The organism is uncultured Granulicatella sp. (assembly GCF_963521425.1).
Taxonomy (GTDB): domain Bacteria; phylum Bacillota; class Bacilli; order Lactobacillales; family Aerococcaceae; genus Granulicatella.
Genome location: NZ_CAUQUN010000011.1, coordinates 1 through 54,980 on the forward strand (window position 1 = coordinate 1; position 54,980 = coordinate 54,980).

Here is a 54,980-nt window from a genome sequence, read left to right on the forward strand (position 1 = left end):
TTGTCATTATTCATTTTAAATTCCTCCTTATACTTAATGATGATGTAAATGACATTTGCATTGTCCTTCTGGACAATTGCAATCTACTTCTTCTACTGCGAAAGATTTTTTCATCTCTAATATTTTTTCTAGTCGATCTATATCATCGAAGCTTAAAACATGATCTTCAATGATGCTTCCTATTACATTTCCGACTTTCTTATTGCAAATACGGTTAAAAATATCTTCTGCATAATTCCTTACGGCTTCTTTCTCTTCAATATTCGCAGTGTAAATAAACTTTCTGCCTTCATGCTCTGTATTTAGTACGCCTTTTTCAACTAATCGACCTAAGATCGTTTTGATAGTGGATTGTGTCCAGTCCATTTTTTCTTGCAATACGGAAATGACTTTTTTACTAGTTACTCGATCATTTGCCCAAACTACACGCATGACTTCCCATTCTGCATCTGTGATATAAGTATTAAATTCTATTGTGTTCATTCTCCTTCCCCCCTAGTTGTCTACAGATGTAAACAAATATGATCAAACTAAGTTTACAACTGTAAACGAATTATGTCAAGTCTTTTTAATAATAGAAATTTTTCAGCAGACAAACCTATGAAAAAATTGACTACAGATATCACATATTTGCCTTTCGGTCCTAAACGATTATATTTATCTTCCATTATGGATTTACATAATGGAGAAATCATTGCGTATACAATTGGTTCAAAACAAGATACTAAGTTTGTATTGGATACTTTAAATCAAATTGATTTACCTAAGGATGTTCTACTACATAGTGATCAAGGCAGCGTTTATACTTCCGCTGAATACTACAATCTATATAAAGAAAAAGGCATTATCCGCAGTATGTCCCGTAAGGGGACTCCCGCAGATAATGCACCCATCGAAAGCTTCCATTCTTCGCTAAAGTGCGAAGCTTTCTACATAAAAGATTAAGTAATAACTTCATCTTTTATTGTAATTCAAATTGTAGAAAGTTACATCAAATATTATAATGAAAAAAGGATCCAACAAAAATTGGACTACCTGTCTCCGATTGAATACCGGAGACGGTAGCCCTAGGGTGTTTTTATTAAATTCTCACTTTTTGGGGTCAGTCCCTTCCAACCTTCAATCCTTTATAACACTAATAATCCAGCTCCAATAATCCCATTGTCTCCTTTAATAGTTGAAATAACTATTCTCTGTAACACATGTTTTTGTTCAGCGTGTAGACGAGTATCCAAAATTTCTTTTACTAACTCAATATAGTCCGGATTATAATTGGATACACTTCCTCCAAATACAATAACATGCGGATCTAATAAGCAAACCATGGCATGCAAACTACTTGCAATTCCAGATGCAGCCTGACGAATAATATCTGTTGCAATGGCATCTCCTTGACGCCATCTTTCGAATACATCTTTAGTTGTCACTGAATCATCATTGTATAATTCTTGAGCTTTCTTTTGAATCCCTACCCCTGAACAAGCTTCTTCTAAACTCATCCATTGACCAAAGAAATGAACTGGAATAAATCCAATTTCACCTGAGAAACCTGCTCCTCGAAGAATTTCATTATGAACAATATTCGTTGCTGCAATCCCTGTTGATAAAGTGACATACGCAAACATTTCTTTTTCTGTTAAATTTTGAAGACGATATTCTGCATAGGCAGCTACTTTTACATCATTATCAATTTTTACTGGAATATTACCATAAACTTCTTGTAATCTTTGAACAATTGGAAAATTGGGCCATGGAATATTGTTTTGGAAAACTGCTACTCCATTCTCTACATCTACTTTCCCTGGCAAACCAATTCCTATACCTTCCATCTTTTGAATTGAAAATGGATGTTCATTTAACTCTTCATTTATTAATCGAACAACTTGTTCAAATAATGTTTCAGTACTTTCGACTTCACTAGGTGCTTGCCTGCGACTTACAATTTCTCCCTTTTCATTAATAATAGCAACAGCTACTTTTGTTCCCCCAATATCAACACCAATCGATTGTTTCATTAAAAACCTCTCCTTTATTTAATCGTTTTCATCGTTATTTTAGCCTGGTTTGAAGTTTTTTGCAATGTAAATTTTTAAATAAAAGAAAAGACCTTCTATAATGGGAATATTATAAAACAGTCCTTATATAGAAAGTCAAAATTTAATCATTTTTTCTGAGATTTAATTTCTATGATTAAGTCATTTAAATCATCTTCACTAAATTGATATTTTTCACCGCAGAAATGACAGACAATTTCTGCTCCATGATCTTCATCAATTAAATGTTGTAAATCCTCTACTCCAATCGATAATAATCCGGCACTAAATTTTTCTCTTGTACAAGGGCAATAAAATTCGACTGGTAATTCTTCCAATACTTTAATATTTTCTTCACCTAATAAACGGTTTAATAAATCGATTGGTTCTTCTTGTTGATCAATCAATTTTGAAACAAGAGGCATTTCACTAATACGTCGTTCAATTTCTACAATCGTTTCTTCACTAGCTCCAGGAAGTAATTGAATCATAAAACCACCTGCAGCACGAACGGATTCATCTGGATTTACTAAAACAGAAACGCCAACTGCTCCATTAATTTGTTCCGAAACAGCTAAATAATAAGTGAAGTCCATTCCTAACTCACCGTCTACAATTGGAATTTGTCCAGAAAAAGGTTCCTTCATTTGTAAATCCTTAATAACGGTAATCGTCCCGTTTGTCCCAACAACGCCACGTACATCTAATTTTCCTTTTTCATTTAAAGGTAAGCTTACATGTGGATTGGAGATATAACCTCTCATTTGACCTAAGCCATTAGCTTCTGCCATGATTTTTCCACCAGGGCCATCTCCATTTACTTGAACCGTAATTTTTTCTTTTCCTTTTAAACTAGTCGCCAATAATTGAGTCCCAATCAACGTACGACCTAATGCTGCTGTAGCTGCACTCCAAGTATCATGACGTTTTTGTGCTTGCGATACTGCTTCTGTAGCTACAATCGCAACTGCTTTAACTTCATCATTAAAAGCTAATACTTTTAATAAATGATCTTTCATTCTTCATTCCTTCTTTCCTTCATAAAAGAAAAGTGGGAAAGAAAAGTTTTGACTTTCCCTTCTCACTTTCTTGTCATTATTCTAAATCATCTTTTGAATCAGATTCTTCTTCATTTTCATCTAGCTTTGCTGCTTCACGTTTTGCTAAAGCTTTTTTAGATTCTTCAAAACTTGCTGCTTCTACTTCACTTGGATACTCTTCCTCAATTTCTTCTGTTGGCATTTCTCCAGTTTCGAATAAAGCCTTGATTGTACGTTCATCAAGAGTTTCTAATTCTAGTAATTTTTCAGCAATTAGCGTTAATTGATCTTTATGTTCTTCTAAAATTTGTAATGCTTGTGCATAAGCTTCTTTCATAATAGAGCGAACGGCATTATCAATTTCAAAAGCAACTTGATCAGAATAAGCTTTCGTTTGTCCATAGTCACGTCCAATAAAGACTTGATGATTTCCTTCATATTGAACAGTTCCTAATTCATCATACATTCCGTATTCTGTAATCATACTACGAACAATTCCAGTTGCTTGTTCAAAGTCGTTACTTGCTCCAGTTGTTTTTTCATTAAAGATAAATTCTTCAGCAGCACGTCCACCAAGTAATCCAACTACTTGTTCGAACAATTCTTTTTTAGTCATTAAGAAGCGATCTTCTTTTGGAAGCATAATCGCATATCCGCCTGCACGTCCACGAGGAACAATTGTTACTTTATGAACGACACGTGCATCACTTAATACCATCCCAACGATTGTATGACCAGCTTCGTGGAAAGCAACCATTTTACGTTCTTTTTCACTAATTGCACGATCTTTTTTCGCTGGTCCTGCAATGACACGGTCATGTGCTTCATCGACATCTAACTTATCAATTGCTTTTTTATCTCTTCTTGCAGCTACTAAAGCAGCTTCATTTAATAAGTTTTCTAATTCAGCACCAGAGAATCCTGGAGTTTGTTGAGCAATAACTTTTAAATCCACTTCTTTTGCTAGTTTTTTATTTCTAGCATGAACTTTCAGAATTGCTTCACGCCCTTTAACATCTGGACGACCTACTAAAATTTGACGGTCAAAACGTCCTGGACGTAATAATGCTGGGTCTAATACATCAGAACGGTTTGTTGCAGCAATCACGATAACGCCTTCTGTTCCTTCAAAACCATCCATTTCAACTAATAATTGGTTCAGAGTTTGTTCACGTTCATCGTGACCTCCACCCATACCTGTACCACGTTGACGACCAACAGCATCAATTTCATCAATAAAGATAATAGCTGGAGCATTTTTCTTCGCATTTTCAAATAAATCACGAACACGGCTTGCCCCTACCCCAACGAACATCTCAACAAATTCAGAACCTGAAATTGAGAAGAATGGAACATTTGCTTCACCCGCAACAGCTTTCGCTAATAAAGTTTTACCTGTCCCTGGAGGGCCTTCTAATAAGACACCTGCTGGAATACGAGCTCCAAGAGCTGTAAATTTACGAGGATCTTTTAAGAACTCTACTACTTCTACTAATTCTTGTTTTTCTTCTTCCGCACCTGCTACATCAGAGAAACGAACTTTTACTTTTTGTTTGTTTTGATCTGTAGCTTTTGAACGACCAAAATTCATCACGCCACGTGGACCACCTTGTCCCATTTGACTTGATAATAAGTTAAACATTAAGAATCCAAAAATCCCTAATGGTACAACTAATTGTAAGAAAAGTGATAACCAAATTCCTGATTGACTTTCAGGAAGAGTAGTAATTTGAGTGCCCGCTTGTTGTGCAGCATTATTAATTTCTGTTACAGTTCCATCATTTGGTAAAACTGTTGTTTTGAAATTTGATGTTTTAGATGATCTCTTATCAAAGATCGCTAATCCTTTAGAGGATGTATTTGTATTTTCTTTTGCTTCTTTGTATTCTCCAGTAATGGTATACACGGAGTTTGCATATTGCATTTTAATTTCTTTAATGTCACCTTTTTTCAATTCTTGAACGAATTGTGTATAACTAACTTCTGTCGTTTGCCCATTAGACCCTTGATTAAACCAAGAAACTAATCCAATAATTGCCACAAAAATCAAAATATACATTAGTCCATTACGAAATATTTGACGATTATTATTTGTATTCATTTTGCCTCCTGCAATTCATAAATGGTTGTATAGAACAGTGTATCACACTTAAAGGTCTTTGACCATTTTTGATAATTAACTTAACTAAATCTTATGATTCATACACTTCTGGTTTTAATACTCCAATATATGGTAAATTTCTTAAACCTTGTTTGTAATCTAAACCATAGCCTACTACAAATTTATTTGGAACTTCAACACCAACATAGTCTGCATCAATTGCGATGACACGACGTTCTTGTTTATCTAATAATGTTACAATTTTAACACTTGCTGCTTGACGATGTTTTAATAATTCAACAATATGAGCTAAAGTACGTCCTGTATCAATAATATCTTCCACAATTAATACGTGGCGGTCTTTTACACTTTGATCTAAGTCTTTCAAAATACGAACTTCACCACTGGATTCAAATGCATCACCATAACTAGATACATCCATAAAATCCACTTCTAAATCGCAATCCATTGCACGAACAAGGTCTGCCATAAAGAAAATAGCTCCCTTTAAAATACAAATCACTAATGGATTTTTATCTTGATACTCTGCAGTTAATGTTTTCCCTAATTTTTCAATTGTTTCTTCTAATTCTTTCTTACTGACAACTACTTCAGCAATATAATTATCTAACATGATAGCACCTCTTCTTTTTTTCTATAGACTATTCTTATTCTATCAGTTTCTTTCCTTTTGGACAATGATTGTGTTTGACGAAATCCTAATATTGCTATTATTTCTTTTGAAAAATTTTCTACAATCCACAAATTTCCCCTTTCTTCTTTAGGGATTTTCTGATTAATACACCATCTTCTAATACTTTGATGTTGATTTTCTTTTAAAAGAAATCGATCATTTGGTTTTCTTCTACGAATGATTAATGGAAAATCTTCTAAGGAAATAAACATTTCCCATCCTTGTTGATCTGTAAATGATAGGCTTTCGTTTTCTGATAATATAATATCTGCTGTTTGAACTTCCTCTACTCTTATTTCTTGATAAGAAATCTCTTCTTTCAATTCTTTTGTAATCAGTAATTGATTATATCTTTTTTGAAAAATCCATCCATTAGGTAAATTCAAACTCATTTGAGAAGTATCAGATATAATTGCCTCTTGAATATCAAACACATTTTTAGTACTCAGTATACCTCCAAGTTTTTTAGATAATTCAACTAAAATAACCTTTTGCAATGCTATTGGTTGCTTCATATAACTTTCCTTATTCCAAGACCACCCATTTGATAATTCTACTAGCTCTTGTTCCATCCATTGATCAGCAAGAGTCAAAATTAATTCTTGTTGTTCTTGTAACGTTTGTGTAAATACTTGAATTTTTTGATTAAATTTAGTATTTTCCTGTTTTAAAAGTGGGATGATTTCCTGTCTAAATCGGTTTCTCGTATATTCTAAACTTTGGTTCGTTACATCTTCTTTAAAAGGTATTTGATGAATCGAAGCATAGTCATATAAATCTTCTTTATCAACCGTTAAAAAAGGCCGAATGAGATAGCCTTCACTGAAAGGGCGAATGGGTTTCATTCCAGCAATCCCTTCAATTGTACTTCCTCTTGTTAATTTCATTAACACCGTTTCTGCTTGATCATCTGCATGATGAGCCACTACAACATAGCAGGCATTATTTTTTTTCATAGAATCTTTCAGTTTTTGATATCGAAACTTTCTTGCTTTTTCTTCAACCCCTGCTTTCTGTCTGATTCCTTTTTCCCAATGATAAACTTCTAAAGAAATACTTCTTTCGCCACAAAAATTTCTGACCATCTCTTCTTCTTCATCCGATTCTTTTCGAAGATGATGATGAATATGAACAACTGAAAAGTTGAGTGTTTTAATTTTTTTTTGAAGTTTAAAAAAACTCTCTAATAACACCATTGAATCTACTCCACCTGAAACAGCTAATACAAAAGATTCCTGTTGCCAATTAGAAACATATTGATTTAAAAATGTTTCCACTTCCTTCATTCAAACACCTCCATTCTTATTACGACTGACAATGACAAAAATGAGACTGGATATTTCCAGCCTCATTTGAATACTTTATTATGAACGACGTCCGCCACGTCCGCCACGTTTACCTTCTGTATTACGTTTTAATGAAGTTAAACGATCTTCAGAATCTTTTAAGAAGGAACTCATCATTGCATCAAAATCATTCACTTTTGCTTGTGATGGAGATTTTTTCTCAAATGACGGTGCTGATTTAGCTGAATAAGGCTTCTTAAATCCTTGACCTTCTTGATTACGTGGAGCTGATTTTTGGAATTTTGGTTTATCTTCAATAGTTTCTTCAGAAGAATCGCTACTTGCACGACGAATTGATAAACTTACTTTTCCATCTCCAGCAATTTCCATTACTTTTACTTGTACTTCATCTCCAACTGTTAAGACATCTTTAATATCTTTAATATAAGAATTAGATACTTCACTAATGTGAACTAAGCCTGTTTTACGGTTACCTAAATCCACAAAAGCCCCAAAATTTGTAATACCAGTTATTTTACCAGGTAAAATATTTCCTACCTCAATTGACATATAAAAAGCGTTCCTCCTTCAAATTTCCCCTTTTATACACACGCTTGACGAGTATAAAAGATTATTTCCAATACTTCATAACTCTATACAAAAATTAATGACGAGATTGATTTTCTTTTGCTTGTTGAATTTTATTTTGTGCAGCATCATCAGGTGTATTAAAAATAATCTCTCCTGATTTACTTAAGTAGTATTCACTACGTGCAAGTTTTGCTACATAATCATCTTGTTGTAGCAATTCAACTTGTTGAACTAAAGATTTTTGTTCTTGTTTTACTTTGGCTTCTTCTTTCTTTGCTTCAACAATTTGTGCTTCAATCTTACCTGCTTGATTAATTTGTCCAACAATTTGTAGTATTAACGAACCAGCAATTGCTATTACTACAGCCATCAGTAATGAATGCCACACAGCTACTCTTTTCCAAACAGCTACTTTTGGTAAATGAACATTGGTATGTAATTTTTTCTTTTTTGATTCAAACGCAATAATTTTGCTGTTTTCTTCTTGCTGTTTATTCACTACACTGACTCCTTTAAAGATTATATGACGAGTATAACAAGAATATGATATCTCGTCTATGCTTTTAGGAAAATTTTATAAAAAAAACTCTTTCTTAGCTAGCATTTTCTAGCTAAGAAAGAGTTTGCTATTTCAGAAAAGTCTTATTCGTTAATATTCTTCTGTCTTAAACTTTATTTTCTTCACTTCTAAATCAGAATGTTGTTCTTCCATATACTCTTGAATTTTCTCAATCACGATTTCTTCATCATGTTCCACACGTAAAATTAATTCATATTGACCATCTTCCAATTCCTTTGCTTCAACTTGAATTGATTGATAATCCTCTAAATGACAAAAATCATAAATTTTCTGCATAATCGTTACATCTGGAACTAAGCAATGAATACTCACTTGACGATTTTGTGCCTTCAATGGAGATTCATGTGTCAATAATTGAATAATAACGACAACTGCTGCACAAACAACTCCGAAAATCCACATTCCTCCACCAATTGCTAAACCAATTCCTGCTGTAGCCCAAATTCCTGAAGCCGTTGTAATTCCGCTGATTTTCTTATCTCTCATAAAGATAATCCCACCACCGATAAAACTGATACCACTAACTACTTGAGCAGCCACACGAGCTGTATCATAATCAGGTGTATCTAAGAAAGCTTCTTTAGAAATTAACATCATTAACGCAGAAGTTAACGCAACAATGACGTGAGTTTTAATTCCTGCTTGTTTATTTCTTGACTTTCGCTCATATCCAATGGCCAATCCACATAAGCAAGCTAAAATTATGGCTATTAAATGTCTAACTTCTAATATTGCATCAAAATTTCTGCTTAAAATTGTTTCTACCATACTTGCTCCTTTCATGAACATTGAATTTTTTGTACTATCATCAAAATGATAACGTGCCCATTATTCTATGCTTTTCTTCCATAATTGTCAAGAAATCTTATCTTTCAATTTTGGAATCATGAATTAGAGTAAATAGTATGATCATTCCTTAGAGAAACTCATGATTGACTCTTTCATGTTCTTCACCATAAAAATATCATAAAACATCTTCAGTATGCTTCCTAGTACAATCAAAATTCCAAAAGCCATCCATAACATTTGAAGATTCATCGTTCCAAGAAACATACTTCTAACTACCTGTCCAATTTGAAGGGCACTCGCATGATCCATCACCTCTATTCCAAATGAGAAATGATCATGAAAAGTATAAATCATCATAATGATTTGAAAATTAATAAAGATGGAATCTATCTTCAATTCTTTATTCTGATGAATTTTTCTAGTACTTACCCATAATAAAATCATTAATAGAACTGTAAACACAATCGTCAAGTCAGAAATTACACCAAAAGGTAATGAATGAAAATTTAGAATTGTGCCCTTCAAAATCATTGGACCAAACAGAGCTGTCAATAATAATAATTCTAGTACTATAATTCCTTTTTTTATGTTAAAAGGTAGTTTCATCATACTTATCAAAGTCAACAGAAAAGTTAAACAACTGACTCCCATTACTCTCCACGATTCATACGTCACTTCACTGATTCCTTTTGTACTAAAGTACAAGCCAAATAAACAAGTGGCAACAGAAGTAACCATTGCAACAATCATATAGATTTTACTCACTTTATTCATCTTTCTCATCCTTTCTTAGATAAAATATAAAATCGTTATTTTCTTCACATATAGTATAATGAAAACATTTTTCTTTCTCAATATTTCTTCATCCTAAGTTTATTTAAATTTTTCTAAAAAATAAGAGAGGGTTGACGAACCAACTCTCTCTTATCTGTTTTAAAACTCTTCTGTTTTCACTACTTGTTTTTCTTCTAAAATTGTAAACATTTCTTTTGCATCTTCTTTTCTTGTTGAATCTAAAATTGTATCCACTCGAACGGTTACAGTTTTATTTCCAAATTGAATAGTAATAATATCTCCTACTTTTACTTCTGTTGAAGATTTTGCCACTTTATCTTGTACTGTAATTCTTCCTTTATCAGCTACCTCTTTTGCGACACTTCTTCTTTTAATTAATCGAGACACTTTTAAATATTTATCTAATCTCATCCTTTTCTCCTCTTTTCTTCCATTTTCTTGTAAATCTTAATAATGATTTTCCTTTTGGAATCATCAACCATTCACGAATGGTAAACAACTTTATCTGAATTGCTCCAATTATAAATATAATCATCCCAACACTTACTAATAATAGAGAAATCAATGTATCCTTTGTTCGAGAATCTCCGGCTGGAAAATAGCGTTCAAATAGGCTATTCAGAATTCCTACAGCAATTGCCATTCCTATTGTTACGATCCCTAATTTTATTATCGTTGACTGTTGATGATTCGAAGAAGACTTACCCTCTCCACTCAAAATCCACATCATTCCTAGCATTACGAATAAGCCTAAAATCGTCGCAAAACTAGCACCTAATGTTTGAAATATTGGAATGAACCATAAATTGGCGACTCCTTTAGCAATCAGTCCAACAAATAAGGCTATAAGCGTAATCGAATATTTTCCAGTACTTTGTAATAATCCATGATAAGACATCATCATAGACGCTAACACAATACTGATAATATAAACACTAAGCACATCGTTACCTTGAATATCCCCAAAAAGCATATGATTGACTCTTGGTAAAACAACAAGTAATCCTACTGTTGCCACAACTGAAAATACCATTGTCATTTTTAATAGAGACTGTTTCAATTGTTCAAATTCTTCTAAATGTTGCTTAGTATAACTACGACTAAGTAATGGTAAGTAACTTGAAGAAAATCCCACTCCTACAACCATTCCTAATTGCACCAGTGGTTGTCCTCTATCAAAAATTCCTTTTAAATCTTTAGCGACTTCTTGATGGATTCCCTGTTCTACTAGACCTTTAAATAGGGTAAATGAATCTATTAACTGGAACAATACTAATATCGAACTTAATAAACATAAAGTTCCACCTTCAATCACTAATCTCTTTAGCAATACTCCCCATTGAATCTTATGAGGTTCAATCACTCGACTACCATTCCAAATTTCAAAAGAGTCAGATTTTTTAAAATAGAATAAAACCAAAGTTGCCATTACTGCCGCAATCACTGCACTTGACATTGCCCAAGTTCCAACTGCATATAAATCATTCGTGAGACTTCCATAAAAACTTGCAGCTAATAAAATAACACTCACTCGAACAACTTGTTCCATTACTTGAGAAACAGCTGTCGGAACCATTCGATTTGTTCCTTGAAAATATCCTCTTGCAATCACAAGAAAAGGCATCATTAAAAACATCCAAGAAACGCTTTGAATAACAGGAGATAATAAAGAATCTCCCATCCATAAAGCAATGATTTCTGACTGTGTATATAGAAGTAAAAAGACTCCAATCCCTAATCCACTTAAAATCCAAAATAATCGTTTTAAGAGGGGAGATAATTCATAATCCGAACGATACTGAGCAACTAACGCTGAAACAAATACCGGAAAACCAGAAAGAGCAAAAGTCATTCCAATTCCATAAATGGGATATACTTGCTGATAAACGTAAAAACCAGTATTCCCAACCATATTTTGGAAAGGAACTCGATAAACGGCACTTAATATTTTCGCGATGAAGGCTGCTAATGACAATATCAATGCTCCTTGCATCATCTGTCTATTCGATTTGTCCATTGGATCCCCCTCTCTGTTTTTATTCATTTTCCTCTTTTTGATTTGCTACAACTTCACAACACTTTTCTAAGAAAAGTTTTATTTGCTCTAACCATAAATCAGTTGGTTGATTTGTTACATTGAGCAATACTTGTAAAGTCGTCCCTTTTTTAGTGACTTGAGCAGGTAATTTCACTGCCCCAAGGGCTTCAAAAATAGCAACTCCTTCTAATCGTTGAGCTATCGGTTGAGCAATGGATACAATGATTGAATTTTGTTTTTTCTTAATCGAAGTAATCGATAATTGCTCTGCAAAATATTTTAACATTCCGACTTCTAATAAATAGCTAACTTCATCTGGAAACTCTCCAAAGCGATCAATAAAATCATCTAATAATTCATGATATGTTTCCATACTATCAATTGATCGAATACGTTTATACATTTCAATTTTTTGACGTTCATCTTGAATATAAGTAGCTGGAATATAAGCATCTACTTGTAAATCAATTTCAACAGAATCTTCCATTGTTGGAACAGCTTTTCCTTGTTTTTTCAATACTGCCTCACTTAACATTTGAGAATATAAATCAAATCCAACAGAATCAATAAAGCCATGCTGTTGTTTTCCTAATAAATTTCCTGCACCACGAATCGATAAATCTCTCATCGCAATTTTAAACCCAGAACCTAATTCTGTAAAATCACGCATCGCTTGCAGACGTTTTTCTCCAACTTCCGTTAAAGTTTTATCTGGTTGATACATTAAATACGCATACGCTATACGGTTTGAACGTCCTACCCTTCCTCGTAATTGATATAACTGAGACAATCCCATATGATCTGCATTTTCAATGAATAAGGTATTTACATTCGGAATATCTACCCCTGTTTCAATAATCGTCGTTGTCACTAAAACATCATATTCGCCTTCAATAAATTGATATAAAATATTTTCTAACGTTGTTTCACTCATTTGTCCATGAATAACTCCAACTCTTGCTTCAGGAACTAATTGACGTAATTCATCTGCTTTCTTCTCAATGGTTTCAACACGATTGTATAAATAAAAGACTTGTCCACCACGAGCTAATTCCCGTTCAATGCCATCTTTAATCGTAATCCCTTGTTGCTCCATCACAAAAGTTTGGACAGGATAACGGTTTGAAGGTGGTGTTTCAATCACGGATAAATCACGTACTCCTAGCATCGACATATGCAAGGTTCTAGGAATTGGAGTTGCGGTTAACGTTAAAACATCGACTTGAGATTTTAATTGTTTCAATCGTTCTTTATGTTTGACCCCAAATCGTTGTTCTTCATCGACTACTAATAAACCTAAATCTAAGAAATTCACATCTTTTGATAAAACACGATGCGTTCCAATCACGACATCTACTTGCCCTTTTTGCAATCCTTCAATCGTTTCTTGTTGTTCTTTCTTCGTTCTAAATCGACTTAACAACCCTATTTTGAACGGATAATCTGCAAATCTTTGAACAAAATTTTCATAATGTTGTTCTGCTAAAATCGTTGTTGGCACTAATACTGCGGCTTGTTTTCCATCCATTAAAGCTTTGAAAACTGCACGCATCGCTACTTCTGTTTTCCCATAACCAACGTCTCCGACAAGTAAGCGATCCATTGGTTTATCTTTTTGCATATCTGCTTTGATTTCCTCAATACTTCTTAATTGATCTTGAGTTTCTGAATAAGGGAAAGCATCTTCAAATTCTTTTTGCTCTACGGTATCCTTGCTGAAGGCATACCCTTTTTCTGCATCACGTTTTGCATATAATTCAATTAATTCATCGGCAATATCTTCAATTTTAGTTTCAACTTTACGTTTTGTTTTTGCCCATTCGCTACTTCCTAATTTATTTAATTTAGGGACTTTTGCATCCGAAGAAACATATTTTTGAACTAATTTAATTTGATGAACAGGAACAAATAAATGACCGCCATCTTGATAATGAATTGACATGTAATCTTGGTGGACACCATTAATTTCTAGTGTTTCCATCCCTTGATACACACCGACCCCATGATTGACATGAACAACATAATCTCCAACTGCTAATTCTGTATAACTCTTCAATCTTTCCGCATTGGAAATTTTTTGAGTTCTTGGAGCACGTTTGGTTAATTTATTAAACAGCTCCTTTTCTGTAACAATCACAAATTTATCTTGTGGTAATTCAAATCCATGACTGAAGGAACCTACCATAATTTGAAGAATTCCTTCTTGTACTTCTTTTGTAATAATCGCTGGAATATCAAAATCATGGAAAGTTTGTTCTACTTTTGAAGCTCTCGTTAAATGATCCACCACTACAATAACCGTAGCCTTTTGTTTTGCCCAACGATCTGCTTCTACTTTTACCATTGGCATTTGCGAGAAGAATTGTGTCATCGAACGTTCTTGAATATTATGAATGGCTTCAAATGTTAATCGACCCAAACCTTTTTGGAATAATGAAAAATAGGTTCTTGGTAGCATCGAATCTTTTAATACTTTCTTCCCTTCAAAAATCATATCAATCGAACTAGCAATCATTCCTAATTCTAATTGATGAATTTTCCATAATCCTGCTTCTTCATGAAGTGAACGTTGTTTTTCTTGAATACGAGCATAATCATCAATTAATAAATACCCTTTTTTAGACACATAAGCTAAAATAGTCGTTTTCTCTTTATAAAATAGTTCAAGCCAATAAGAAATTTTAGGAGGAATCTCTCCTTCTTCTAATTGTTTCAACAAGTGATTCATTTGATTCGTTAATAATTGAGTACGTTCATCTGATTCACTACTCTTTATATCTTTTTCATACGCTTTTTGAATTTTCGATTTTGCCTCAAATACTACCTCATATTCAAATGGAATATCTGTTGCTGGTAAAAGAATTATATTTTCGACCATTTCAAGTGAACGTTGCGTTTCTGCATCGAAATAACGTAACGAATCTAATTCATCATCAAAAAAATCTAAACGGATTGGATGTTCTTGATCTAATGGATAAATGTCGACAATTCCGCCACGAACCGAAAAATCTCCCGGAGTAGCTACCATCGCTTCTCTACGATAACCCATTCGTCCTAATTTATCGATTAATTCTTCCACTTCTAAGTTTGTTTCTCCAACGACTAATTCAATAGTACTTTTCTTCCAAACTTCTAGAGGGACTAATGGCTTTTGAATCCCTGATAATGGAACGACTACAATTCCTTTTTCTCCAGTTGTTAAAAACTGTAATGTTCGAATTCGATTACTCACCACTTCCGGAGAGTGAATCGAATATTCTGCAGCTAAAGATTCCTCTACTGTAAATAAATAGACTTCATCTTCATACCACTGTACTAATTCTTCATATAATTGAGTCGCTTGTAACATTGTTGGCGTTACAACAACTATTGGTCCCTTCCAGTTTTCATAAGCATTTGCTACAGCTAAATGCTTTGCCGCTCCAGTTAATCCTAAAACTAACTGACTTTGCATCATAGGAAGGTTTTCTATCCATTCTTTAAAGCTATGGATATGTTTTTTACTAATTCCTAACGGTAACATATCTTTTCCTTTCTCTTTATACAGGCACTAAAAAGGTTGAAACTTTCGCTCCAGCCTTTTTTAAATTTTATTTAATTATAACGATTCATTGTTTGAATAAAGTTATCACCTTTTATCCAATCTCTTAGCGCTTCTACACTTTTATCCACAGAAGCTAAAATTTCTTCTTGTTCTTCCTTTTCAAAATTAGCTAATACATGATTAACCACACTTCTACCTGGAGCAGGTCGCCCTACGCCAATTTTAATACGATTAAATTGGTCACTTCCTAAACAACTAATGATACTCTTAATCCCGTTATGTCCACCGGCACTGCCTTTTTGACGTAACCTAATTTTTCCAACTGGAAGATCCATATCATCATATAGAACAACAATGTCTTCAATACCAATTTTAAAATAATTCATTAATGGACGAACCGCTTGACCAGATAAATTCATATATGTCAACGGCTTCATTAAAATGACTTTTTCTCCATTAACATGTGTTTGAGTAAAGGTTGCATCAAATAAAGTTTGATTAAATTCTAAATTTTCTTGATAAGCAAATTCGTCAACGGTAATAAATCCAATATTATGACGAGTGCCTTTATATTTCGCTCCTGGATTTCCTAATCCAATAATTAATTTCATAATGTCACACCATTTCTATCTTGAGTCCTACCTAGTATATCATAAACCACTCCAAAATCGAAAAATTAATGAATTAATACCACTGTGAGAAGTTGTTCACATATGTTTTTTTATATTTTTTACTTTTTGAAAATATATAAATCGCTATTTGTTCGCAAATGAAAACGTAAGAAACCGTAAACATACTCTTTTGAAAAAATTCATTTTTTCAAAACTTTAGATTAAGTATCACAAATAAAATCGTGCTATACTATGAATAGTTATTCCACGAAAGGAATAGGAGGTAATACAATGGAAAAAACAATTAAATCTAGTAATAAGGTGATTTTAGTAGGGGACGGTGCTGTTGGTTCTAGTTATGCATACGCACTTGTACTTCAAGGAATCGCTGAAGAACTTGGTATTATTGATATCGCAAGAGAAAAAACTGAAGGAGATGCTTTAGACTTATCACACGCTCTAGCATTTAACTCTCCTAAAAAAATCTACGCAGCAAGTTATGAAGACTGCCATGATGCAGATGTTATTTGTATCACAGCTGGTGCTGCTCAAAAACCAGGTGAGACTCGTATTGACTTAGTACACAAAAACTTAAAAATCTTAAAAGGAATTATTGATCCTATTATGGCTAGTGGTTTTGATGGAATTTTCCTAGTTGCATCAAACCCTGTAGACATTTTAACTTACGCTACTTGGAAATTCTCTGGATTACCTAAACATCGGGTAATTGGTTCAGGAACAGCCTTAGATAGCGCTCGTTTCCGTCAAGCAATTGCTGAACTAATCGACGTTGATGCTCGTAATGTCCACGGATATATTTTAGGAGAACACGGAGATACTGAATTCCCTGTTTGGTCTCATGCAAATGTCGGTGGATTACAAATTTATGAATGGGTTCGCCAAAATCCAGATACAGATGAAGAAAAATTAGTTGAAGTATTCTTCCAAGTAAGAGATGCTGCTTACGAAATTATTGCGAAAAAAGGTGCTACTTACTATGGTATCGGAGCTACTTTAGCAAGAATTACAAAAGCTATTCTAAATAACGAAAGAGCCATCTTCCCATTATCTGTTTATCTTGAAGGACAATATGGACAAGACGATGTTTATATCGGAGCCCCAGCCATTATTGGCCGTGATGGTATTCGTCAAATTATCGAAATCCCATTAGCAGACTCTGAACAAGAAAAAATGAACTTGTCAGCTACTGCCTTAAAACAAGTCATTCACGATGCCTTCGAACGTTTAGAAAACGAATAATATAAAGTTTGCCGACTTCCAAAAACGAACCTTTGGAGGTCGGTATTTTTATGTTAAAATGGGATTACTGTTTATAAAGGAGTTAATAAAATGATTAAACTAATTGCCATCGATATGGATGGAACGCTGTTAAATTCTAAAAAACAATTACTAGAAGAAACGAAACAATACTTCAAAGAATTTCATCAAAAAGATACAGAAACATTATTAGTCTTATGTACAGGCAGACCTGAAACAGGAATTCGCCCTTACTTAAAAGACTTAGGCTATCTTGAAGAAAATCATTATATTATTAGTCAAAACGGCGCTAACATTTATGAAAGCCAAACAGGAAATCGTATCATGGATACATTTGTAGATTCAGCTGCTATTCAAAAATGGATTCAACTTGGAAAAAACCACGACATTAGTGTAATGGGAGGCGGAGTTGATTATTACTACTCCTTTGACCAAGAACCAACAAAATGGATGGAATATGACGTAAAAATCATCAATGGAGAAATCAAACGTATTACAATGGAAGCATCTCTAACAACAGATTTTTATAAAATTTTACTACTTGCAGACGAAGAACAATTAAACGAATTCGAAACAGTCATTCCAGATACTTGGAGAGAAGAATTCTATGTTGTTCGTAGCCAAAAATATTTAGTTGAAGTACTAACAAAAGGTGTTAATAAAGCATACGGACTTGAAAAATTAGTTCAAAAACTCAACATTAACCGAAACGAAATTGCCGCGATTGGAGATGCAGCTAACGATATTGAAATGCTTCAATACGCTGGATTAGCAATTGCAATGGGAAATGCCACAGAAGAAGTGAAAAATCTATGCGACATTGTAACAGACACGAATGAAAATAATGGTGTTATTAAGGCAATTGAAAGAGTAATTAGTGAGTCAAAATAAAGAAAAACGCCTTTACTTTCTAGTGCAAAAATCATCCTAATAATACAATTCTTAGAAGCCTCGTTTCTTACGCTCCCATATCACCCCTAAGAACAGAAAAAAGACTTCTCAATTGTAGTATGAGCACTAGAAGCCAACCGGCTTCTAGCGCAGGAAAATTTGAGACCCAGGCTCAAATTTTAGCCATGAGACCGCAGGTCTGCTGGCGTCCTAATACTACAATTCTCAGAAGTCTTATTTTTTACGCATTCATGTCATTCCAAGGAACAGAAAAAAGACTTCCCATTGTAGTATGGGCACTAGAAGCCACCTGGCTTCTAGCGCAGGAAAATTTGAGACCTAGGCTCAAATTTTAGCAATGAGACTCGCATTTGCGAGGCTGCTTGCGTCCTAATACTACAATCATAAGAAGTCTTTTTTCCTATTCTCCCTCAACCGTGAAAATCGAAGCAAACTCATCATTTTCTTCTGGTTCACTTTCTTGCGACTTAGGCTCTAGAAAATAACATTCCTCAATAATTACCTCTGTCACATAAACATCCTGCTGATCACGATTCTTATAATGTCTCGAATGAATACGACCCTCAATTCCTAAACGATCGCCCTTCTTTACAAAACGTTGAATGCGATCTGCCATTTTACCAAAAGCAATCACCTGAATAAAATCTGTTTGCTTATCCCCATCATTCTGTCTATAAATATTTTGCACTGCTAAAGTATTACGACACACAGAATTCCCCTTCTCAGATTGATGAACAGCCACCTCTTTAATCAGACGACCAATTAATGAAACATGATTCATTTTTCCGTACCTCCATTGAATTATTAAAGAACAAATTGTCCTTCATTCTATAAGTACGAAAAAAATCATGAAAAATATTTTTTTATGAAATATTTTTTCTTAAATTTTCTGCAAATTCAGATATTTTTCTCAAACGATGATTAACTCCAGATTTTGAAATTGGACCTGATGGAATAATTTCCCCTAAGTCTTTCAAACTAATATCCGGATTTTCTTTTCTAACTTGTGCTAATTCAAATAATTTTACTGGCATAGCCTCAAGTCCTACTGTCTCCTCGATTAATAAAATATCTTCCATTTGGCGAGAAGCTGCTGTAACTACTTTATTAATATTAGCATTTTCACAATTCACTAAACGATTCACCGAGTTTCTCATATCTCGTACAATTCGAATATCCTCAAATTTCATCATCGCATTCGCTGCACCAATGAGCGCTAGAAAATCTGCAATTTTTTCTGCTTCTTTTAAATAGGTAATAAATCCATTTCGTCTCTCAATCATCCTTGCATTTAGACCAAAAGCATTCATCATATCGCAAATATCTTCATTATGTTCTTCATAGTTTGAATAAATTTCTAAATGATAGCGACTTGTTTCTGGATTATTAACAGAACCTCCTGCTAGAAACCCTCCTCTTAAATAAGAACGCATTTTTTCTTCATTATCACGAATCTCTAGTGGAATATGTGTAATTAATTCAAGTCCTTCCATAATACCTAAATCACTTAAAATTTCTTTAGTTCCTTGTTTTAAACGTACAATATACACATTATTTTTCTTCAATTTCATTTTACGGCGAACAAGTAATTCACTTTCAATTTGATAATGTTGTTTTAATAATACGAAAATACGTCTCGCAATCGCAGCGTTTTCCGTTTGGATATTTAATACAAACTGACGATTAAATAAACTTAAAGAACCATTCATACGAATGAGCGCTGCTAATTCAGCTTTTGCATGTTCGATATGGACTTCTAATTGTGTTAATTCTTTTTTTGTTTCAGATGCAAACGACATAATACCCTCCTTTCTCTATACAATAGGAGTGGGAAAGAACATTTGCTCTTCCCCACTTCTTTTTCATTAATCATGTTTTACACTTCGTAATAAAGTAAATAATTCATCAATGACTTTTTGTCCGTCATGATACACACCATTTTCTCTTAATTTAAGAAAATCAGTAGAAATCACTCGACATCCTTGGTCACGTAATCCTTGGAAATCATATTTTACTTGATACAAATATTCTTCATGCTTTTGTTGATTCAAATATTCATCTGGAACAGACTCAGTATTTACTAATACCGTATCAATAAAACATTCTCCTAAATGCTCATGCAAGACACGAACATGATCACTATCTGCAAAGTGCTCCGTTTCTCCTAATTGCGTCATAATATTACAAATATAAACAACTTCTGCTTTTGTTTCACAGACAGCTCGTCCAATATCTTCAATCATTAAGTTTGGCAAAATACTCGTATATAAGCTTCCCGGTCCAATAACAACCATATCCGCCTCCATAATAGCATCTACAACTTCTCTAGAAGCAATCGGTTTACGATTTTCATCATAAGTATGAACACTAACATGTTTAATCTTTTTACGATACTTCACTAATTGAGACTCTCCATCTACAATCGTTCCATCTTCAAACTCTGCTCTTAACAATAATGGTTCTTCTGCAGCAGGATAGACATGCCCTTCAATACTCATCATTCTAGACAGAAGACGAATGGCATCAAAAATATTATTTCCATGCATTTCTGTTAAGGCCGCAATAATTAAATTTCCAATCGCATGACCTGCAAAAAATTGATCATCCGATTTAAAACGATATTGGAAAATATCTTTTTGCAAGGAATTCATTGGAGATAACGCACATAAGCAGTTTCGAATATCTCCAGGAGGCACAACATTAATATAATCACGAATAACACCTGAACTTCCTCCATCATCAGCAACCGTTACAATTGCTGTTACTTCAGCATCTTGCTTTCGTAAATTTCTTAATAAAACAGGTAAGCCTGTTCCTCCACCAATAACAGTAATTTTAGGACCTTTCTTTCGCTTCTTTTCTTGAGGCTCTACTTCAAAAATCACGAACGACCATTCCCTTCTTTACGTTTATCTTTATCGCGGTGAGAAATCGTTACATGATAAGAATCAGACATTAATTCTCTTCCTGTACGTTCTGTTAATGCAACGGAACGGTGTTGTCCACCCGTACATCCAATCGCAATCGTTACACTTGATTTTCCTTCTTTTTTATAACCAGGAATTACAAAATCTAGTAATTCCATAAATTTATGATAGAAAGTTTTCGTTTCAGGTTGACTCATCACATAATCATAAACGGCATGGTCTTGCCCTGTTAATGGTCGTAATTCTTCAATATAGTGAGGATTCGGTAAAAATCGAACATCCATTACGATATCCGCATCAATTGGAATCCCATATTTAAATCCAAAAGATACGACTTGAATCGTAAAGATATCAGTATCTCCATTTGAGAAAGTATGCATAATTTCCTCACGTAATTTTCTTGGAGAAAGAGTTGTAGTATCAATGACTTTTTGAGCACGAACTTTTATATCTTGTAATAATCGACGTTCTGCAATAATCCCATCATATACGCGTCCGTCACCAGCTAATGGGTGAGTACGACGAGTTTCTTTATAACGAGAAACTAATGCATCATCACTCGCTTCTAAAAATAAAATTTTCGTAGTAATAAACGAAGTATTATCTAATCCACTAATCGATGTCATAATTTCATCAAAAAACGCTCTTGAACGTAAATCGATTACTAATGCAATTTTTGTAATTTTTCCAGATTCTTTTACTAATTCCCAAAATTTTGGTAATAAACTTGGTGGCATATTGTCAACGCAAAAATAGCCCATATCTTCAAAGCTTTGCATTGCAACTGTTTTTCCAGCACCACTCATTCCTGTAATGACCACTAATTCTAATTGATCTGCCATGTGTCATTCACCTCTCCTATTTCATTCTCTTTATCATAACATATCCGGGTGTTCCATGGGAAATTTTAAGCGATTTTAAGTCACTTTCTTTCCTTTTAAACCCTAGTATCCAGTTTATCTTGTTGTAATAAAATTTTTAAAGTTGTTCCTTCTCCAACAGTTGATTCTACTGATAATTCTAATCCTAAATTTTTCGCAATTTCATTAGATAAATATAAGCCTAATCCTGAAGAATGATAATTCATTCTCCCATTAAATCCACTAAATCCTCTTTCGAAAATACGTTGCTGGTCAGATTTAGCAATTCCAATTCCTGTATCTTGAATACATAAATAATCCCCATCTAAATAAATAGAAATCTGTCCATCTTTATCTGTATATTTTATGGAATTTAGTAAAATTTGTTCCAAAATAACACTAAACCATTTTGCATCCGTCACAATGACTTGATCAATAGATTCATAAGATAATCGAAGATTTTTATAAATAAAGAACGTTGCAAATTTCTTCAAAATTTGACGAATAATGCTATCTAAAGAATGTTCTCTCAATACTAAATCTTGATGAAATGTCTCCATTCTAACATAATGCAAAACAAAGTCTGTATAAGTTGTAATTTTTATTAACTCTTGTTCTAATGGACTCTTTTCAGGAAGAGTTGGTAAAGCCTGAATTAATAATTGACTTGAAGCAATACTCGTCTTAATTTGATGAATCCACATTGTATAGTAATCTAACTGCTCTTTATAAGATTCTCTTTGTTGAAATTCAGTTTGCGCTAATTGAGAGGCATAATCCTCTAAATTCTCTAATAAAAACTGTTCAGACGTTGTCCACGCTTTTTCACTTTGAAGTAATTCTTTCCAATTTGGATTTTCCTTTATTTTTTTATACTGTAGAAAATCCTTTACACACCATGAAGCTAAAAATAAGCCTGAAAAAATTAGCACTAGTAATATTAAATACAACATCCATTCAAGTGCATTAAAAGCAAACCCAAAGATTAGCCATAAGCATAGAATAAAAGCGATATAAACTAAAAAATTTTTATGACTGAATAGCCACTGTTTAATGAACTTTCTCTTCTCTTTACTCATTGGTATCCACCAATCCATAACCGATTCCTTTTTTAGTCGTAATAAAATTCACTAATCCGCATTCTTCTAATTTTTTACGTAGACGGGCAACATTAACGGTTAACGTATTATCATCAATGAAGAAATCACTATTCCATAATTCCTTCATCAATTCATCTCGACTCACAAAACTTCCGACTCTTTCAAATAAAACACGTAAAATTTGAAATTCATTTTTCGTCAAATCAATGACTTGTTGTTTATAAGTAAATTGAGTCGTCTTCAAATGTAAAGTCGCACCCTTATATTCAATCCAATCTTGAGTTCCAACAAATTCATACGCACGACGAAAAAGTCCTTGGATTTTAGCTACTAGTATCGGCATTTCAAAAGGTTTAGTAATATAGTCATCTGCCCCCATATTGATTGACATGACAATATCCATCGGTTGTTGGTGAGAAGATAAAAACAAAATTGGTACATTCGAAATTTTACGAATTTCCTGACACCAATAATAACCATTAAAAAAAGGAAGAGTAATATCTAATATCACTAACTGAGGATTCACTCTTACAAAATCATCCATTACTTTATTAAAATCTGTTACACATTCAACTTGATAATTCCATTTGCTCAATTCCTGAGCTACAGCGTCACGAATAATTGGTTCATCTTCCACAATCATCACCGTATGCATCCATTTCACCTCAATTTCTAATTATTCCTATCCTCTTGATTGTATCACGGAATAAATAAGAAAAAAACACCTTCCTTTAGTAGCTAGTACGCAAAGAAAAATGTTTTCTCCTGATTGTTAAAAAATTTATTTAATAATTGTCTTGAAGTTTTGGTTTGTTGTGGCTTCTAATACAGGATGTTTTTTCATATAATCCGCAATTAATTCTGTCATATCAATTTGTACTTCTCTTACAATTTTTTCTGGTTTAAACATGGCATAGTTCCCGCCACCTACTGCACGATATTGGTTTGTTACAACTTCTAATTCATCTGTATCTTGAACAGGAGCTCCATGATAGTCTAGTCTTGTCACTCGTTCTCCAAATGGTTTTGTAAAATCAAGTGTATACTCAATACCTTCATACATATCATAATTATAATATTGTGGTTTTGGTTCAATATATTTTGGATTAAATTGAACTTCTCCATCTTTTACAATAAAGTAAGTTGCTACTCTTTCTAACGCTAAACGTAAATCTTCTCCGGAAATTTTTAGCACTGCTAAAGTATTTGGATAAATGTAGTTTGTAATCACATCACGCATTGCAATTTTAGAACCAAAGCCTCGTCCTTCATTATTGAATAAAGCTGTTCCTGAAATATCTGCACCCGTTGCTTCCATTTGAACTTTATTAATAAATTCAATATAAGGATGCTCCACTAATCTTGCTTGTTGAGGATCTGTAATCGTCATATCTCCAACAACAGTTCCTACTGGTGTATCTAACCAATTTTCTACATCAGCTTGTAATTCTTCAAACATTTCTAACACTTTAGGATCTGCTTTAACTTCTGCTGTTTCATGTAATTTCGCTTGACTATTAACGACAACATAACGGTCGCCTTCTTTTTCAACTTTTAAACTAATCTCACCTACATAAGCTCCACGATATCCTGGTTGAATTACTGGAACTCCATTGATTTTTGTTGCAATAACACGGTGTTGGTGCCCTGTTACAAGAGCATCAATTCCAGGTACTTTAGTCGCAATCGCATACCCTTCATTTTCTCCTGTTAATAACTCCGTTGGTTCACCAGTTTCTAAATCTGACTCAAATCCTCCATGGTAAGTCACCACTACGATATCCGCTTTTTCACGCATTTCTGGTACATATTTTTGTGCAGTTTCTAAAGCACTAATAAAGATTAAATCTTTAACCGTTGCAGGTTGTTCCCATTTTGGAATATATGGTGTTGTTAATCCTAAGACAGCAATTTTAACACCTTCTTTTTCGATAATACGATAAGGATCACCAAAAACTTGTTCTCCTGTTTTAGAAAGAATGTTCGCACAAATAATTGGATGGTTGTATGATTCAATTGCTTCACGTAAATACTCTAATCCATAGTTAAATTCATGGTTCCCTAAAATCCCTAAATCATATTCTAAATAGTTTAAAACTTTTGTTAAGTCATTCGCTATATGATGACCTTGTTTACGAACATAATAACTTAATGGAGAACCTTGAATGAAGTCCCCATTTTCAATTTGAATAACAGGCCCTTTTGCTTCAGCTTTAATTTTTTTTATAATCGTTGCAGCTTTAGCCGTACTAAATCCCAAATCTAAATTTCTTTCAGCATAGTTTGTAGGTAATACATATCCATGCATATCACTTGTTTCAATAATTTTGATTTCCATTATATCCCTCATTTCCTTCTTTAGTCACAGTCCATTGTATCATATAAGCCATAAAATATATAGATTTCTAACATAAAACAAAAAAAGAGTCCATATAGTATGATTACTACCATACGAACTCCCCTTTCAAACGTAACCTAATTTATATCCGTTAAATAAGAAAAGACTTCCCATATTAGTAGCAATACTAGAAGCCACTCTTCTGGCTTCTAGTACTGGAAAATTTGAGACCCTAGGCTCAAATTTTAGCCATGAAACTGTCAGGTTTGCTGGCGTCCTTTGCTACTATATCGGGAAGTCTCCTTCAAGACGCACTCTAATATACATCCGTAAAATAAGAATAGACTTCCTATAGCAGTATGAGCAGTATCAGCCAATGTGGCTGATACTGCAGGAAAATTTGAGACCTTAGGCTCAAATTTTAGCCATGAGACCGCTAGGTCTGCTGGCGTCCTAATGCTATTATTAAGGAAGTCTAATTCGATCTTATTGATTCCAAACTGATTGGAATTCAGCTTTAGAAGCTTCTAACACTTTATCAACGCTTGAACCATTTACATCACTGTAAACTTTTTCTTGAATCTTAGTGATTTCTGAATATGCAGAGTCAGCATTTTCAATTACAGGAATTGAGAATAATTCTTTTTTACCTTCAGCGATTGCTGCTGGAACTTTAGAATTTGAGTTTTTGTATTCTGCACTTTCTAACACTTTAGAAACTACTGGAATATATCCTGTAGCTTGTGCCCAAGTTAATTGAGACTCAGGAGAAGCTAAGAATTTTAAGAATAAATAAGCTGCAGTACGTTGTTCTTCAGAAGCACTTTGGAACATATAAATATCAGTACCTTGTTGGATGTTCACTTTCTCAGGACGAGGAGCTACACCATACTCATATCCAGCCTCTTTAGCACCTTTAGCTACGAATGATTCACCCGCAGTTGAACCTACATACATTGCAATTTGTTTATTCGCAAATGGTCCTGATAAGTATTTATCTGAACCAGCAATACGGAAGTAACCTTCTTTAATACCATCTGCATAGTAAGAAACTACTTCTTTTGATTCTTTACTAGTAATGTCTAATTCTTTGTTGAATTGAACACCTTTGTTAATCATACCAGTTGCATAGTAGTTGTTTAATGAGTCAAAACCAGCACCTACAACTTGGTGATTTGATTTTTCATAAATTGTTTTAGCTGCTTCTTTAAATTCATCTAAAGTAGTTGGTACTTTAACACCATACTCTTTTAATAAGTCAGCATTGTAGAATAATACTTCTGTTGATTTGTTAAATGGAATACCATATTGTACACCATTGATTTGAGCACCTTTTAATAATTCTGAACGAATAGCAGCATCATCTTTAATACCAATAGTTGAATTTTCTAAGTAAGGTTTTAAATCAACTAATTGATCTTGATCTGCAGCATTCCATAACCATCCTGGATACGCTTGAGTAATTGTTGGTAAATCTTTTGGTGAAGTTAATGTAGAGTTAATTTTAGCTTGTAAATCTTTATATGAAGATTGGTTTTGTAACTCAATTTTCACATTAGGGTTTTTAGCCATGAACTCCTCAGTTAATTTCGTTAGAGTTTCCTCTAATTTACCATTTAAGGCATGCCAGAAAGTAATTTTTGTTTCCTCTTTTACTTCTGTTTGAATATCTGCTTTAGTTTCTTTTTGTGAGTTTGATGCACTATTACCGCAAGCTCCTAAAACTAAAACTGATGTTGTCGCAAGTGTCGCTTTTACTAAAGATTTGAATTTCATAATTGTTCTCCTTTTTCTTTTATAGTTTTACAACACAATTTTTTCGCCACGATGTGGCAATATTCTTTCACCATACGGATTTTCCAGTAATTCTGGTTTTAAAGTATGGATAGGAACCAAAAGTTGGGGTTCGATCATTGCAATAATACGGTCTAAATCCGCAGGTTTTGCATGACCTGAACAAGCGATTTTCACAAATTCGATGTGATGTTTCGCTAGTAAATCGAGAAACACTTGATAATTCGGATCAAAGTCACCTAATGGTTGAGCATCACAGTGAAGGTATAGTGTTCCTCCTTGTAGTTTATCAAAATTATCTACAACTTGCCAGAAATACTCCCCTTGATCTTCTATTAGTGCTTGATAGGAAACTTCTAAATTATGATTTAATTCTGGAATACGTTTTGCTTCATTTGAATAATAAAAATGAGCGTGAATTCCAAATACTTCTTGTAGCAATGCTGCCATATGAGCCTCTAATACTACTGTTCGTGGAGATTCTTCAACAATTTTTGCGAAACGTTCCACATTCGCTGGATAACCATTAAAAGCTATCGGACGGTTTGGATTTTCTTGTTGGAATTGAACCACTTTTTCAATTACTTCTAATTCATTGGATGGTTTAATTTCAGTTGGATCAACTGGTCTTTCAGGGAAACTAATCGTTACCCCTTCCATCATTAGCATCTGCGTATGTTTCGCTTTTTTACAAAACTCAACAGTTGCTTCTGGAATATAACCATGTAATCGCAAATCTCCAGTATACGTAATGAAATGATCTGGAGTTCGAATTAATAAGGCACTTGCACCATATGCATCATGATCTACTGGAACAACTTCAATTGTAATATCTCCAACAGTTACGATTGCATTTGGTTCTAAGCCAATCATTTCTCTCGTAAAAGGAGATTTTTCAAACGGTGTTGGTAATAAAAAATCTCCATTACGATTCAAACTATTTAAAATCATTTTTGTTTCTTTTAAAGTATACAACGGAATAGCTGGATCTAAATAATTAATCATTCTTGAATGATCTAAGTGAGCATGTGATAAAAATACTGCTGTATTTTCATACTCTTCCGTTTCTTCTCCATCGTACTCATATCCCAAACGTGGATCATAGACATGATTTAGTTTTGGGATGATTCCATATTGAATCAGTGTTTGTAACTGTTCATCTGGTAAATCTAATTCTGGACGAAACTCTGTTCCGAAGTCAAAGAAAATATGTGAATTCCCATAACTGACTTCGATAACCGTTCCTCCGATTGTTAGAATTCCGCTGTGGAATGTAACAACGGTTTTATCCTTTGATACCATTCTTAGCAACCCCTCTAATAATTTCTTTTCTAAATACGAAATAGATAATCAAAATAGGAACTACTGTCAATGTTGCGGCAGCCATTTGTAATTGAACATCACTACCACTTTCAGTCGTGAAGGCTGATAACCCGTTGTTTAATAAACGATAGTATTTAGTGTTTGTTGCAAGTAATGGCCATAGGAATGAATTCCAGCTCATAATGAATGTTAAAATCCCAACTGTTACAAGCGCTGGCTTACACATTGGCACTAAAATTCGACGAATATATTCTAAATCTGATGCACCATCAATTTTAGCTGCTTTGTAGAATGTACTTGGAATTCCACGAAGATAACCATTTAGATAGTAGATATAGAAAATACTAGTTAAAAATGGAAGGATTAAAGCTAGATAAGTATCTAATAATCCTAATTGTGCAATAGTCTGATAATTTGTAAAGATAATTGATTCATACGGAACCATTAATAATGAAACCATCACTAATGTCACAACTTTTTTATATTTAAATTCTAAACTTGTTAAAGCAAATGCTGCTAATAATGAAGTAATAACTGTCGCAGCAGTTGTAAATAATGATACAAATAATGTATTGGCAAAGTAGCGTAAGAATGGCGCTCTTTGGAATACTTCAAAATAGTTTTGCCATTGTAATGATTTAGGAATTAATGTTGGTGGAATGCTTGTTGCTTCCGCATAAGTCATTAATCCTGTCAAAATCATATAAATAAATGGGAACACGGTAATGATTGATAAAATCACAATCAGTGCTAATAATAAATAATCGATCACTTTTTTCATGATTAACCCTCCGCTCTTCTCAAGAATTTATTTTGGAAGAAAGTAGCAATCAGAATAATCACAAATAAGATTACAGTTGCTGCCATCGCAATCCCTGGACGACCAGCTACATGGAACTTGTCGTAAATATAGTAAACTGCAGTTGTTGCACTATTGGCTACCCCTGCTGTTCCTCCAAATAATGCATATACTTGAGTATATACTTTGAAGGCACCAATTAAGTTCACTGTAGATAAGAATGCAATTGTAGGAACTAATTGAGGGAATGTAATTCTCCAGAAAATTTCTTTTTCTGTAGCTCCAAACATTTTTGCAATTTTAAAGTGTTCTGGATCAATATTTCTTAAACCTGCTAATAAAATGATGATATTAAATGCAAGCCCTGTCCAAATACCAAAAATAATTAAAGTTGGCATGCTCATATTAACATTATCTAACCAGTTCACTGCAGGAATTCCTACTAAACCAAGTAAAAAGTTAATTAATCCATAACTTCCATTAAAGAAATAACGGAATACAATCCCAATCGCGATTGTACTTGTAACATATGGCATGAAGAAAATTGTTTCAAACACGCTCTTATGTTTTACCTTTTCAAAGATAATCCAAGCAATGACAACTGAAATACATAAAGCAATTGGTACTACTACAAATGCATATAAAGCCGTATTTAGTAATGCTTTATGAAACACTGGATCTGCTAAAACTTTTTGATAGTTCGATAAACCAGTAAATTGAAGTTTTAACAATGAACCCTTTTGGAAACTCATCCAAAATGAACGAATTAACGGGTAAATATTAAATAGTAAAATCACACCTAATGACGGAAGAAGGAATAACCACGCCTTTGGTTGATTCTCAGGATTATATTTTTTCATTAGTATACACGTTCTCCATTTTGATCGAATAAGAATAATTTATGTCTTAGAAGGTCAAATGAAAGTGTGTCTCCTTCTTCAATCTTATGTTCCACACTTACGATTGATTTAATATCTTGTTCTCCTAATGTAAAGTGTAAAATACGTTCACGACCGATTAATTCTACAGCCGTAACAGTTACTGTAAATAGTCCATTTTCACTTGGAACTAAATCTTCTGGACGTAATCCTAAATAGTAATGTCCATTTTCTAAACCTTTACGGAAACGACTCTCCACTAATTCACTTGCTTGTAAAATAAATGCTGGATGAGTAATTAAACCATCTTTTACTTCAACTTCTGAAATGTTGATAATTGGATTTCCGATAAATTTAGCCACAAATAAATTATTTGGTTCTAAATATAAGTTTTGAGGGTCATCATGTTGTTGAATAACACCTTCATTTAATAAGATAATTTTATCACTGATTGATAAAGCTTCTTCTTGGTCGTGAGTTACGAAGATTGTTGTAATTCCCACTTCTTTTACTAAACGACGAATTTCTTCACGAATTTTTAAACGTAAACGAGCATCTAAGTTACTTAATGGTTCGTCTAATAATAATACTTCTGGTTTTTGAACTAACGCACGAGTAATCGCAACACGTTGTTGTTGTCCTCCTGATAAAGTACCAGGTTTTTTCTCAGCTAATTCCTCAATATTTGTTAATTGCATGTATTCTTCTGCAACTTTTTTAGCTTCTTCTTTTGAGATTTTCTTTTCTCCTACTGTTAATGGGAACATAATGTTCTCTAACACTGTCATATGAGGATATAATGCATAGTTTTGGAATACGAATCCAATATTTCTATCTTTTGGTTCTGTATTAATCACAGAAGATTTTTTAAATTGGATATCTCCACCAGTTGGTTGTAATAACCCTGCAATCATATTTAAAATAGTTGATTTTCCGCAACCACTAGGCCCTAATAAGCAAACTAAATCCCCTTGTTCAATTGAAAAGTTAACGGATTTTAACGCTTCAAAGCCATTATCGAATACTTTATTTAAGTCGATAACATCAATCATGAGTAAACCTCCAAATTTCTTTACTTGAATACATTCTAGTATACCATGTTTTACGCTTTCATGCGATACAAATATTAAGTATTTTTTAAAAAAATATTTTTTATACGAAATTTTTCGCATAATTCCTGAAGAAAATGCGTATTAAAAAACGCCTCTAGCTATCGCTAAAGACGTTAAATTTTACTATCGATTGATAATTTTGAAGTATTCTCTTGAAGTTATTTTGTAAACTAAGAAGTAAGCAATCATAAATACTCCAGCTACTGCTAACATCGTCAACCCAATAATGCTTCCTTTAATACCAAAGATTAAGACTATTTTACTAACCATATTATAGGATAATGCAGTGTGTAAGAATGCTGTTAATAGCGGTAAGAAGAATACAATTAACACTTGACGATTAATCGATTGATGAATCATTGGTTGATCAATTCCGATTTTCTTCAAGATAACATAACGTTCACGATCTTCATATCCTTCAGAAACTTGTTTGTAGTAAATAACTAAAACGGCTCCTACTGAAAAGGCAATTGCTAATAAAATTCCTAAGAATAATAAAGAACCATAAAATTGGAATAATAATTGAGCAATTTCTATTTTCCCATCAATTCCTCCAGCAATGTCTGATTGTTGATACAATTCTAATTCTTTTTTCTTCTCATCATCGGTTTGACTAGATGTATTCCATAATGCCACATAATTTCTTGTATAAGAACGATGCCCTTCATCATTGTCTTTACTATAATATGGAACAGCTTTTACCATATCTTCTTCATTTAAAATTCCAATATAGGAGTGATCCGTAATATTTGGATTTGCCACCGCAATTTTTGAAAAGTTTTTAACATCAATAACTTGCGCAACTGAAATTGTATTGTCTCCTATAGATACTTGATTAAATGTAGGATTCTTTTTAAAACTTTCTTCTCCAAGTAGCATCTCACCTGATTTAACAGTAAGATTTTCGCCTGTATTACGATTATAATCTTCCACTGATACAAGAACAATCATAGCCTCTGGAAGACCACCTAGATTTTTAAAATTTGTATTTAGCACATTTCCTTCATGATTTCCTGCTGTTAAAATATACGAATACTCATAAAAATCAGTTACTTTTGAAGCAGTTCCTGCAGCTAATTGTTTTGCTTCTTTTGAATATTCTGCTGCTTCTTCAGGATTACGATACATATTTCTAAAAGTAAAATCAGTTGGGCTTGTTCGATTAATTACTTCCTGTGCCCCAAACTGCAGTGAACCTGTCGTTCCAAGAGTCACAAGCACCATTGTTGATAAAATACAAATACTTGCTAAACCCATCGCATTTTTTCTCATTCTAAAGATCAAATTAGAAACAGAGATAAAGTTAATTGGGCGATAATAAAATGTTTTACGATTTTTCAAGAAGCGTAACAATGCAATACTTCCAGCATCAAATAAAATATAAGTTGCGATAACTACTAATAATACTGCAACAAAGAACCAACCTAACGCTTTAATCGGACTTTCGATTGATTGAGAAATATAATATGCATACCCTAAAATTGCTACCCCAATTAGCGCACGAATACTTAAGAAACGACCTGTTTTTTCTCCTGATTTCTTCTCACGTAATAATTCTAATGGACGACTAACTCTAATTTTAATCGCATTTAAAATCATCAAGAATACAAAAATTCCACTAAATAAAATTCCAATCATAATGACTGAAGCAATTTGAAATTCATATGAAATCGGAACGGTAAAGCGCATTGCTTTCAATAATAAGGCAAACGCTAATCGATTTAATAGAACTCCTAATATCAATCCTACAATAAGATTCATGACAGCAAACAACGTCATTTCAATAACTTGTAACAATTGAATTTGTGAGCGCCCTAATCCTAAAATACTATATAATCCAAATTCTTTTGAACGATTTTTCATTACAAAACCATTGGCATAAATCATCGTTAAGGTTGAGACAAGTAACATGATAACAACACCAAACCCTAGTGCCATAACTACCGTGCTTCCACCACTACTTTGTAAAATCGTTTTATTTGTAGATAGTGCTAATAGAATATAGGTAATCACCATCATTGTAATGGAAGCAATCGAGAATGGAATGTAAAGTGTTCGATTTTTCTTTAAATTAGATACTGCTAATGAACTAATTAATTTAAACATGACTCTCACCTCGATTAGCCATTACTGTTAACGTATCAGAAATTGCTTCAAACATTTCTTCATCTGTACGTTCGCCTTTAAATAATTGATGATACAAGATTCCATCTTTAATAAATAACACTCGTTTAGCTCGACTAGCGGCTAATGTACTATGCGTTACCATTAAAATAGTTTGTCCATTTTCATTTAAAGTATCGAAAACATCTAAAATATTGCTAGAAGATTTTGAATCTAGTGCTCCTGTCGGTTCATCTGCTAGTAAGATACTAGGATTCGCCATCATTGCACGTCCAATGGCTACTCTTTGTTGTTGACCTCCGGATAATTCATAAGGATATTTTTCTAGTAATTTTTCAATTCCTAACATAGTAGCAACAGGTTTTACTTTTTTCTCCATTTCTTGAACAGTTTTCTTCGCTAGTACTAATGGAAGTAACATATTATCCTTAACAGATAATGTTTCTAATAAGTTAAAATCTTGGAAGACAAATCCTAAATGATCGCGACGAAATGCTGCTAATGTTTTATCTGGAATATTTTGAATATCTAATTGATTCAATAATACTTGTCCTTTTGTTGGACGATCTAATGTTGCTAAAATATTTAGCAGTGTTGTTTTACCAGAACCAGATTCACCCATAATGGCAACATATTCTCCTTTTTCAACGCTAAAAGTAATATCTTTTAACGCTTCTACTTGCATCGCTCCAAATCTTGTATGATAAATTTTTTGTACTTGTTTTACATCTAATAATGTCATTTCAATTCCTACTTTCTCTTTGATTTGTATTTATTCTATCAAATAAAATCGATGCTTTCCTATATTTTAACTATCATTTTCCTTTTGTTTCTTACATTTTTGTAAGAAAGAAATTTATTAAATTTCAATGTTTTTACTTTTAAAAAAGCAATAAAAATCGTATAATATATTTATAAAAGTAATGATTATTCGTTACTTAAACAATATAATAAAATGATTAATTTAAACAATCATTTTACTTATTTTTCCTTTTTTATTGATGTGATTTCCGAAAAGAACCTCGTTCTTTTCGTTAATCTTCGCTTTGATTGGCAGAGGTATTCTAAAAATAATCAACCATCATACACTTATGCCAGAAACTCTGCCAACGAAGTTTACCCACCTAACAAATCAGACAAAAGTTTGAATAGTTAGGTGGGTTTTTATATAAAAAATGCTGTTAATTTCTCCATAAAAAAGACGAGACTCTCGTCTCGTCCTTCAAAATTCTTATTATTGTACTTTTAAGATTTGTTCTTTTGCATGAATTAATTGAGTAATCATAGCACAATATGGAGTTGGAATTCCATACTCTAATCCACGTTTCGCAACAAATCCATTTAAGTAATCAATCTCAGTAAAGCGATGATTTTGCATTAAATCTTGGTGCATTGATGGATAGTGTGCACGTACTTTATTTGATGCTGTGTAAACATAGTTTTTCATTTCAGCTGCATCAATTTTCACACCTTCATGATGTGCCACTTCCACAAATTCATGAATAATTTGCTCAACAATTGCTTCTGCTGTAGTTGTATCAAATACTTCTCCAATATTAGCATCTAAAATTGCACATGTTGCATTCATCGTTCCATTAACACATGCTTTTCTCCAAATTGAGAATAAAACATCTTCACTATAACTAGCATTTAATCCTGCTTGATTCATAACAGCGACTAATTCTTCGGCAATCGCACGACCGCTTGCTTCTTCTACTGCTTGAATTTCAACAGTACCTGTTCCACCTAAACGAGCAACACCTGGAGCATTAATTCCCGCTGTCCAAATCGTTACACCCATAATAATGTTTTTACGTGGAACATATTTTTCCATTGTATATTCATGACCTAAACCATTTAATAAACATACAACTTTTGTATCTTCATGAATAATTGCTTTAATTTTTTCAAGCATTTCCCCTAATTTCATTGATTTTGTAAATGCGATGACCACATCTACTTCCTCATGAACTTCTTCAGGTCTGTAGATAGGAATTTGTAATGTATCTGTTGTATCTCCATCTACTACTTGTAATCCATTTGTACGAATTGCTTCAATATGCGCTGGCCATTCATCGATTAAGACAACATCTTGTCCTGCTTTTGTTAACATGTAACCAAAGCGACATCCCATTGCTCCAGCACCTGCAATTGCAATTTTCATTATAATTCCTCCTTATTATACCGTTAATTTATAATCTTCCGGTTGAATCCATTGTACCACTTTTTCGAACACATGGATAAAAATAATGTTGAAAATAATTGGTGCAACTACGAAAATAACTGCCACTAATAGAATATTTCCTGCTGTCCATCCACTTTCCATTAAGTTTAAAGCATAAATAGGACCTACTAACCCACTAAATCCAAAACCGGCACTAGCAGGAGTTCCTTGAATTGAAAAGACTGCTGCTAAAATACCTAATAATGCTGAAGAACATAACATTGGTAATAAAATTTTTGGTTTTGCAATAACATTTGCCATTGACATTTTAGGAGATCCAATAAAGTGTGCAATACAAGTTCCAACTGAATTAACTTTTAATCCTGCAACTGCTAAACCAAAACCTGCCGCACAAATTCCTAAGTTAGCTGCACCAGAACCAATCCCTGATAATCCAATCGCTAAACCAATTCCTACAGTTGTAAATGGTGAAACAATTAAAATACAGAATGTCATCGCAATTAACATACACATAATGATTGGTTGTAAGGTTAATAAGAATTCCACTCCTTGACCAATTAATGCTGTAATTTTAACAATATATGGTTGAGCAAGTCTTCCAAGCCCACCAATAACGACTAATGTAACAGTTGGAATAACGATAATCGAATAAGCTCTTGCTTTATCTCCAATCCATAAAATAAATGCAGCTGCTACTGCTGCCGTTACACCCATCGTAATAATATCTCCAGTACCAGAGAACACCACACCTTTAACATCTGGATTAAAGCCAGGCGCACCTCCTGCAAAAACAGTAGCTAACGCAATAGCCCCTGATTGAATTGGAGTAAATTTAAAGAAATGTCCTACCATTAAACCAATAATGGCACCCATCATAGTATTAGCCACTTGAGTTGCTTGAATAATTAATTGCCCTTGTGGAAACACTGGTAATAACGCTTTTGTTAATTCACCTAGAATCGCACCAGGAATTAAAGTTACAACTACCCCTAATGCTAATGCATTTAATACGGTCATCGTAAACTCTTTTGCTGAATAAGTTTTATTTGTATCCATATTCATTCTCCTTTCTTTTCAATGGACTCATTATATCATAATCTTTTTGAAAACAAAGCAATATTTTCAACTCTCACTCTAATATTTTCATTATGAAAAAAATAGACTTCCTATAGCAGTATGGCCATGAGAACGCTAGGGCTGCTGGCGTCCTAATGCTACTATCACAGGAAGTCTAATTAGCATAAATTACACTTGAAATACAAATATAACACAAAGCACTTTGCCACAAAGTAGGATAAAATCCACTAAAATGAAAAAATATACAAATTCCAATAATAAAAATAATCATTGGAATTGAATAAAGAAAAGATGTTGCGCCAATTCTAATATCTCTGTTAATATCCTTGCGAATCCATTCATTAGTATAAGATTCTATAATTTTTGGATGAATAATTCCATAATAAAGTTGAGAACTACTTAATATGACTAAAAGTAAGGACAGCAAATAATATAAATCTAATTCTGTAGCATTTTCAAATACTAAACTTGCTAATCTATTAGATAACATCATAATTGAAATAACAAAACAAATAATAACTATACAAACCCACCAATACATCTGTTTTGAAATCGAAAAAATTTTTACAGTATTTTTATCAGAAACTAAAAATCCAAAAATTTCATTTGCCAATAAAAGCCCAGCCATATTTAAATACCATTGCACTTGATTTCCCAACTGCTGAAAAACAAACAATAACAATGTAACTCCAAACAAAGTCCATAAAAATGCAATTTTATCGGATAATTCTTTTTTATCCATAAAAAATCCTCACTTTATCATATTTTTTTGAAAACAAAGCAATATTATTAACTTACACTCTAATATTTTCATTATGAAAAAAGGAAGTCTCATCTTATACGCCCTCTCATAATTGTCCGTAAAATAAGAATAGACTTCCTATAGTAGTATGAGTAATATCAGCCACAATGGCTGATATTACAGGTAAATTCGAGACCCTAGGCTCGAATTTTAGGCAAGAGACTCGCTTTGCGAGGCTACTGCCGTCCTAATACTACTATTAAGGAAGTCTAATTCGAATAAATTACGCTTGGATTAAAGCCAACGCTTCATTTAAGTGTACAAGGCTACGTTCTTTCCCTAATAATTCAATCGTTTGACCTAAAGATGGACCATGAGTTTGACCACTTGTTGCCACACGAATTGGCATAAATAAGTTCTTACCTTTTACACCAGTTTCTTTTTGAACAGCCTTAATAGCTGCCATCACACTAGCTTCATCAAACACTTCTAAAGCTTCTAATTGAGCCTTAAATGCATGAAGTACAGTCGGCACAGTTTCACCTTGAAGTACTTCTCTTGCTTCATCATTTTCTACAACGAAGTCTTTTTGGAAGAATAAACTTGAAATAGAAACAATCTCATTCATGTAGCTCATTTGATCATGATATAATGCTACTAATTTATTCGCCCAAACTTGTTGCTCTTCACTCAATGTTTCAGGTAATAAACCTGCTAATTGTAATTGGTGAATTGCTAATGGTGCAACTTCTTCTAATGGAGTTTTCTTCACATAAGTGTTGTTAATCCATTCTAATTTCTTAGGATCGAATGCTGCTGGAGATTTACCAAGACGTTTTTCATCAAAAATTTGAATAAATTCTTCTCTTGAGAAAATTTCATCTTCCCCTTGTGGAGACCATCCTAATAAAGTAATGAAGTTGAACATCGCTTCTGGTAAATAGCCTAAATCTTTATATTGTTCAATAAATTGTAAAATAGACTCATCACGTTTTGATAATTTTTTACCAGTTTCTGTATTAATAATTAATGTCATATGCCCAAATCTAGGAGTATCCCAACCAAATGCTTCATACACCATCATTTGTTTTGGAGTGTTAGCAATATGGTCATCCCCACGTAATACATGAGTAATTTCCATAAAGTGATCATCCACTGCTACTGCAAAGTTATACGTTGGCATACCATCACGTTTTAAAATAACAAAGTCGCCCCCGACACTACCAGATTCAAAAGTAATTTCACCTTTTACAATATCATCAAAAGTATATGTTCTATTTTGAGGAACTCTGAAACGAACAACTGGAGTACGTCCTTCTGCTTCAAAAGCATCACGTTGTTCTTGTGTTAAATGAGCATGTTGTCCACTATAATGTGGCATTTCTCCATTTGCACGTTGTGCTTCACGTTCTGCTTCTAACTCTTCTTCAGTCATATAGCATTTATAAGCTTTATCTTCAGCAATTAATTGTTCAATTAATGGATTATAAATATGTTCACGTTCTGATTGACGATATGGTCCTACATTTTTTGGTTTATCTGGACCTTCATCCCAGTCAATTCCTAACCAAGTTAAGTTTTCTAATTGACTTTCTTCCCCATGAGCAATATTTCTTTTACGGTCAGTATCTTCAATACGAATAATAAATTCTCCACCGTAATGTCTTGCGAATAAATAATTGAATAGAGCTGTTCTTGCATTACCAATATGCAAATGCCCTGTTGGACTTGGTGCATAACGTACACGCACTTTATCTGCCATTTTTTATAACTTCCCTTCTATTTTGTCTATCGTTTCTATTGTAAAACTTTTTAGTTAAAATTGCTATGACTTTAATGCTTTTTCTTTAAAATTCATTCATCGTTTTAACTATTGAGCATTCTTGTTTTGTTCCTTAATAAATTTAGCAATTTTTTCACTTGTAATTTTTTGTTGTCTGCGATCACTCATCGATCTTTCTCCATCACCTATTTGTTTTCCATATGAGCCAAATCCACTATGATTTCCTTCAAAAATGAATTCTTGTTCAAAAGTTTGAGGAAGGTGATTTTTACTTTTAATATACTTTGTCCAATTCAAAACTTTATCATTACTTGCGATAATGGATAAAACTGGGACATCACTATTACTAAAATCTACACTTTTATCAAAATAACTTGCTAATAAAATAATACCTGCTAAATGATTTTCCTTTTTTAATTGAACTGCATCTAAACTTGCGACAACTCCACCTAATGAATGTCCTGCAACATAAACTTTATCCAATTTTTCCTCTTTTATAATCGATTCTGTTGTACCTCTTTCTAAAATCGGTAAGTTAAGAGAAGATTCAATAACATAAGTCGTAATGCCTTGATTGGATAATTCCATCGCTAAATTTACATAAGCTTGAGGCTCTACTAATGCTCCCGTATAAAATAATATCGTTGCTATTTCATCACCCTTAGCATCAAATCGATAAGAGTGATTCTTTTTTTCATAAGTTTCTAAATTCCATAATCCAATTGCTTCAGGAGTTCCTCGATAAGTAAATATAAGAATCAATCCATAAAATAATAAAATCAATGCAAATAATACTCCAAAAATTCCATAAAACCATTTTCTTTGTCGAGTCATACTTTCAACTCCCTTCGTGTGTTAAATAAAAACATCCCATCCATCTGACTTTAACAATGGATAGGATGCTTTCAATGTCATTAAATAGCCCAGTCTCCATTACGGAAGATTGGTACAACTGTTCCGTCTTCACGAATACCGTCAACATTCATATTTGGTCCACCAATCATGAAGTCCACATGAACGTCTGAACGATTTAAGCCGGCAGCAGCTAATTCTTCTTCAGTTTCAAATTTCTCTCCACCTTTAACACTTGTCGCATAAGCTGAACCAATTGCTAAGTGGTTTGAAGCATTCTCATCATACAATGTATTAAAGAATGTAATTCCTGATTGAGAAATTGGAGAAGGATCGCTTACTAACGCAACTTCACCTAATCCACGAGCACCCATATTTTCGAATACTAAATCTTTCATTACTTGGTCGCCTTTTTCAGCAGAAACTTCTACGATTTGACCATCTTTAAACGTAACTTTGATTCCTTCGATAATATTTCCGTTATAACTTAATGGTTTTGTACTTGTTACATACCCCTCAGCTACACGATAATCTGGAGCTGAGAACACTTCTTCTGTTGGCATATTTGCAATAAAGTGTTCACCTTGTGCATTATAGCTTCCAGCACTTTCCCAAACATGGTTTTTAGGCATTCCAAGAGTTAAGTCAGTTCCTGGTGCAGTGTAGTGTAATTTAGCAAATTGTTCTTTATTTAAAACAGCTGCTTTTTTGTCTAATTTTTCTTCATGTTCTTTCCAAGCAGCAACTGGATCATCAGCATATACTCGGCAAGTAGTGAAGATTTGATTCCACAATAAATCTACAGCTTCTTGAGTTGATGTTGCTTCTGGGAATACTTTTTTAGCCCATGCGCTACCTGCAGCTGCTGCAACTGTCCAGCTCACTTTATTCGCTTGAGTAGCTACACGCATTGGTTTTAAAGCAACACTTGAAGCTTTCATAGCTTTAGCAAGACGACTTGTATCTACTCCATTTAAAGCATCTGGGTCTTTAGACACAATGCTTAAACGACTTGCTTTATGGTCTAATAAATAGTTCATTTCTTGTACTTTATATTCTGGAACAGTCGTAATACGCTCTTCAGCAGCATATAATAAACGATCACGGTTGATTTCATCATCACTCCATTGAACAATAACTTCACTTGCTCCTAATTGATACGCTTCTTTTACTAATAAGCGTGCAAATGGTGCTTGTTCCACTTCTGCATAAATCACCACAGTGTGTCCTGGTTGAACATTAATTCCTGTAGACACTAGTAATTTGGCATATTTTTGTAAATTTACATCAAAATTTTCTAATACCATCGAATCTCTCCTTTAAATTAAATACGCTTCTATTGTAACATACTCTTGATAAAACTGCATTATTCCTTTTCTTCATAGAAAACTTCATCCAAATACAAGCCTTGGGGAGGAGCGGTTGGGCCTGCTTTTTGTCTATCCCTTGCTTCTAAAATCTCTTTCATATCTGAGATAGGTCGTAACCCATCCCCTATTTGAAGACTCGTCCCCACTAATATACGAATCATATTGTATAAAAATCCATTTCCTTCAAAAGTAAAAACTAATTCACCATCTTGCTCTACTACTTCTGCTTTCGTAACAGTTCTAACCTTTGATTCCTTATCCGTCTTTGTAGAACAAAAACTTGTAAAGTCATATTCTCCGATAACAGCTTGTAAAGCTTCATTCATCTGATTCACATTCACTCGATAAGGATGGTGAAGAGTATATAAACGATTAAATGGATTGACGAATTTTTGAATATTTACGCGGTATATATATCGTTTCCCCGTCACACTATATCTTGCATGAAATTCATCACTAACTGCCATCACTTCTCTTGCACAAATATCATCCGGTAATAAACTATTTAATGCTCTTTGTAAATTTTCTTCTTCAATTTTTGTCGGATAATCAAAATGTATCACTTGTCCATTCGCATGTACACCTGAATCTGTTCTACCAGAACCACAAACCGGAATATACAATCCCTTTGTCATTTTTCTCAGTGCTTTATTTAATTCTGCTTGAATACTGTTGCCATTTTCTTGCACTTGAAACCCTACATAATTCGTTCCATCATAACTTAAAATGACTTTATAACGAAATCCCACTCGATTTCCTCCTTCATAATTCATTCGTCTTATTGTACCATATTCCTGTTCAAAAAGTGGAAAAGACTTTCCCATAGTTAGAAAATCATTCTACTACGGGAAAGTCTTTAATTTAATTGTTGTTTGATTAATCGGACAACTACCGATTTTAGCGCATCTAAATGTTTAGAAATATCTTGTACATTTTTATAAATCATAAAATCTACAACAGCATTATCTAGCCACAAATCAAAAATATAATCCCAAGTGGTATTAGAAATATGTAAATTTGAATGTGCTAATAAATAAGGATACTCTCTTTGAAGTGTTCTAACTCCACGTTGAATTTCTGCTAGATCTTTATTCAGTAATGAAATTTGTCTTCTCTTAAAAAAATTTAAAATAAGACTATCACTAAAAAAATCAAAAATCATCCATGATTTTAATTTTTTCATTCGTGTTTCAGCATGATAGATTTTTCTTAATATATATCTTAATAGTGTTAAATCCTGCTCCATACTCATTATTGTCCTCTAAAAACAACTAAAGCAATGGTTAAAACAACAAGTGTAAGAGCTGTTACTCCATCTTTCTTGCCATATGTTAACACACGATATTTTGTTCTACCAGTTCCACCTTGATATCCTCTAGCTTCCATTGCAGTCGCTAATTCTTCTGCACGATTAAATGAACTAACAAATAAAGGAATTAAAATCGGAATAATAGCTTTCATTTGTTCAAATAAATTACCTTCTCCAAAATCTACACCACGAGCTCTTTGTGCATTCATAATCTTTTGAGCTTCATCCATTAATGTTGGAACAAAACGTAAAGCAATCGATAGCATTAAAGCAATCTCATGAACAGGAACACCAATTTTTCCTAAAGGTTTCATAATAGACTCCATCGCATCTGCAATTTGCAAAGGAGGTGTTGTTAAAGTCATCAATGTAGAAATAAAAATAATCAATACAAAGCGTAAGAAAATATAGACTGCATTAATGACACCAAATGAAGTAACTTTAATGAAGCTCCATTCAAAATAAACATCCCCACCAGATGTAAACAACATTTGCAATACAACGGTAAATAAAATAACCCACAATAGTGGTTTCACACCATTCCAAAAGAACTTCATTGGAATTTTAGAAGCTAATAAAGCTACCAATGTGAAAATCGCTAAAATTAAATAAGTTAACCAATTATTTGCAAGGAAAATAATAATAATAAATACAAATGTAGAAATAAATTTGGTGCGAGGATCCAATTGATGAACAAAAGAGTCCCCTTGTAAATAGCGTCCTAATAACAATTTATCTAACATTTATTCATTCACCCCACGTTCTTCTAAGATAGCATCCGCTAACTCATCTAAAGTTAAAGGCATTTTATCAGTAGACCAACCTTTTTCTTTTAATTTTTCAACAAAAGCTAAAGTCGTTGGCACTCCTAATTGTTTTTCTAATAACCAAGAAGAATCTGAGAAAACTTCTTTAGGTGAACCTTCTTTTACAACATTTCCAGCTTCAATCACAATTACATGATCAGCATAATCACTGACATCATTCATTTGATGTGTCACTAAAACGATGGTCATATTTTGTTCTTTATTTAATTTATAAAACATCTCCATCATTTCTAAACGACCTTTTGGATCAAGACCAGCTGTCGGTTCATCTAATACTAACACTTCTGGTTTCATCGCTAATACACCTGCAATAGCAACACGTCTCATTTGCCCACCCGATAAATCAAATGGTGATTTTTTTAAAACTTCTTCAGGTAATCCTACCGTTTTAACGACTTCAGCAGCGATTTTTAATGCTTCTTCTTCACTAACTCCAAAGTTTTTTGGACCAAAAGCAATATCTTTTTCTACAGTTTCTTCAAACAATTGTGCTTCTGGAAATTGAAAAACAATCCCTACTTTTTTACGCAAAGGTTTTAAATCTTTATTTCCAGTAGTTGAATCAATCGTTTTATCCCCTAATTCAACAAGACCTTCCGTTGGTTTTAATAAAGCATTTAAATGTTGAAGAATCGTGGATTTTCCTGAACCAGTATGACCAATAATAGCTACATAAGAACCATCTTTAACTGAAAATGTCACATCATGTAATGCTCTCATTTCAAAAGGAGTACCCGCTTGATATGCGAATCCTACTTGTTTAAAACGGATGTCCATAGCCATTCCACCAACCCTTCTTCATCTAAATACTCATTTGGAACATTCATCCCTTTATCTTTTAAAACAGCTTTTAATTTTTCAGAGAAAGGAACATCTAACCCTTTATCTACTAATGCTGTTCCCATTTCAAAAATTTCTGAAGGCTTTCCAATACGATTCACTTTTCCACCTTCCATTAATAAAACACGATCCGCTTGTGCTGCCTCATCTAAATCATGAGTAATTGAAATAACTGTAATTCCCTTATCTTTATGAAGTTGTTGAATCGTTGAAATTACTTCAAATCTCCCTTGTGGATCTAACATGGAAGTAGCTTCATCTAATATGACTACCTTTGGTGCTAATGCAATCATGCCAGCAATCGCAACTCGTTGTTTTTGACCACCAGATAAACGAGCTGGTTCTTTTTCTTTAAACTTTGTCATACGAACCATCTCTAAAGAAGCATTGATTTTTTGAACCATCTCGTCACGTGGCATCCCAATATTTTCTAATCCAAAAGCAATATCATCTTCTACAGTTGTTCCAACAAATTGATTATCTGGATTTTGAAATACCATTCCTACTTTACGTCGTGCCTCATAAACCGTTTCTTCTGTTAATAATTGACCGTCGATATAAATTTCTCCACTTGAAGCTTCTAATAAGCCATTCATCATTTTTGCAAGTGTAGACTTTCCTGAGCCATTATGCCCAATAATAGCTAACCATTCTCCCTCATAAACGTCTAATGATACATCAGATAATGCTTCTCTCGTATCTTGATCCTGATAATTAAAATGAATATTTTTAATTGAAATAACTGGTTGAGTCAATTCCTTCACCTCTTAACCTTTTATAATATGTATAAAAAACAAAATATGTATATAAACAAAAAAAGACACCTTCATGATGAAGTGCCTTCCCGCCAACGCTGGCGGGGAGACAGCGAGCTAGACTAAATAATCATGAGAAAGAATAAGGCTACTTTACAGTAGCCTCAGACTTCTCATCTCACAACCGCAAGATGATTATTACCATCATGACGCTCATTTCAACCATCGAAAAGTGTTTGTTTATTTATTAAACTAATTCAATGATAACCATTGGTGCAGCATCGCCACGACGAGGTTCAGTTTTAAGAATACGAGTGTATCCACCTTGACGTTCGCTGTAACGTGATGCTAAACCATTGAATAATTTTTGTAATGCAGTTTCAACAACGATTCCTTCGCCTTCTTCACGTACATCTGCTACCTCGTTACGAACATATGCAGCTGCTTGACGACGAGCATGTAAATCTCCACGTTTACCTAAAGTAATCATTTTCTCAACAGTTGAGCGAATTTCTTTAGCACGAGCTTCAGTTGTAACGATGCGTTCGTTAATAATTAAGTCAGTTGTCAAGTCACGTAATAACGCTTTACGTTGTGAACTTGTACGTCCTAATTTACGATAAGCCATTTTTTAATATTCCTCCTTCTTAAGAGTTTCTATTAGTCTTCACGACGTAAATCTAAATTTAATTCGATTAATTTGTGTTTAACTTCTTCAAGCGATTTACGACCTAAGTTACGAACTTTGATCATTTCTGCTTCAGATTTATTTGTTAACTCTTGTACAGTATTAATTCCCGCACGTTTTAAGCAGTTATAAGAACGAACTGATAAGTCCAATTCTTCAATAGTCATTTCAAGCATTTTCTCTTTTTGAGTTTCTTCTTTTTCGACCATAATTTCTACTTGGCGAGTTTCATCTGTTAAATTAACAAAAATATTTAAGTGCTCAGTTAAAATACGAGCTGCTAAACTAATTGCTTCTTCTGGAGAGATTGAACCATCTGTCCATACATCAAGCGTTAATTTATCATAAATATTTTTTTGACCAATACGAGTATTTTCGACTTGGTAATTCACTTTACTAATCGGAGTATAAATAGAATCAATTGGGATAACACCAATTGGCATATTATCAGATTTATTATAGTCAGCACGAACATAACCACGACCATTTTTAGCGTTCATACGAACATGGAAGCGATGACCTTCAGCTACTGTACAAATATATAAATCAGGGTTAAGGATTTCGATATCACTATCATGTTTAATATCTCCAGCTGTAACTACAGCAGGACCAACGATATCGATTTCTAACACCTTATCATCTTCGCTAAAAGATTTTAATGCAATTTTTTTAATATTTAAAATGATTGCAGCAACATCTTCTACCACGCCATCTATTGTTGAAAATTCATGTAACACGCCATCCATTTGGATATCTGTTACTGCAGTACCAGGGAGTGACGATAATAGAATACGGCGTAATGAGTTCCCTAATGTAGTACCATAACCGCGTTCAAGTGGCTCAACAACGAATTTACCAAATTTAGCATCTTCGCTGATCTCAATCGTTTCAATTTTTGGTTTTTCAATTTCGATCATTATTTTTTACCCCTTTCAAAACGTACGTACAATGTGCGATTGTCCAACAAAATTCAACAATAACAATCCATTACACACGACGGCGTTTTGGAGGACGACATCCATTATGAGGGATTGGTGTTACGTCACGAATTGCTGTAACTTCTAAACCAGTAGCTTGTAATGAACGAATTGCAGCTTCACGACCTGAACCAGGACCTTTAACTGAAACTTCAACTGTTTTCATACCATGCTCCATTGAACCTTTCGCAGCAGATTCAGCAGCCATTTGAGCAGCAAATGGTGTTGATTTTTTAGAACCTTTAAATCCTAAAGCACCTGCAGAAGACCATGAAACAGCATTACCATGTACATCTGTAATCATAACAATTGTATTATTAAATGTTGAACGGATGTGAGCTACACCAGATTCAATATTCTTTTTCACGCGGCGTTTGCGTACAACTTTCTTTGCCATGAAGAATTAACCTCCTTCTTCTCTAAATTATTTTTTCTTACCTGCAATAGCCTTAGCTGGGCCTTTACGAGTACGAGCATTGTTTTTAGTATTTTGACCACGAACTGGTAAACCACGACGATGGCGAACACCACGATAAGAACCAATTTCCATCAAACGTTTGATGTTTAAGTTCACTTCACGACGTAAGTCACCTTCAATTTTTAGTTTATCCACTTCTGCACGGATACGGTCTAATTCATCATTTGATAAATCACGAACACGAGTATCTTCACTTACATTAGCAGCAGCTAACACTTGTTTAGAAGTCGTAACACCGATACCGTAGATATAGGTTAAAGAAATAACAACACGTTTTTCACGTGGAATATCCACACCTGCAATACGAGCCATACTTTTAAGTACCTCCTTATAAATTATCCTTGACGTTGTTTATGTTTGGGATTTTGACAAATCACCATAACTTTACCATTGCGTTTAATTACTTTACATTTTTCGCAAATTGGTTTTACTGATGCTCTAACTTTCATTTAAGTTCCCTCCTTTATATCATTAACGGAGTCCATTATTTAAAGCGATATGTGATTCTTCCGCGCGTTAAATCGTAAGGTGATAATTCAACCGTTACTTTATCGCCCGGTAAAATCTTAATATAGTGCATCCGGATTTTTCCAGATACATGCGCTAAAACCTCATGACCATTTTCAAGTTCGACCTTGAACATCGCATTTGGTAATGTTTCATTAACAATACCTTCAATTTCAATTACGTCTTCCTTTGCCATGCTTCATCCTCCTCACTTTTAAAAAGTTGTTACGGATTTTACTGACGGACTTCTACCGTTATCTAACTTTCTAATTATACCATTTCAGCTACAATAAATGCAAGATAACAGGTTAAGCTTGGTGCGGTTCGCCCATAATTGATTGAATTGTGTTAAACAAATGATCAATCCCGCTTTCACCATCTACATTATGTAAAACTTCTTTTGCATTGTAGTAGTTTAAGATTGGTTTTGATTGTTCAATATTAATTTGAATACGATTTTCAACAGTTTCAGGTTTGTCATCTTCACGTTGGTAGAAATCGTGTCCTCCACAACGATCACATGTTCCTTCTACTTTAGTTGGTTTATTGATTTTGTGATAAGTAGCTCCACAGTTTCTGCAAATGAAACGTCCAGTTAGACGTTGCATTAAAATTTCTGGATTTACATCAATATTGATAACAGCATCAATTTTACGACCTAATTCATCCATAATTTTATCAAGTGCTTCAGCTTGAGCTTGAGTTCTTGGAAAACCATCCAATAAAAATCCGTTTTTAGTATCGTCTGCTTGTAAACGTTCCTTAACAATTCCATTTGTTACTTCATCAGGAACTAATTCACCTTTATCCATGAAAGATTTAGCTTTTAGTCCTAATTCTGTTCCTTGTTGCATTGCTGCACGGAACATATCGCCAGTTGAAATATGTGGAATGTTATAAGTAGCAACAATTTTTTCTGCTTGAGTTCCTTTACCTGCTCCAGGTAAGCCCATTAAAATAATATTCATAATATCTCCTTTACATTGTAGATGAAGAAAAGACAAAACATTATAAAATATTTTGTCAATCTTCCTCATTACTCTTGGATAAACCCTTTATATTTACGTTTAATTGCTCGGCCTTCAATTTGACGGCTAATTTCAAGTGCAACCCCAACTACGATTAGTAAGTTAGTTCCACCTAACATTAAACCACGTGGTAAATTCCACAAAGCTGCAGCAATCATAGGTAATAATGAAATACCACCTAAGTAAAGTGCTCCGACTGTACTTAATCTTAGAAGCATACCAGAAATATAATGTTCTGTATCTTTACCCGGTCTTACACTTAAGATGTAACCACCTTGTTTTTGTAAGTTTTCAGCAACCTTTTCGGGGTTTACTTGAACAAATGCATAGAAGTAAGTAAATACTACTATTAAAAAGATATATAAACTTGCACCTGCTGGTTTTTGGTAATCAAATATATTTGTTGCAACTTGATACCAACTTTCCTCACTGTATTGGCCATGAACAGCACTTAGTACAGTTTGAGGTAATGCTATAAACGAACTTGCAAAAATTACAGGAATTACCCCTGCAGAGTTAATTTTCAATGGTAACCATGAAGCTTCGTTTGCTCCTGTTGGACGTTTAGAGTATGAAATTGGTAAACGACGTTGCGCTTGCTCAATATATACAACTAACATTACAACAAGTATAATGGCAACTGCTAACGCAGCTGTAAATCCATAAGCACGATATAACTCTTCATCAGCTTTTCCTTGTAATTGATTAACATAAAATTCATAAATATCATGTGGCATACGAGCTACAATCCCTGCAAAGATGATAATGGAAACCCCATTACTAATCCCATTTACAGTAATCATATCTCCTAGCCATGTAACAAACATTGTTCCTGCAGTTAACACTAATGCAATTAATAAGTATGTTGAAATACCAGGATTGTTAATTAATCCATAGTTTGCATAAGCGTTGAAACCAAATGAAATCGCAAATGCTTGGAAGAATCCAATTACGATTGTTAAATAACGAGTAGCGGTATTTAATTTACGTCGACCAACTTCCCCTTGTTTTGACCATTCTACGAATGTAGGAAGAATATCCATTTGTAATAATTGAACTACGATTGACGCAGTGATGTAAGGCGAAACTCCCATCGAAAAGATTGAGAAGTTCGATAGCGCCCCACCACTAAATGTATTTAAAATACCAAAGAAACCCGCATTTGCAAATGTTACAATAGCTGAAGCATTAACACCAGGAACTGTAATATGCGTACCAATTCTAAATACTACTAATATCATTAGTGTATATAAAAGACGTTGTCTAATATCCTTGGTTGTGATCGCATTTTTCAGTAGAGAGAACATTAAATCACCTCTACAGTTCCACCTGCAGCTTCAATTGCTTCTTTTGCTGCTTGAGAGAATTTATTTGCTTTAACAGTTAACTTACGTTCAAGTTTTCCGTTTGCTAATACTTTGATACCGTCTTTCTCGTTTTTAACGATACCAGCCTCAACTAGTACAGCTGCAGTCACTTCTTGACCATCTTCGAAACGGTTTAATGTTTCAAGATTTACGACTGCGTATTCTTTACGATTGATATTTTGGAAACCACGTTTTGGTAAACGACGGAACAATGGAGTTTGTCCACCTTCGAATCCTAATCTAACGCCACCGCCTGAACGAGCTTTTTGACCTTTGCTACCGCGTCCTGCAGTTTTTCCGTTTCCTGAACCTTGACCTCTACCAACACGGTTACGTTCTTTACGTGAACCTTCAGCTGGTTGTAATTCATGAAGTTTCATGTTTCGGGCACCTCCTCTTATAAGTTGATTAATTAAACTTCCTCAACATCCACTAGATGTGATACTGTGTTAACCATGCCTTTGATAGCATCGTTAGCTGGTTTTACAACTGTTGAACGAATTTTTGTTAAGCCTAATGCTTTACAAGTATCAATTTGGTTTTGAGGACGTCCAATCAAGCTTTTCTTTAAAGTGATCTTTAATTCTGCCATTTTCTATGTCCTCCTATCCTAATAATTCTTCAACTGATTTGCCACGTAATGCAGCAACATCTTCAACACGTTTTAATTGTTTCAAACCTTCGATTGTAGCACGAACCATGTTTACAGGTGTGTTTGAACCTAAAGATTTTGAAGTTACGTCAGCGATACCTGCTAATTCAACAACGGCACGAACTGGTCCACCTGCAGCAACTCCTGAACCGGCTTGAGCTGGTTTTAATAACACATTACCACCGCAGAAACGTCCGATAACTTCGTGAGGAATTGTAGAACCACTTGTTGGTACTTCAATTAAGTTTTTCTTAGCATCTTCGATTGCTTTACGGATAGCTTCTGGTACTTCTTGAGCTTTACCAGTACCGAAACCAACATGTCCATTACGGTCACCTACAACAACTAAAGCAGCAAAACGTAAACGACGTCCACCTTTTACAACTTTTGTAACGCGGTTAATCGCAACTACACGATCTTCTAATTCTAAGTTTCTTGCATCAATATTAACCATGAATTGTGGGTCCTCCTTTTCCTAGAATACTAGTCCATTTTCACGTGCTGCTTCAGCTAAAGCTTTTACACGTCCATGGTATAAGTATCCACCACGGTCAAAGACTACTTTCTTAATATTTTTTTCAAGTCCACGTTCTGCAATTAATTTACCAACTGCAACAGCTTCCTCTGTTTTTGTTCCATTTTCTACATTTGTATCTAAAGTAGAGGCACTTGCTAGCGTCACACCCGCTACGTCATCAATTAGTTGAGCGTAGATGTTTTTGTTAGAACGAAAAACGTTCAAGCGTGGGCACTCAGCAGTACCAGAAATTTTGCGACGAACACGTGCGTGACGGTTTTGACGCACTTTATTTTTGTCTGGTTTTGTAATCACAATTTTCACCTCTTATAATATATTTTTATGCGACTAATAGCGCAACAAAAGGTAAATAATTACGAAAATTATTTACCTGTTTTACCTTCTTTACGACGTACAAATTCATTAACGTAACGAATACCTTTACCTTTATATGGTTCTGGTGGACGTACGCCACGAATATTAGCAGCTAATTCGCCAACTTTTTGTTTGTCATAACCTTTTACGATAACTTTAGTATTTGAAGGAACTTCGATTTCAATTCCTTCTTCCGGTGTGAATTCCACTGGATGAGAATATCCAACGTTTAATACAAGTTTTTTACCTTGTAATTGAGCACGATACCCAACCCCGATTAATTCCAATTCTCTTTGGAATCCTTCAGTAACACCAACAACCATGTTGTTGAATACTGCGCGAGTTGTTCCGTGGATTGTTTTGTTTTCTTTTGTGTCATCTGGACGAGTGAAAACAACTTCACCTTCGTTTTGAACTAATGTGATATTTTGGTTGAATGTATATGATAATTCACCTTTTGGACCTTTAACAGTTACTGTATTGTCCTTTAAGTCGATTGTTACACCTGCTGGGATAACAACTGGTTTATTTCCGATACGGCTCACTTGGCTGCACCTCCTTGTTTTCTAGATTACCAAACGTATGCTAGAACTTCTCCACCTACGTTTTTAGCTCTTGCTTCTTTGTCTGTAATAACACCTTCAGATGTTGATACGATAGCGATACCTAAACCGTTTAATACTTTAGGAACTTCGCCTGTTTTAGCGTACACACGTAAACCAGGTTTAGAAATACGTTTCAATCCTGTGATTACACGTTCGTTATTTTTTCCATATTTCAAGAATACTTTCATGACACCTTGCTTACCATCTTCTTCAACTGTGAAGTCTTTGATAAATCCTTCAGATTTTAAAATGTTAGCAATAGCCACTTTCATATTTGATGACGGAACTTCTAAAGATTCGTGACGAACCATGTTCGCATTACGAATACGAGTTAAGAAATCCGCGATTGGATCTGTCATAACCATTAATGAGTACCTCCTTTATCAAGTAGTAATGATTACCAACTTGCTTTCTTCATTCCTGGGATTTGCCCTTTATAGGCAAGCTCACGTAAACAAATACGGCAAAGTTTGAATTTACGATAAACTGAATGTGGTCGACCACAACGTTCACAACGAGTATATTCTTGTGTTGAATATTTTTTTGGACGTTTGTTCTTTGCGATCATTGATTTTTTAGCCAAACTACTCGCCTCCTGTGAGTTTTATTTTATTTTTGGAAAGGCATTCCAAGTTGAGTTAATAATTCTTTAGCTTCTTCGTCTGATTTAGCAGTAGTTACGATAACGATATCCATACCACGTACTTTGTCTACGCGATCGTAGTCAATTTCAGGGAAGATTAATTGTTCTTTCACACCTAAAGTGTAGTTTCCGCGTCCGTCAAATGATTTTTTAGAGATTCCACGGAAGTCACGTACACGAGGTAATGAAACTGTTACTAATTTATCTAAGAAATCATACATACGTTCACCACGTAAAGTAACTTTAGTACCGATAGGCATACCTTCACGTAAACGGAAACCAGCGATTGATTTTTTAGCTGTAGTAACAATTGGTTTTTGACCAGAAATTAATGTTAATTCTTCAACTGCTTTTTCTAAGTTTTTAGCGTTTGATGTTGCATCACCAACACCCATGTTGATAACGATTTTTTCTACTTTAGGTACTTCCATAATTGATTTGTAGTTAAACTTTTCCATTAAAGAAGCTACCACTTCGTTTTTGTATTTTGCATTTAAGCGATTCATGCAGGATGGTCCTCCTTCCTAAAATTACTTATCTAGTACTTCGCCTGTGCGTTTAGACACGCGAACTTTTTTACCATTTTCAACCTTGTAGCTAACTCGTGTAGCTGCACCTGTTGAAGGGTCAATTAGCATTACGTTTGAAACATGAATTGGTGCTTCCATTTCAACTACGCCGCCTGTTTGGTTAGCTTGAGATGGTTTTTGATGTTTCTTAACAATGTTCACACCTTCAACAAGAACTCGGTTTTGTTTTGGAAAACTTTTTAGGATTACTCCTTCTTTTCCTTTGTATTTACCTGAGATTACTTTAACTTTATCACCAGTTTTTACGTGCATGTGTTACACCTCCTTCGATTTTGATGAGAATTATAATACTTCTGGAGCTAATGAAACGATCTTCATATAGTTGTTATCACGTAATTCACGTGCAACTGGTCCAAAGATACGTGTTCCACGAGGGCTCTTGTCATCACGAATGATTACACATGCGTTTTCGTCGAATTTAATATAAGAACCGTCTTTACGACGAGCTCCTGATTTCGTACGAACGATTACAGCTTTAACAACGTCACCTTTTTTAACAACCCCACCTGGTGTTGCTTGTTTAACAGATGCAACGATTACGTCACCGATGTTAGCTGTTTTGCGGCCAGATCCGCCTAGAACTCTAATTGTCAATACTTCACGAGCGCCTGAGTTGTCAGCCACTTTTAAACGAGTTTCTGTTTGAATCACTATTGGTTCCTCCTTTCAAATGTATACACAATTTGAAATTAAATAATTACTGCTTCTTCAACAATCTCAACTAAACGGAAACGTTTTGTTGCTGACAATGGACGAGTTTCCATGATCTTAACAATATCACCGATTTTAGCTGAGTTATTTTCATCATGAGCTACAAATTTTTTCGTATATTTAACGCGTTTTCCGTAAGTTTTGTGACGTTTGTAAGTTTCAATAGCAACTACAATAGTCTTTTCCATCTTATCTGAAACAACGCGACCTTGATACACTTTACGTTGGTTACGTTCTACAGTCATGTTCATTGCCTCCTTTGCTGATGATTATTTTTGCAATTCTTCTTGACGCAATGCAGTCTTGATACGCGCAATTTGTTTACGTACTTCACGAATGCGTGCTGTACCTTCTAATTGACCAGTAGCAAGTTGGAATCGTAAGTTGAATAGTTCTTGCTTTAATTCTTTTTCTTTTTCAACAAGTTCAGCAGTGGATAACCCTTTAAGTTCTTTTCTAAGTGCATTAACCTTCATTCGATTCACCACCATTTTCTTCGCGTTTCACAAATTTTGTTTTAACTGGCAATTTGTGTGATGCCAAACGTAAAGCTTC

At 33.9% G+C, this 54,980-nt stretch carries 61 protein-coding genes and 2 pseudogenes; 3 read left to right on the top strand and 60 right to left on the bottom strand.

Annotated features, from left to right (window positions below):
- Positions 1 to 33: 33 nt before the first annotated feature.
- On the bottom strand, positions 34 to 483 hold the full coding sequence (locus RWO76_RS04120; protein ID WP_314354437.1) for a CopY/TcrY family copper transport repressor: 450 nt from the start codon (positions 481 to 483) through the stop codon (positions 34 to 36).
- Between the two features lie 90 nt (positions 484 to 573).
- Between RWO76_RS04120 and RWO76_RS04125 the strand changes: the two are divergent.
- A pseudogene (locus tag RWO76_RS04125) lies at positions 574 to 1,065 on the top strand (IS3 family transposase); the annotation flags it as partial.
- 62 nt (positions 1,066 to 1,127) lie between these two features.
- Here the strand turns inward: RWO76_RS04125 and RWO76_RS04130 are convergent.
- The 13 genes from RWO76_RS04130 to pth form a co-directional block, all read right to left on the bottom strand.
- Entirely contained in the window at positions 1,128 to 2,015 is an 888-nt protein-coding gene (locus RWO76_RS04130; RefSeq protein WP_314354438.1) for an ROK family protein, read from the bottom strand.
- A 146-nt stretch (positions 2,016 to 2,161) separates the two neighbouring features.
- Complete coding sequence (gene hslO, locus RWO76_RS04135) at positions 2,162 to 3,052, bottom strand: Hsp33 family molecular chaperone HslO (protein ID WP_314354439.1); 891 nt, start codon at positions 3,050 to 3,052, stop codon at positions 2,162 to 2,164.
- A gap of 76 nt (positions 3,053 to 3,128) precedes the next feature.
- Positions 3,129 to 5,174, bottom strand: a complete 2,046-nt coding sequence (ftsH, locus tag RWO76_RS04140) for an ATP-dependent zinc metalloprotease FtsH (protein ID WP_314354440.1) — start codon at positions 5,172 to 5,174, stop codon at positions 3,129 to 3,131.
- A 91-nt stretch (positions 5,175 to 5,265) separates the two neighbouring features.
- On the bottom strand, positions 5,266 to 5,808 hold the full coding sequence (gene hpt, locus RWO76_RS04145; protein WP_314354441.1) for a hypoxanthine phosphoribosyltransferase: 543 nt from the start codon (positions 5,806 to 5,808) through the stop codon (positions 5,266 to 5,268).
- Complete coding sequence (tilS, locus tag RWO76_RS04150; protein ID WP_314354442.1) at positions 5,802 to 7,154, bottom strand: tRNA lysidine(34) synthetase TilS; 1,353 nt, start codon at positions 7,152 to 7,154, stop codon at positions 5,802 to 5,804. The genes hpt and tilS overlap by 7 nt, the downstream gene beginning before the upstream one ends.
- A gap of 78 nt (positions 7,155 to 7,232) precedes the next feature.
- Positions 7,233 to 7,724, bottom strand: a complete 492-nt coding sequence (locus RWO76_RS04155) for a S1 domain-containing RNA-binding protein (protein WP_314354443.1) — start codon at positions 7,722 to 7,724, stop codon at positions 7,233 to 7,235.
- A 94-nt stretch (positions 7,725 to 7,818) separates the two neighbouring features.
- Positions 7,819 to 8,244: a septum formation initiator family protein gene (locus RWO76_RS04160; protein WP_314354444.1), complete on the bottom strand. Its 426-nt coding sequence runs from the start codon at positions 8,242 to 8,244 to the stop codon at positions 7,819 to 7,821.
- 150 nt (positions 8,245 to 8,394) lie between these two features.
- Positions 8,395 to 9,093 (bottom strand): MgtC/SapB family protein, encoded by a 699-nt coding sequence (locus RWO76_RS04165; RefSeq protein WP_314354445.1) that lies wholly within the window; start codon positions 9,091 to 9,093, stop codon positions 8,395 to 8,397.
- A 141-nt stretch (positions 9,094 to 9,234) separates the two neighbouring features.
- The gene (locus RWO76_RS04170; protein ID WP_314354446.1) at positions 9,235 to 9,888 is read right to left on the bottom strand and encodes a hypothetical protein; all 654 of its coding nucleotides are present in this window, start codon (positions 9,886 to 9,888) and stop codon (positions 9,235 to 9,237) included.
- A gap of 159 nt (positions 9,889 to 10,047) precedes the next feature.
- The gene (locus RWO76_RS04175) at positions 10,048 to 10,320 is read right to left on the bottom strand and encodes an RNA-binding S4 domain-containing protein (RefSeq protein WP_314354447.1); all 273 of its coding nucleotides are present in this window, start codon (positions 10,318 to 10,320) and stop codon (positions 10,048 to 10,050) included.
- On the bottom strand, positions 10,307 to 11,926 hold the full coding sequence (locus tag RWO76_RS04180) for a polysaccharide biosynthesis protein (RefSeq protein ID WP_314354448.1): 1,620 nt from the start codon (positions 11,924 to 11,926) through the stop codon (positions 10,307 to 10,309). Before RWO76_RS04180 ends, RWO76_RS04175 begins: the two co-directional genes overlap by 14 nt.
- 19 nt (positions 11,927 to 11,945) lie before the next feature.
- Positions 11,946 to 15,470 (bottom strand): transcription-repair coupling factor, encoded by a 3,525-nt coding sequence (gene mfd / locus RWO76_RS04185; RefSeq protein ID WP_314354449.1) that lies wholly within the window; start codon positions 15,468 to 15,470, stop codon positions 11,946 to 11,948.
- A gap of 71 nt (positions 15,471 to 15,541) precedes the next feature.
- A complete protein-coding gene (pth, locus tag RWO76_RS04190) occupies positions 15,542 to 16,102 on the bottom strand; it encodes an aminoacyl-tRNA hydrolase (RefSeq protein WP_314354450.1) in 561 nt (186 codons plus the stop codon).
- 291 nt (positions 16,103 to 16,393) lie between these two features.
- On the opposite strand from pth, the gene RWO76_RS04195 reads away from it, so the two are divergent.
- Both RWO76_RS04195 and RWO76_RS04200 read left to right on the top strand, forming a co-directional pair.
- The gene (locus RWO76_RS04195) at positions 16,394 to 17,362 is read left to right on the top strand and encodes an L-lactate dehydrogenase (protein ID WP_314354451.1); all 969 of its coding nucleotides are present in this window, start codon (positions 16,394 to 16,396) and stop codon (positions 17,360 to 17,362) included.
- Between the two features lie 90 nt (positions 17,363 to 17,452).
- Positions 17,453 to 18,271, top strand: coding sequence for a Cof-type HAD-IIB family hydrolase (locus tag RWO76_RS04200; protein WP_314354452.1), 819 nt, complete (start codon positions 17,453 to 17,455; stop codon positions 18,269 to 18,271).
- 421 nt (positions 18,272 to 18,692) lie between these two features.
- Here RWO76_RS04200 and RWO76_RS04205 read toward each other — a convergent pair whose 3' ends face one another.
- The 46 genes and pseudogenes from RWO76_RS04205 to RWO76_RS04430 all read right to left on the bottom strand — a co-directional run.
- Positions 18,693 to 19,073, bottom strand: a complete 381-nt coding sequence (locus RWO76_RS04205; protein WP_314354453.1) for a single-stranded DNA-binding protein — start codon at positions 19,071 to 19,073, stop codon at positions 18,693 to 18,695.
- Between the two features lie 82 nt (positions 19,074 to 19,155).
- Positions 19,156 to 20,091, bottom strand: coding sequence for a DNA-binding protein WhiA (gene whiA / locus RWO76_RS04210; protein WP_314354454.1), 936 nt, complete (start codon positions 20,089 to 20,091; stop codon positions 19,156 to 19,158).
- A gap of 66 nt (positions 20,092 to 20,157) precedes the next feature.
- Positions 20,158 to 21,177 (bottom strand): YvcK family protein, encoded by a 1,020-nt coding sequence (locus RWO76_RS04215; protein ID WP_314354455.1) that lies wholly within the window; start codon positions 21,175 to 21,177, stop codon positions 20,158 to 20,160.
- On the bottom strand, positions 21,174 to 22,061 hold the full coding sequence (rapZ, locus tag RWO76_RS04220) for an RNase adapter RapZ (protein ID WP_314354456.1): 888 nt from the start codon (positions 22,059 to 22,061) through the stop codon (positions 21,174 to 21,176). Before rapZ ends, RWO76_RS04215 begins: the two co-directional genes overlap by 4 nt.
- A gap of 95 nt (positions 22,062 to 22,156) precedes the next feature.
- The gene (locus RWO76_RS04225) at positions 22,157 to 23,176 is read right to left on the bottom strand and encodes a sensor histidine kinase (RefSeq protein ID WP_314354457.1); all 1,020 of its coding nucleotides are present in this window, start codon (positions 23,174 to 23,176) and stop codon (positions 22,157 to 22,159) included.
- Positions 23,151 to 23,834 carry a response regulator transcription factor gene (locus RWO76_RS04230; protein ID WP_314354458.1) on the bottom strand — a complete coding sequence of 228 codons (684 nt, stop codon included), beginning with the start codon at positions 23,832 to 23,834 and terminating at the stop codon, positions 23,151 to 23,153. The genes RWO76_RS04225 and RWO76_RS04230 overlap by 26 nt, the downstream gene beginning before the upstream one ends.
- 126 nt (positions 23,835 to 23,960) lie before the next feature.
- On the bottom strand, positions 23,961 to 25,517 hold the full coding sequence (locus tag RWO76_RS04235) for a bifunctional metallophosphatase/5'-nucleotidase (protein ID WP_314354459.1): 1,557 nt from the start codon (positions 25,515 to 25,517) through the stop codon (positions 23,961 to 23,963).
- 486 nt (positions 25,518 to 26,003) lie between these two features.
- Entirely contained in the window at positions 26,004 to 27,293 is a 1,290-nt protein-coding gene (locus RWO76_RS04240) for an extracellular solute-binding protein (protein ID WP_314354460.1), read from the bottom strand.
- 27 nt (positions 27,294 to 27,320) lie between these two features.
- Positions 27,321 to 28,613, bottom strand: a complete 1,293-nt coding sequence (locus tag RWO76_RS04245) for an MBL fold metallo-hydrolase (protein ID WP_314354461.1) — start codon at positions 28,611 to 28,613, stop codon at positions 27,321 to 27,323.
- A complete protein-coding gene (locus RWO76_RS04250; protein ID WP_314354462.1) occupies positions 28,597 to 29,415 on the bottom strand; it encodes a carbohydrate ABC transporter permease in 819 nt (272 codons plus the stop codon). Before RWO76_RS04250 ends, RWO76_RS04245 begins: the two co-directional genes overlap by 17 nt.
- 2 nt (positions 29,416 to 29,417) lie before the next feature.
- Positions 29,418 to 30,293 carry a carbohydrate ABC transporter permease gene (locus tag RWO76_RS04255; protein ID WP_314354463.1) on the bottom strand — a complete coding sequence of 292 codons (876 nt, stop codon included), beginning with the start codon at positions 30,291 to 30,293 and terminating at the stop codon, positions 29,418 to 29,420.
- The gene (locus RWO76_RS04260) at positions 30,293 to 31,363 is read right to left on the bottom strand and encodes an ABC transporter ATP-binding protein (RefSeq protein WP_314354464.1); all 1,071 of its coding nucleotides are present in this window, start codon (positions 31,361 to 31,363) and stop codon (positions 30,293 to 30,295) included. The genes RWO76_RS04255 and RWO76_RS04260 overlap by 1 nt, the downstream gene beginning before the upstream one ends.
- Before the next feature lie 183 nt (positions 31,364 to 31,546).
- Entirely contained in the window at positions 31,547 to 33,529 is a 1,983-nt protein-coding gene (locus RWO76_RS04265) for an FtsX-like permease family protein (RefSeq protein WP_314354465.1), read from the bottom strand.
- The gene (locus tag RWO76_RS04270; protein WP_314354466.1) at positions 33,522 to 34,289 is read right to left on the bottom strand and encodes an ABC transporter ATP-binding protein; all 768 of its coding nucleotides are present in this window, start codon (positions 34,287 to 34,289) and stop codon (positions 33,522 to 33,524) included. Before RWO76_RS04270 ends, RWO76_RS04265 begins: the two co-directional genes overlap by 8 nt.
- 492 nt (positions 34,290 to 34,781) lie before the next feature.
- The gene (locus tag RWO76_RS04275; protein WP_314354467.1) at positions 34,782 to 35,711 is read right to left on the bottom strand and encodes a 2-dehydropantoate 2-reductase; all 930 of its coding nucleotides are present in this window, start codon (positions 35,709 to 35,711) and stop codon (positions 34,782 to 34,784) included.
- Between the two features lie 15 nt (positions 35,712 to 35,726).
- Positions 35,727 to 36,788, bottom strand: coding sequence for a PTS sugar transporter subunit IIC (locus RWO76_RS04280; protein ID WP_314354468.1), 1,062 nt, complete (start codon positions 36,786 to 36,788; stop codon positions 35,727 to 35,729).
- A 175-nt stretch (positions 36,789 to 36,963) separates the two neighbouring features.
- On the bottom strand, positions 36,964 to 37,551 hold the full coding sequence (locus RWO76_RS04285; protein WP_314354469.1) for a hypothetical protein: 588 nt from the start codon (positions 37,549 to 37,551) through the stop codon (positions 36,964 to 36,966).
- Between the two features lie 283 nt (positions 37,552 to 37,834).
- On the bottom strand, positions 37,835 to 39,313 hold the full coding sequence (gene gltX, locus RWO76_RS04290) for a glutamate--tRNA ligase (RefSeq protein ID WP_314354470.1): 1,479 nt from the start codon (positions 39,311 to 39,313) through the stop codon (positions 37,835 to 37,837).
- A gap of 108 nt (positions 39,314 to 39,421) precedes the next feature.
- Positions 39,422 to 40,168 (bottom strand): alpha/beta hydrolase, encoded by a 747-nt coding sequence (locus RWO76_RS04295; protein WP_314354471.1) that lies wholly within the window; start codon positions 40,166 to 40,168, stop codon positions 39,422 to 39,424.
- Between the two features lie 80 nt (positions 40,169 to 40,248).
- A complete protein-coding gene (locus RWO76_RS04300; RefSeq protein WP_314354472.1) occupies positions 40,249 to 41,493 on the bottom strand; it encodes an aminopeptidase in 1,245 nt (414 codons plus the stop codon).
- Positions 41,494 to 41,552: 59 nt separating this feature from the next.
- Positions 41,553 to 42,305, bottom strand: coding sequence for a tRNA pseudouridine(38-40) synthase TruA (gene truA / locus RWO76_RS04305; RefSeq protein ID WP_314354473.1), 753 nt, complete (start codon positions 42,303 to 42,305; stop codon positions 41,553 to 41,555).
- Positions 42,306 to 42,412: 107 nt separating this feature from the next.
- Positions 42,413 to 42,808, bottom strand: a complete 396-nt coding sequence (locus tag RWO76_RS04310) for a hypothetical protein (protein WP_314354474.1) — start codon at positions 42,806 to 42,808, stop codon at positions 42,413 to 42,415.
- Positions 42,808 to 43,608 carry an energy-coupling factor transporter transmembrane protein EcfT gene (locus RWO76_RS04315; RefSeq protein WP_314354475.1) on the bottom strand — a complete coding sequence of 267 codons (801 nt, stop codon included), beginning with the start codon at positions 43,606 to 43,608 and terminating at the stop codon, positions 42,808 to 42,810. The genes RWO76_RS04310 and RWO76_RS04315 overlap by 1 nt, the downstream gene beginning before the upstream one ends.
- Positions 43,609 to 44,469, bottom strand: a complete 861-nt coding sequence (locus RWO76_RS04320; RefSeq protein WP_314354480.1) for an energy-coupling factor ABC transporter ATP-binding protein — start codon at positions 44,467 to 44,469, stop codon at positions 43,609 to 43,611.
- Positions 44,445 to 45,296, bottom strand: coding sequence for an energy-coupling factor ABC transporter ATP-binding protein (locus RWO76_RS04325; protein ID WP_314354476.1), 852 nt, complete (start codon positions 45,294 to 45,296; stop codon positions 44,445 to 44,447). The genes RWO76_RS04320 and RWO76_RS04325 overlap by 25 nt, the downstream gene beginning before the upstream one ends.
- A gap of 238 nt (positions 45,297 to 45,534) precedes the next feature.
- The gene (gene rplQ, locus RWO76_RS04330) at positions 45,535 to 45,915 is read right to left on the bottom strand and encodes a 50S ribosomal protein L17 (RefSeq protein WP_006703294.1); all 381 of its coding nucleotides are present in this window, start codon (positions 45,913 to 45,915) and stop codon (positions 45,535 to 45,537) included.
- 32 nt (positions 45,916 to 45,947) lie between these two features.
- The gene (locus RWO76_RS04335) at positions 45,948 to 46,892 is read right to left on the bottom strand and encodes a DNA-directed RNA polymerase subunit alpha (protein WP_006703293.1); all 945 of its coding nucleotides are present in this window, start codon (positions 46,890 to 46,892) and stop codon (positions 45,948 to 45,950) included.
- A 70-nt stretch (positions 46,893 to 46,962) separates the two neighbouring features.
- The gene (gene rpsK, locus RWO76_RS04340; protein ID WP_005607440.1) at positions 46,963 to 47,349 is read right to left on the bottom strand and encodes a 30S ribosomal protein S11; all 387 of its coding nucleotides are present in this window, start codon (positions 47,347 to 47,349) and stop codon (positions 46,963 to 46,965) included.
- 27 nt (positions 47,350 to 47,376) lie between these two features.
- Positions 47,377 to 47,742 carry a 30S ribosomal protein S13 gene (gene rpsM, locus RWO76_RS04345; protein ID WP_006703292.1) on the bottom strand — a complete coding sequence of 122 codons (366 nt, stop codon included), beginning with the start codon at positions 47,740 to 47,742 and terminating at the stop codon, positions 47,377 to 47,379.
- 23 nt (positions 47,743 to 47,765) lie between these two features.
- Positions 47,766 to 47,879 (bottom strand): 50S ribosomal protein L36, encoded by a 114-nt coding sequence (gene rpmJ, locus RWO76_RS04350; protein WP_005607444.1) that lies wholly within the window; start codon positions 47,877 to 47,879, stop codon positions 47,766 to 47,768.
- A 35-nt stretch (positions 47,880 to 47,914) separates the two neighbouring features.
- Positions 47,915 to 48,133 (bottom strand): translation initiation factor IF-1, encoded by a 219-nt coding sequence (gene infA / locus RWO76_RS04355; protein WP_005607446.1) that lies wholly within the window; start codon positions 48,131 to 48,133, stop codon positions 47,915 to 47,917.
- Positions 48,134 to 48,245: 112 nt separating this feature from the next.
- The gene (locus RWO76_RS04360; protein WP_314255789.1) at positions 48,246 to 48,905 is read right to left on the bottom strand and encodes an adenylate kinase; all 660 of its coding nucleotides are present in this window, start codon (positions 48,903 to 48,905) and stop codon (positions 48,246 to 48,248) included.
- 68 nt (positions 48,906 to 48,973) lie between these two features.
- On the bottom strand, positions 48,974 to 50,272 hold the full coding sequence (gene secY, locus RWO76_RS04365; protein ID WP_314354477.1) for a preprotein translocase subunit SecY: 1,299 nt from the start codon (positions 50,270 to 50,272) through the stop codon (positions 48,974 to 48,976).
- Positions 50,272 to 50,712, bottom strand: a complete 441-nt coding sequence (rplO, locus tag RWO76_RS04370; RefSeq protein ID WP_006703289.1) for a 50S ribosomal protein L15 — start codon at positions 50,710 to 50,712, stop codon at positions 50,272 to 50,274. The genes secY and rplO overlap by 1 nt, the downstream gene beginning before the upstream one ends.
- Positions 50,713 to 50,744: 32 nt before the next feature.
- Positions 50,745 to 50,924 (bottom strand): 50S ribosomal protein L30, encoded by a 180-nt coding sequence (rpmD, locus tag RWO76_RS04375; RefSeq protein WP_006703288.1) that lies wholly within the window; start codon positions 50,922 to 50,924, stop codon positions 50,745 to 50,747.
- Positions 50,925 to 50,937: 13 nt separating this feature from the next.
- Complete coding sequence (gene rpsE, locus RWO76_RS04380) at positions 50,938 to 51,438, bottom strand: 30S ribosomal protein S5 (RefSeq protein WP_006703287.1); 501 nt, start codon at positions 51,436 to 51,438, stop codon at positions 50,938 to 50,940.
- 21 nt (positions 51,439 to 51,459) lie between these two features.
- Positions 51,460 to 51,825, bottom strand: coding sequence for a 50S ribosomal protein L18 (rplR, locus tag RWO76_RS04385; protein WP_040507629.1), 366 nt, complete (start codon positions 51,823 to 51,825; stop codon positions 51,460 to 51,462).
- Positions 51,826 to 51,884: 59 nt separating this feature from the next.
- A complete protein-coding gene (rplF, locus tag RWO76_RS04390; protein WP_314354478.1) occupies positions 51,885 to 52,421 on the bottom strand; it encodes a 50S ribosomal protein L6 in 537 nt (178 codons plus the stop codon).
- A gap of 26 nt (positions 52,422 to 52,447) precedes the next feature.
- Positions 52,448 to 52,846, bottom strand: a complete 399-nt coding sequence (rpsH, locus tag RWO76_RS04395; RefSeq protein ID WP_006703284.1) for a 30S ribosomal protein S8 — start codon at positions 52,844 to 52,846, stop codon at positions 52,448 to 52,450.
- 32 nt (positions 52,847 to 52,878) lie between these two features.
- Positions 52,879 to 53,064 carry a type Z 30S ribosomal protein S14 gene (locus RWO76_RS04400; protein WP_005607459.1) on the bottom strand — a complete coding sequence of 62 codons (186 nt, stop codon included), beginning with the start codon at positions 53,062 to 53,064 and terminating at the stop codon, positions 52,879 to 52,881.
- A 26-nt stretch (positions 53,065 to 53,090) separates the two neighbouring features.
- On the bottom strand, positions 53,091 to 53,630 hold the full coding sequence (gene rplE / locus RWO76_RS04405; RefSeq protein ID WP_314354479.1) for a 50S ribosomal protein L5: 540 nt from the start codon (positions 53,628 to 53,630) through the stop codon (positions 53,091 to 53,093).
- Between the two features lie 24 nt (positions 53,631 to 53,654).
- Positions 53,655 to 53,966 carry a 50S ribosomal protein L24 gene (gene rplX, locus RWO76_RS04410; protein ID WP_006703282.1) on the bottom strand — a complete coding sequence of 104 codons (312 nt, stop codon included), beginning with the start codon at positions 53,964 to 53,966 and terminating at the stop codon, positions 53,655 to 53,657.
- Positions 53,967 to 53,996: 30 nt separating this feature from the next.
- Positions 53,997 to 54,365 carry a 50S ribosomal protein L14 gene (gene rplN / locus RWO76_RS04415; RefSeq protein WP_005607465.1) on the bottom strand — a complete coding sequence of 123 codons (369 nt, stop codon included), beginning with the start codon at positions 54,363 to 54,365 and terminating at the stop codon, positions 53,997 to 53,999.
- 38 nt (positions 54,366 to 54,403) lie between these two features.
- Positions 54,404 to 54,670 (bottom strand): 30S ribosomal protein S17, encoded by a 267-nt coding sequence (gene rpsQ, locus RWO76_RS04420; RefSeq protein WP_006703281.1) that lies wholly within the window; start codon positions 54,668 to 54,670, stop codon positions 54,404 to 54,406.
- A 24-nt stretch (positions 54,671 to 54,694) separates the two neighbouring features.
- Entirely contained in the window at positions 54,695 to 54,901 is a 207-nt protein-coding gene (rpmC, locus tag RWO76_RS04425; protein WP_006703280.1) for a 50S ribosomal protein L29, read from the bottom strand.
- A pseudogene (locus tag RWO76_RS04430) lies at positions 54,891 to 54,980 on the bottom strand (50S ribosomal protein L16); the annotation flags it as partial. The pseudogene RWO76_RS04430 and the gene rpmC, both read right to left, overlap by 11 nt.

Excerpts from the sequence above, each read along its gene's own strand:
- RWO76_RS04120 (WP_314354437.1), bottom strand. The coding sequence starts at position 483 with ATGAACACAATAGAATTTAATACTTATATCACAGATGCAGAATGGGAA.
- RWO76_RS04130 (WP_314354438.1), bottom strand. The coding sequence starts at position 2,015 with ATGAAACAATCGATTGGTGTTGATATTGGGGGAACAAAAGTAGCTGTT.
- hslO (WP_314354439.1), bottom strand. The coding sequence starts at position 3,052 with ATGAAAGATCATTTATTAAAAGTATTAGCTTTTAATGATGAAGTTAAA.
- ftsH (WP_314354440.1), bottom strand. The coding sequence starts at position 5,174 with ATGAATACAAATAATAATCGTCAAATATTTCGTAATGGACTAATGTAT.
- hpt (WP_314354441.1), bottom strand. The coding sequence starts at position 5,808 with ATGTTAGATAATTATATTGCTGAAGTAGTTGTCAGTAAGAAAGAATTA.
- tilS (WP_314354442.1), bottom strand. The coding sequence starts at position 7,154 with ATGAAGGAAGTGGAAACATTTTTAAATCAATATGTTTCTAATTGGCAA.
- RWO76_RS04155 (WP_314354443.1), bottom strand. The coding sequence starts at position 7,724 with ATGTCAATTGAGGTAGGAAATATTTTACCTGGTAAAATAACTGGTATT.
- RWO76_RS04165 (WP_314354445.1), bottom strand. The coding sequence starts at position 9,093 with ATGGTAGAAACAATTTTAAGCAGAAATTTTGATGCAATATTAGAAGTT.
- RWO76_RS04170 (WP_314354446.1), bottom strand. The coding sequence starts at position 9,888 with ATGAATAAAGTGAGTAAAATCTATATGATTGTTGCAATGGTTACTTCT.
- RWO76_RS04175 (WP_314354447.1), bottom strand. The coding sequence starts at position 10,320 with ATGAGATTAGATAAATATTTAAAAGTGTCTCGATTAATTAAAAGAAGA.
- RWO76_RS04180 (WP_314354448.1), bottom strand. The coding sequence starts at position 11,926 with ATGGACAAATCGAATAGACAGATGATGCAAGGAGCATTGATATTGTCA.
- mfd (WP_314354449.1), bottom strand. The coding sequence starts at position 15,470 with ATGTTACCGTTAGGAATTAGTAAAAAACATATCCATAGCTTTAAAGAA.
- pth (WP_314354450.1), bottom strand. The coding sequence starts at position 16,102 with ATGAAATTAATTATTGGATTAGGAAATCCAGGAGCGAAATATAAAGGC.
- RWO76_RS04195 (WP_314354451.1), top strand. The coding sequence starts at position 16,394 with ATGGAAAAAACAATTAAATCTAGTAATAAGGTGATTTTAGTAGGGGAC.
- RWO76_RS04200 (WP_314354452.1), top strand. The coding sequence starts at position 17,453 with ATGATTAAACTAATTGCCATCGATATGGATGGAACGCTGTTAAATTCT.
- RWO76_RS04205 (WP_314354453.1), bottom strand. The coding sequence starts at position 19,073 with ATGAATCATGTTTCATTAATTGGTCGTCTGATTAAAGAGGTGGCTGTT.
- whiA (WP_314354454.1), bottom strand. The coding sequence starts at position 20,091 with ATGTCGTTTGCATCTGAAACAAAAAAAGAATTAACACAATTAGAAGTC.
- rapZ (WP_314354456.1), bottom strand. The coding sequence starts at position 22,061 with ATGGCAGATCAATTAGAATTAGTGGTCATTACAGGAATGAGTGGTGCT.
- RWO76_RS04225 (WP_314354457.1), bottom strand. The coding sequence starts at position 23,176 with ATGGATTGGTGGATACCAATGAGTAAAGAGAAGAGAAAGTTCATTAAA.
- RWO76_RS04230 (WP_314354458.1), bottom strand. The coding sequence starts at position 23,834 with ATGCATACGGTGATGATTGTGGAAGATGAACCAATTATTCGTGACGCT.
- RWO76_RS04235 (WP_314354459.1), bottom strand. The coding sequence starts at position 25,517 with ATGGAAATCAAAATTATTGAAACAAGTGATATGCATGGATATGTATTA.
- RWO76_RS04240 (WP_314354460.1), bottom strand. The coding sequence starts at position 27,293 with ATGAAATTCAAATCTTTAGTAAAAGCGACACTTGCGACAACATCAGTT.
- RWO76_RS04245 (WP_314354461.1), bottom strand. The coding sequence starts at position 28,613 with ATGGTATCAAAGGATAAAACCGTTGTTACATTCCACAGCGGAATTCTA.
- RWO76_RS04250 (WP_314354462.1), bottom strand. The coding sequence starts at position 29,415 with ATGAAAAAAGTGATCGATTATTTATTATTAGCACTGATTGTGATTTTA.
- RWO76_RS04255 (WP_314354463.1), bottom strand. The coding sequence starts at position 30,293 with ATGAAAAAATATAATCCTGAGAATCAACCAAAGGCGTGGTTATTCCTT.
- RWO76_RS04260 (WP_314354464.1), bottom strand. The coding sequence starts at position 31,363 with ATGATTGATGTTATCGACTTAAATAAAGTATTCGATAATGGCTTTGAA.
- RWO76_RS04265 (WP_314354465.1), bottom strand. The coding sequence starts at position 33,529 with ATGTTTAAATTAATTAGTTCATTAGCAGTATCTAATTTAAAGAAAAAT.
- RWO76_RS04270 (WP_314354466.1), bottom strand. The coding sequence starts at position 34,289 with ATGACATTATTAGATGTAAAACAAGTACAAAAAATTTATCATACAAGA.
- RWO76_RS04275 (WP_314354467.1), bottom strand. The coding sequence starts at position 35,711 with ATGAAAATTGCAATTGCAGGTGCTGGAGCAATGGGATGTCGCTTTGGT.
- RWO76_RS04280 (WP_314354468.1), bottom strand. The coding sequence starts at position 36,788 with ATGGATACAAATAAAACTTATTCAGCAAAAGAGTTTACGATGACCGTA.
- RWO76_RS04285 (WP_314354469.1), bottom strand. The coding sequence starts at position 37,551 with ATGGATAAAAAAGAATTATCCGATAAAATTGCATTTTTATGGACTTTG.
- gltX (WP_314354470.1), bottom strand. The coding sequence starts at position 39,313 with ATGGCAGATAAAGTGCGTGTACGTTATGCACCAAGTCCAACAGGGCAT.
- RWO76_RS04295 (WP_314354471.1), bottom strand. The coding sequence starts at position 40,168 with ATGACTCGACAAAGAAAATGGTTTTATGGAATTTTTGGAGTATTATTT.
- RWO76_RS04300 (WP_314354472.1), bottom strand. The coding sequence starts at position 41,493 with ATGGTATTAGAAAATTTTGATGTAAATTTACAAAAATATGCCAAATTA.
- RWO76_RS04310 (WP_314354474.1), bottom strand. The coding sequence starts at position 42,808 with ATGAGTATGGAGCAGGATTTAACACTATTAAGATATATATTAAGAAAA.
- RWO76_RS04315 (WP_314354475.1), bottom strand. The coding sequence starts at position 43,608 with ATGTTAGATAAATTGTTATTAGGACGCTATTTACAAGGGGACTCTTTT.
- RWO76_RS04320 (WP_314354480.1), bottom strand. The coding sequence starts at position 44,469 with ATGGACATCCGTTTTAAACAAGTAGGATTCGCATATCAAGCGGGTACT.
- rplQ (WP_006703294.1), bottom strand. The coding sequence starts at position 45,915 with ATGGCTTATCGTAAATTAGGACGTACAAGTTCACAACGTAAAGCGTTA.
- RWO76_RS04335 (WP_006703293.1), bottom strand. The coding sequence starts at position 46,892 with ATGATCGAAATTGAAAAACCAAAAATTGAAACGATTGAGATCAGCGAA.
- rpsK (WP_005607440.1), bottom strand. The coding sequence starts at position 47,349 with ATGGCAAAGAAAGTTGTACGCAAACGCCGCGTGAAAAAGAATATTGAA.
- rpsM (WP_006703292.1), bottom strand. The coding sequence starts at position 47,742 with ATGGCTCGTATTGCAGGTGTGGATATTCCACGTGAAAAACGTGTTGTT.
- rpmJ (WP_005607444.1), bottom strand. The coding sequence starts at position 47,879 with ATGAAAGTTAGAGCATCAGTAAAACCAATTTGCGAAAAATGTAAAGTA.
- infA (WP_005607446.1), bottom strand. The coding sequence starts at position 48,133 with ATGGCAAAGGAAGACGTAATTGAAATTGAAGGTATTGTTAATGAAACA.
- RWO76_RS04360 (WP_314255789.1), bottom strand. The coding sequence starts at position 48,905 with ATGAATATTATTTTAATGGGCTTACCTGGAGCAGGTAAAGGAACTCAA.
- secY (WP_314354477.1), bottom strand. The coding sequence starts at position 50,272 with ATGTTCTCTCTACTGAAAAATGCGATCACAACCAAGGATATTAGACAA.
- rplO (WP_006703289.1), bottom strand. The coding sequence starts at position 50,712 with ATGAAACTTCATGAATTACAACCAGCTGAAGGTTCACGTAAAGAACGT.
- rpmD (WP_006703288.1), bottom strand. The coding sequence starts at position 50,924 with ATGGCAGAATTAAAGATCACTTTAAAGAAAAGCTTGATTGGACGTCCT.
- rpsE (WP_006703287.1), bottom strand. The coding sequence starts at position 51,438 with ATGGTTAATATTGATGCAAGAAACTTAGAATTAGAAGATCGTGTAGTT.
- rpsH (WP_006703284.1), bottom strand. The coding sequence starts at position 52,846 with ATGGTTATGACAGATCCAATCGCGGATTTCTTAACTCGTATTCGTAAT.
- rplE (WP_314354479.1), bottom strand. The coding sequence starts at position 53,630 with ATGAATCGCTTAAATGCAAAATACAAAAACGAAGTGGTAGCTTCTTTA.
- rplX (WP_006703282.1), bottom strand. The coding sequence starts at position 53,966 with ATGCACGTAAAAACTGGTGATAAAGTTAAAGTAATCTCAGGTAAATAC.
- rpsQ (WP_006703281.1), bottom strand. The coding sequence starts at position 54,670 with ATGACTGTAGAACGTAACCAACGTAAAGTGTATCAAGGTCGCGTTGTT.
- rpmC (WP_006703280.1), bottom strand. The coding sequence starts at position 54,901 with ATGAAGGTTAATGCACTTAGAAAAGAACTTAAAGGGTTATCCACTGCT.